This is a genomic window from Mesorhizobium sp., assembly GCF_965229135.1.
Lineage (GTDB): Bacteria > Pseudomonadota > Alphaproteobacteria > Rhizobiales > Rhizobiaceae > Mesorhizobium.
This window is the reverse complement of the sequence record NZ_OZ245860.1, coordinates 1,631,939-1,687,608: the sequence shown is the minus strand read 5'-3', so window position 1 is coordinate 1,687,608 and position 55,670 is coordinate 1,631,939. Positions and strand designations below refer to the sequence as shown.

The window sequence follows — 55,670 nt, the reverse complement described above, 5'->3', positions numbered from 1 at the left end:
TTGAAGAATGCCCGCCAGAACGATGAGGATTTTGAAGCGCAGGTCGAAGGTTTGATTCTCAAGCGCGGCCCGGAATTGTCGGAATTCGGGCGCACCATTCGCTACCTTTGGGCGGCGCGCTCGGTGACCGGCCAGATGATTGCACTTGATGGAGGCCAGCATCTTGCGTGGCAAACGCCTGATGTGACAGGCATGATGGAATGAGCAGCGTAGACCATAAGCACAAGAGAGGCGGCAGCGACGACCTGCCGCCCGATGTCGATCTCGAGGACGAGGCGGCGGAAGAGATTGTCGCGCCACCCGGACCGGACGTTTCGTTCACCGCTATTGACTGGACGCCGCATGCGGGTGACGCCGATGGCATGGTCGGCGCCGAGGTGATCCAGACCCTCGTCAAGCGCCTGCCAAACGCGCCCGGCGTCTACCGCATGATGAACGCCGCCGGCGACGTGCTGTATGTCGGCAAGGCGCGCAGCCTGAAGAAGCGCGTCACCAATTACGCTCAAGGGAGGTTTCACACCAACCGCATTGGCCGGATGGTGCGCGAGACGGCGACGATGGAGTTCGTCGTTACCCGCACCGAGATCGAGGCGCTGCTGCTTGAGGCCAACCTTATCAAGCGCTTGCGGCCGCGATTCAATGTTCTCATGCGCGACGACAAGTCGTTTCCCTATATTCTTCTCACGGGAGATCATGTCTCGCCCGGCATCTACAAGCACCGTGGCGCCCGGTCGCGCAAAGGCGACTATTTCGGTCCTTTCGCTTCGGCGGGCGCCGTCGGTCGCACCATCAACTCGCTGCAGCGTGCCTTCCTGCTTCGAAGCTGCACCAATTCCTTCTACGAGAACCGCACGCGGCCCTGTCTGCTCTATCAGATCAAGCGTTGCGCCGGGCCTTGCACGGGCGAAATCTCGCATGATGGCTATGCCGAACTGGTCGAAGAGGCGAAGGATTTTCTCTCCGGCCGCAGCCAGAAGGTAAAGAAGGAAATCTCCGCCGCCATGCAGAAGGCCTCGGAGGACCTCGATTTCGAGCGCGCGGCCATCTATCGCGACCGGCTGGCAGCCTTGTCGCACGTCCAGAGCCATCAGGGCATCAATCCCGACACCGTCGACGAGGCCGACGTTTTCGCCATCCATCAGGAAGGTGGCCAGGTCTGTATCCAGGTCTTCTTCTTCCGCACCGGCCAGAATTGGGGCAACCGCGCCTATTTCCCCAAGGCTGATCCCGCACTGGAAGCAGCCGAGGTGCTGGGTTCGTTCCTGGCGCAGTTCTACGACGACAAGCCGACGCCGCGCACAATTCTCCTGTCGCACGGCGTCGAGGACCAGGAACTGCTGGCTGAGGCGCTTTCGACCCGCGCCGGTCGCAAGGTGGCGATCTCGGTGCCGCAGCGTGGCGAGAAGAAAGACCTGACCGACAATGCCTTGCAGAATGCGCGCGAGGCACTCGGCCGCAGGCTGGCCGAGACGTCGACGCAGGCGCGGCTGCTGACCGGCTTCGCGGAAACCTTTGGCCTCGAAAAGCCGCCAGTGCGAATCGAGGTCTACGACAATTCGCACATCATGGGCACCAACGCCGTCGGCGCCATGGTCGTCGCGGGGCCGGAAGGGTTCGTCAAGAATCAGTATCGAAAGTTCAACATCCGCTCGACCGAGATCACCCCGGGCGACGATTTCGGCATGATGCGTGAAGTCATGGAGCGGCGGTTTTCGCGGCTGCTCAAGGAGCATGGCGATATCGCTGTTGCCGACGGCGCGGCGGCGGCAGCGGATGATATCGAGGATGACGTTTCCGGCAGCTTCCCGGCCTGGCCCGACGTCATCCTGATCGATGGCGGCCAGGGGCAGATGACCGCCGTGCGAAAAATCCTTGCCGACCTTGGCATCGAGGATCGTGTCGTGGCGATCGGCATTGCCAAGGGCCAGGATCGTGATGCTGGCCGTGAACGTTTCTTCGTCAGGGGCAGGGATTCATTTTCGCTCCCCGTTCGCGATCCGGTGCTTTATTTCGTGCAAAGGTTGCGCGACGAGGTCCACCGCTTCGCCATCGGCTCGCATCGGGCTCGCCGCAAGAAGGAAATGGTGAAGAGCCCGCTTGACGAGATCGCCGGCATCGGGCCCGGCCGCAAGCGCGCGCTGCTCCTGCATTTCGGCACTGCCAAGGCGGTCAGCCGAGCTGCTGTCGAGGATCTCGTCAAGGTCGACGGCATTTCGGAGCAGGTGGCGAAACTGGTCTATAACCATTTTCACGAGAGCTGATGCATGTCACCCAAAAGTGTGCGGGGGATAACGACATGTACGAAAACAAGAAACGAGGCTCGCCGAAATTATCTTTGACGCTATTTTGGACTGGCCAATCGATTCTGGCCTGTTGACCCCCCACATTCGCATCTGATTTGAGTACGCAGGCAGAAAGAGTTCCCCAGAATATGGCCAAGCGCGCGTTCAACCTGCCCAACATGCTCACTTACGCCCGCATCGTCGCGGTGCCGTTGGTGGTGCTATGCTTCTTTCTCGAGGGGCATCTGAAATCGAGCGACTTTGCCCGCTGGTCGGCGCTTGTCATCTTCCTGTTGGCGAGTGTCACGGATTATCTGGATGGCTACCTGGCGCGGGCCTGGCAACAGACATCCAACATCGGCAAGATGCTCGATCCGATCGCCGACAAATTGCTTGTCGCGACCTGCCTCTTGCTCCTGGCCGCCGATACCGATCGCCATGCCGGAATCGCCGGTTGGTCGCTGTGGGCCGCGATCATCATCCTGTGCCGCGAAATCCTGGTTTCGGGCCTGCGCGAATACCTGGCGGCGCTGAAGGTCAGCGTGCCGGTAACGCAGCTGGCCAAGTGGAAGACCGCCATCCAGATGGTCGCCATCGCCTTCCTGCTGGCAGGACCAGCCGGCGACAAGATTTTCCCGTTGACCACACAGACAGGACTGGTGCTCCTTTGGATCGCGGCGCTCGTCACGCTCTACACCGGATATGACTATTTCCGCGCCGGCCTCAAGCACATCATGGACGAGTGACATGGACAGTGGAAAAACCAGGCTCATCTACTTCGCCTGGGTGCGCGAGCGGATCGGGATGGCGGAAGAGGACGTGCAATTGCCGGCCGGCATCGAGACCGTCGCAGACCTGCTGCGCTGGCTGAAATCGCGTGGCGAGGAGTATGAGCAGGCGCTGCAATATCCCGATGTCATCCGCGTCGCCATCAACCAGGAACATGTCGACCATCGCGAGAAGATCGCCGGGGCACGTGAGATCGCGCTGTTTCCGCCAATGACCGGAGGTTGAGGTGTCGGCCACGGTCGTACCGACTGTGCGCATCCAGGCGCGGGATTTCGATATCGCCGTCGAGATTGCCAGACTGACGCAAGGCCGCGCCGACATCGGCGCCGTGGTGACGTTCTCCGGTCTTTGCCGCGACGAGCAGGGCAGGCTCTCGGCGCTTGAACTCGAACACTATCCCGGGATGGCCGAAGCCGAAATCGCGCGCATCGCGGCCGAAGCGGTCGAGCGCTGGCCGCTGCAGGGGCTCACGGCGATCCACCGGCACGGCAAGATACGGCCGGGCGAGAACATCGTGCTGGTCGTGGCCGCTTCCGCGCACCGGCAGGCTGCATTCGAGGCGGCGAATTTCCTGATGGATTTCCTGAAGTCGCGTGCGCCGTTCTGGAAGAAGGAACATCTTGCAGGCGGCTCCGAGGGCGGCTGGGTGGAGGCCAAGGAGGCCGACGACAAGGCGACCTCGCGCTGGACATTGCCGTCGGAATAATGCCGCGAGGCTGTCACGGAACGACCGTATTTCTTGGGCCAACTGCACCGGGTGCACGTTGCGAAGGGAGCAAGGTCATGCTGGACAGGATCGCCGAGTTCTTCGTCTTTGGTTTCGCGCCGCTGGTCATCGGCATTCTGGCTGTACCGGAACTGTCGGCCGCTGCCGAAAAAGCGGTGAAAGGCGAGGTGGTGTACCGCGAGCGCATCGCGCTGCCGCCGAACGCCGCGCTCTCCGTGCAACTCGCCGATGTTTCGCTGGCCGATGCGCCGGCCGCGATCATTGGCGAGCAGAAAATGTCGCCGGCCGGCCAGGTGCCGATCAGTTTCGAAATCAAGTTCGATTCGTCGGCGATCCGGCCGCGGATGACCTACGCGCTGGAGGCGCGCATCACGGTCGACAACAAGCTCATCTTCATCAGTGACACCAGGCATCAGGTCGACCCGTTGACCGATGCGCCGCAAACGATCCTTCTGAAGATGGTGCCGCGGGCGTCGGCCGATACGGCGCCCGTGTTCGGGCAAAGCTGGGTCGTCGAGTATGTCGATGGCATCGGCGCGATCGCGTACCCGAGGGCTACGTTGCGGATCAGCGAAGCCGGCAAGGCAGGCGGCAACGGCCCTTGCAACGCCTACTTCGCCAACGCAAAGGTCGAAGGCCAGTCTATCGCGATCAGCAACATCGGCTCGACCTTCAAGGCTTGCACGCCCGAGGTGATGGCCGAGGAGAAGGCTATGTTCGACGCGCTGGCCAAGGCTTCATCGTTTCGCGTTGACGACGGCAAGCTGATCATCGCCGACAAGCGCAACCGCGACATCCTGCGGTTCAGCGCGGCAAGTTAGGTGGCGTGTCAAAAAGGCCTTGAGTCAAACAAAAAAGGCCGGCGAAAACGCCGACCTTTTGAGCATGACTGATGAGATGGACTGTCGGCTCAGCCGACAACCTCGGTGTCCGAGAACCAGTACTTGATCTCCTGCGCCGCCGTCTCGGGGGCATCGGAGCCATGGACGGAATTCTCGCCGATCGACAGGGCATGTACCTTGCGGATGGTGCCTTCGGCGGCGTTGGCTGGGTTGGTTGCGCCCATCACTTCGCGGTTCCTGGCAATCGCGTTCTCGCCCTCGAGAACCTGGACCACCGTCGGCGCCGACGACATGAATTCCACCAGTTCGCCGAAGAAGGGACGATCCTTGTGGACGGCATAGAAGCCTTCCGCTTCGCGGCGGCTCATCCAGACGCGGCGCGAAGCGATGACGCGCAGACCGGCATCCTCCAGCATCTTTGTGATGGCGCCGGTGAGATTGCGACGGGTCGCGTCCGGCTTGATCATGGAAAAGGTGCGTTCGAGCGCCATGTGGTCGTCCTTGTGATGAGGAATGGAGTTAAGAGTGGCGGGCTCTATACAAGCCGCCCGGCGCATTGCCAAGGGGAAGCGGGCATCGTTGTCGTCAGCGCGTGATGATGGTCGAGGGGCGCCGGAACTCCCAGCCTTCCTGCTCCAGCACCGGCGTGCATTGTTCCTCGGTCGGATAGCCAACGCAGAAGTAGCCGATGAACGTCCATTCCGGGGGCGCTTCCAGTATCCTCGTCATTTGAACCGGATCGAGAATGGAGACCCAGCCCATGCCTATTCCTTCGGCGCGCGCCGCCAGCCACATGGTATGAACCGCCATCACGGCCGAGTATTCGATGGTCGCGGGCATGGTCATACGGCCAAGCCCGTGCCCTTGTTCGGTCGTTCGGTCGGCGAAAACGGCGAACTGGCAAGGCGCCTCGATCAATCCGGCAAGTTTCAGCCGTGCGTAAAGCGCGGCGCGCTCGCCCGAGAATGACGCAAGCGCCTGCGCGTTGCATTCTTCAAAGCTGGCCCTGACGGCGTCGCGGCGCTCCGGACTCTGGACAACGACAAAGCGCCAGGGCTGGCTCAGCCCCACCGAGGGGGCAATGCTGGCGAGGCCGAGCAGCCGCTCCAGGGTTCCCTCCGGAAGCGGCGTCGGTTTGAAACGGCGCACATCCCTTCGCCAGAGGAAAAGGTTGAGGAGCTCGGCGCGAAAGCCGTCGAGGAATTCGGGGCCTGACGTCATGCCGTCGCGCTGCCTTTGTATACTTGCCGGGTTGGGCGTTCGTTCACTCTTGCCTGGACCGGGCTGCCAATGAGGTGCCCGAAGCGACGCTTGTGCAGTCGCATTGTCGCATTTCACAGGGGTATGGTTTGTCCCACCCTTCAAATCGGCGTGATGATGAAAGGCCGGGAAGCGGATGTGCCTTGGCCGGGCGCCGGCCAGGTCAGACCTCTATGTCGCTACGCCGCCGCGGAGACCTTCCGGCCGAGACCGTCATTGAGGTCGAGGCAGCGTTCAAACCATTGCGCCACGACATCGCCGTCCTCAAGCAGCCGATAGGGGGAAGCGATACGCGCCCACTGCAGCGCACCGAACACGATATAGTCGGCAAACAGCGGCGATGGCCCGCCGATGAAGGGTTGAAAGGAAAGCATCGAGCGCAAGGGCTCCAGCGAAGCGCGGAAGCCGGCGAGCCCGGCGTCGCGGGTAGCTGTGACATCTTCCAGTTTCTTGCCAAGCCGCGCCTCACGGGTCTGCCTGAAGTAGACCGAGTTCGCCTCGTCCTGCATGCCGTAAAGGTCCATCAGCGCCGCTGTGGTGACGTAGGGATGGATCGTCAGCTGCGACCAGCGTTCGATGAAGCGCGCCATCGCCTTGCCACCATCGCCGCCAAACAGCGTCGGGCGATCCGGGTAGGCTTCATCGAGATAAACAGCAATGGCGAAGGAGTCGGCAACCACCTTCTCGCCGTCACGGATCACCGGTACCGTCTTCGAGACGCCGCCTTCGACGACGGGCACTTCGAGAAAGCGCGTCGGCACAGTCGAGATGTCCAGCCCTTTGTGTGCAAGCGCCATAGTCGCCTTCCAGCAATGCGGACTGAACGGACGGGCAGCGTCCCGCCCGACGAGGTCATAAAGCAAAATGGTCATTGGCGGCGGCGTTCCTGCGGTTTAGGTAGGCCCGTGACGAATGCGGGGCCGGGAGAAAAACATTGAAGCAGCATTTCATGATGTTCGCGGCTTATAATCAATGGGCCAATGGCCGCATCTATGATGCGGCGGCCGAACTCAATGACGAGGAATTTGGTCGCGACACCGGCGCCTTCTTCGGCTCGATGATGGGTACACTCAATCACCTGCTGACCACCGATCGAATCTGGATGAAGCGTTTCACCGGCGAGGGCGATGCCCCAACCACCCTGGACGCGATACTGTACCGGGCCTTGCCCGCATTGCGGGCGGCGCGCGAGGCCGAGGACAGGAGGATCATGGACTGGGTCAGCGGCCTCAGCGACAAGGCACTGTCAGGTCGTTTCACCTACATGACCGTATCCGACATGCGCACCGTTTCGCAGCGTCAGGCGCCGGCGCTCGCCCACCTGTTCAACCACCAGACGCACCATCGCGGACAGGCGCATACCATCCTGACAATCCTGGGCAGGCCAAGTCTTGGGTTGGATCTGTCATTGTTCCAGCGCACCGAAGAGGGCAGGGCTTTCGCCTGATTTGATCGCTATGCCCTGGAAGAAGGCCGGCGCTGCTTGGGAGGTTGCCTGATAAAGCGCCGGCCAGGCGGAAATCAGGTCCGCCGCACGACCGATGGTACCTGAGTCTTGCCCCAACGTCATGAGTGCGATTGAGCGCCGGCGTGCTTCGCGGCAAATACGGGCTTTCGGCTCATTTTCCGCCGCAGCATGGTCCTTACGTCGGGCCATTCACAATCGATGATGCTGAAGCGGACAGAATTGCGCTTGCGTCCATCGGGCATGATCCGCTCGTTGCGAATAATCCCTTCCTGCTTTGCTCCAATCCGCAGAATGGCGGCTCTTGACTTGTCGTTGAGTTCGTCCGTGGTGAACTGTACGCGCACCCACTCCATCACATCGAACGCATGGGCCAAGAGAAGGTACTTCGCCTCGGTGTTGATCTCCGATCGCTGGACCGAACGACTAAGCCAGGTATGACCGATCTCCAGCTTTCTATTCTTGCGATCGATCTTCCAAAGCCGCGTGCTTCCGCAGACCAGTCCAGTAGCGCTGCTGACTATGACGTAGGGCATCACTGTCCCGGCCTGCAGACCCGCCAGGGCGGAAGCTATGTATTCGTCGACGGTGTCGGGCCCGGGAATGACGGTGGACGTCATCTTCCACAACTCGCCGTCCGAAGCCGCAGCCACGAGGTCCGGCGAATGCTCCCGCACAAGGGGTACAAGTTCCACGGCCTTGCCGGCCAGGACGGGTTGGGTGAGTTCGGGGGAGGCACCCATCAGGCGATAGCTCTCAACATGAGGCCTTCCTGTTACTCGCAGGATCCTGCCCAAGGAGGACCGATCCGATGCCGGCTCGAACAGATATTCCGGAAGTCGCCGACGCTCAGCCGCCGATCTCGATATCCAACTGGCATTGCGTCAGTCCCGCCTCGGCCATGATCCATTGCTTGAAAAGCAATACCTTGCGAGCGGCAAGCGTCTTGTCGGGACAGACGAAATACCAACCGGCTGTGTTTGGATGATGAACGGCGAACGGCGCCACCAGCCGATCAGCGCGGATATCGCTGGCCATGTAGGCACGATTTGCAACGGCAAACCCCATTCCCGCATTGGCCGCCTCGTAAGACATCATGCATGAGTCGAAATAGATGCTTTTGGTCTCATTGAGCACGAAGCTGGCCCCAGCAAAACCAAGCCAGGATTCCCAGTTCTGGGTGCATGTATCGGAATGCAACAGCGTGAAGTGGCGCAAATCTTCCGGTGTCACCTTGGAAAGTGGCTTGTCGCCAAGAACCTGATGGAAGAGCTTTCGGCTGCAGACTGGTGTCAGGTCTTCCTTGAACAGCAGCTCCGAGCGCAGATCAGGAAAGCTGCCGTCGCCATATCGGATCTCTACATCGTACTCCGAAGTGGCGAACTCATGCGTTGCATACGAGGTCGACACCCGCATCTCGATGTCGGGAAACTGCTGTTGAAACTGCGGCAGGCGTGGAAACAGCCAGCGTGCGGCGAAGGTTGGCAACACGGATATTTTCAACACATGCTCCTGAGACTGCCCCGTCGCTTCCATGCTCGCGGCGACGATCCGTTCCAGCGCCTCGCGAACGCGTGAGACATAGGTCTCGCCCTCAGGCGTCAGCGAAACAGCATTGCCGCCGCGCAGGAAGATCTTGAAGCGCAACTGGTCCTCAAGGCTCTTGACGCGTTGGCTCACGGCGGAGGCCGTTATGAACTGCTCTTCGCCAGCGCGCGTGAAATTCCTGTGCCGCGCGGCACTTTCCACGATCTTCAATGAGTTGAGATTGACCTGACTGAGCAGACGCACGGGGTTTCGACCTTAAGCTGGGCTTAGGGTAGCACCAGCATTCCTAATTTTACAGGGGTGGCCAACATAATCGACTGTCGTTCAAGTTCTCACCACATCCTGGAGAAGTAGAATGAACGCACACACCATCCCCGACCTGCGCTACGCGATGAGCCGCGAAGCCATCATCGGTCATGATACGGCATGGAAGATTTCGAGTTTCGGCGTCGCGCAATATCTTCACGGCTATGACCCCGCGCTGCTGGCCGCCATCGAGGAAGCCGCGCTGAAGCTGAAGGCCAGCCATGCCGTGCACAAGCATCTCGACCTGACCTTCATAACGGGTGCCGACCGCTACATCCCCGAAATCAGGGAACTCATCAACGACAAGCTTCGGCTGGAGCGGCTGTCGGACATGATGGGAACCCGGCTGGAGCCTTATCCACTCTCCATTGTCGGCTCGACGGTTACGTTCATGAATCCAAGGGACGGCGCGGTCGAATGGCACTGCGACGGTGTCCCGGTCACCGAACTGATTCCGCTTTCGATCAGCGATCAGCTGATCGGCGGCCACCTCGAAATCTACTGCGACAACAGCGAGAAGGGCAGAGCGATCCTGGAATCGGGGCGCGAAATCCCGCGCAATCGCGTCATGCGCATCGACCACAAGATGGATTACGCGACACTTGGCCAGTTTCTCGGCGTTTTGCACCGCACCGCGCCCATCCAGCACGGCGACCGCGTCACCCTAGTGCTCAACCAGCGATCGGTGGCCAAACCCTATGTGGACGACAACCGTATGTTCTATCTTGCCGCCGATAATGACCACGACCGCGAATGGGTCAACGAGTTGGCCGAAGACGTCTGGACCAACCAACTGCCTGCCTATCGCCGTCATGAGGAGGAACTTCACGTCCCGGCGGAAGCCGAGGCGCCGGTGCCGGTCGGGGCGAGGGACACATGGTAGCGAACCATGTCCGCGAATCGAAGCTCCGCTAGGCCCGTAAGCGGAAATCCGCTTGGCAAGCAGATCATGGCCAAGCAACAAGATGTTGCCCCATCCCGGTTCTTTCGGGATGGGCAGGGATCAAGGACCGCGCTGGTTTTCGCGGCAGGCGCGGTCGCCCTCTGGTCGACCAACGCGCTGGTGGGCAAATCCTTGCTGGAAAACCATCCGGTATACTTGGTGCAGTTCCTGCAATTCACCGGCGCGGCGCTGGTTTTCCTCGCCATCAGGTTGATGAGCCGTGACGATGTCTCCATGGCTGTCGTAAAGGCAGGTCTCATCCCGATCTCTGTCGGCGTGATCGGCCTGGTCGGCACGATGATCCTGCAATATGTCGCCTTTGCCTCGATGCCGGTAATCGAAGCGAACCTTGTCGCCTACACCTGGCCGCTGATGGTCGCCGCGACCGTTATCGTGCTCGAAACACCGCGACGCCCGGTATTGCTGGCGATCACCGCGGCTCTCGGCTTCATAGGCGTCGCGCTGGTGATTTCCGGCGGCCACCACCCGTCCTGGCTCCAGGGCAACCTCATCGGATATGTCTCGGCATTCGGTTCCGCGCTATGCATGGCCTTCTATTCGATTGTCGTTAGGCGCGTCGCAGGCTCGCCGGACCGCTTGTTGCTGCCGTCCGCATTGATCGGCATGGCCATCACATTCTTATGGTGCGTTAACAATGCTGTGGTTTGGCACATTGAACCGGATCTGTTTCTGGGGCTTTATCTTGGGGCTGGACCGATGGGCCTTGGTTATTACTTCTGGTCGCGTGCCTTGAAACTTGACGGCGGCAAGGTCGCGGTCGTCGCTTATCTAACGCCAATCGCCTCGACGCTGCTTTTGACACTGTCCGGCGAGCGGTTGACCGCGACGGCCATTATCGGCGCGGTTCTTGTCATTGGCAGTTGTATCGCGGTGGGCATGGAACGTTCGGAGGCTGGAAATCATGCTTGACGAAGATGAACGTCTTGCCCGACAGGAAGCACATTGGCTGGTCAGGGAATTTGGCGCGGAGGCGCCGCTCTATGCCGCGCTGAAGGCCGAAAAGGCAATCGAGCAAAAAGACTTCAGCCGTTGTGCCCGGTGGAAACGCGTTCTTGAAATCCTGGCCGACCACCAGCCCGCGAGAGCCTCGGCCTCCAAGTATTAGATTTTCTAATTTGCCCGGCTCCAGTCTTTCATGGAAACGTCCATGTACTGAGTCAAGGTAGTCTATCGGGACTTGGTGGTCCGTTGGGGATCGCAACTGAAAACCGAGACGTCGAGAAGAGTCTTCAACAGGGCCAGCGACGTTTTCGTCAGCAAGGTCAAAATACTTGTCCAATATCGACGAAAGAACGATCAATGAACTCACCGCCGATATTGTTTCGGCTTATGTGAGTAACAATCCACTTCCGGTATCCGGCCTTCCGGATCTGATTGCGAGCGTCAGGGCATCGGTTGGAAGATTGAGTGGCGCCGCCGCTCCGGAAAGCGTGAGCTTAAGCCCAGCCGTCAATCCGAAGAAGTCAGTATTTCCAGACTATATTATCTGTCTGGAAGACGGTAAAAAGTTTAAATCCCTCAAGCGCCATCTTAACACGACCTATGGCTTGAGCCCCGATGACTATCGGGCCAAATGGGGTTTGCCATCTGACTATCCCATGGTGGCCGCGAATTACTCGGCTACAAGGTCGGCCCTTGCGAAGTCCTCAGGGCTCGGCCGCAAGCCGGCAATACCGCTGGCCGTCGCAGGCAAGGGGGCAAAGCGCAAGGCAACTTCCTGAACTGGGATCGGTAAGGGCATCTGTCGTAACAGCTGGCCGGTCCGCGTGGTTTTCCTGCCGGATGCGGCCAATTGGCGCCTCAGGCCTTGCGAAGCGCCGATGTCCCGTGCAAAAGCCCGGCCATGCTTGTTATCAATGATCTTTCGCTCCGCATGGCCGGACGCCTGCTTCTCGACCACGCCTCGCTGACCCTGCCGGCCGGCACCAAGGCTGGCCTTGTCGGCCGCAACGGCACCGGCAAGACCACGCTGTTCAAGGCAATCACCGGCGATTTTCCTTCCGAGACCGGGTCGATCAGCCTGCCGAAGAACACGCGCATCGGCCAGGTGGCTCAGGAAGCACCGGGCACCGAGGAACCGCTGATCGAGATCGTTCTCAAGGCAGACCTGGAACGTTCCGCGCTTCTTGAAGAGGAAAAGACGGCGACCGATCCGCACCGGATCGCCGACATCCATATGCGTCTGGCCGACATCGATGCGCATTCGGCCGAGTCGCGCGCTGCTACGATTCTTGCAGGCCTTGGCTTCGATGACGCGGCGCAGCGGCGTCCGGCTTCATCCTTCTCCGGCGGCTGGCGCATGCGCGTGGCACTCGCCGCGGTGCTGTTTTCCGAGCCCGATCTGCTGTTGCTCGACGAGCCGACCAACTATCTCGATCTCGAAGGCACGCTGTGGCTGGAAAACTATGTGTCGAAATACCCGCACACAGTGCTTCTGATCTCGCATGATCGTGACCTGCTCAACCGCGCCGTCAATTCGATTGTCCATCTCGACCAGAAGAAGCTGACCTTCTGGCGCGGCGGCTACGACCAGTTCGAGCGGCAGTATACCGAGCAGAAGGAATTGCAGGAGAAGGGCCGCGTCAAGCAGGAGGCCGCCCGCAAGCATATGGAATCGTTCGTCGAGCGATTCCGTGCCAAGGCTTCGAAGGCCAGGCAGGCGCAATCGCGCATCAAGGCGCTGGAGAAAATGAAGCCGATCGCCGCGATCGTCAACGATACGGTGCGGCCATTCTCGTTCCCCGAGCCCGTGAAGACGGTGGCATCGCCGATCGTGGCGCTGAACAACGTCAATGTCGGCTACACCGAGGGGCAGCCGATCCTGAAGAAAATGACGTTGCGCATCGATGCCGACGACCGCATCGCGTTGCTCGGCGCCAACGGTAACGGCAAGTCGACCTTCGCCAAATTGCTGTCGGGCCGGTTGAAGCAGGAAAGCGGCACCATGACGGTGGCGCCTGGTCTGAAGGTGGCGATCTTCGCCCAGCACCAGCTCGACGATCTCCGGCCGGAGGAAAACGCCTACGAGCATGTGCGCCGGCTAATGCCGGAGGCGCCGGAATCGAAAGTGCGCGGTCGCGTCGCGCAATTCGGCCTCACCACCGAAAAGATGAACACCGCCGCCAAGGACCTGTCCGGTGGCGAGAAGGCGCGGCTTCTGATGGGCCTGTCGGCCTTCGAGGGACCGAACCTGTTCATCCTCGACGAACCGACCAACCATCTCGACATCGACAGCCGCGAATCGCTGATCCATGCGCTGAACGAATTTCCCGGTGCGGTCATCCTGATCTCGCACGACCGCCATCTGCTGGAAGCGACGGCCGATAGGCTGTGGCTGGTCAAGGATGGCGCGGTCAATCCGTATGACGGCGACCTGGAGGACTACAAGACGCTGGTCACCGGCGTGTCCGGCGACCGCCGCGGCAAGCGCGAGGCAGACAAGGCCTCGAAAGCCGACCGTCGCCGTGACGCTGCGGCGCGCCGCGCCGCCTTCGAGCCGCTGGCCAAGGAAATCCGAGCCACCGAAGCGCTGATGGACCGCATCCGCAAGCGCATCGACGGCATCGAGGACGAACTGGCCAACCCGGTGATCTACGAAAAGGATCCCTCGACCGCGACGCGGCTTGCCAAGGAACGCTCGCAACTCGCCCAGACCCTGGCTGGCCATGAGGAAAAGTGGCTGACCATGTCCGCGGAGTATGAGGAAGGCACGGCGGAGTAGGGTGCGGAGCCACTGCCGTTCCTACAGGAGGAAGGGCGTTGACGTGTTGAGGAAAGAACACATCGTCGCCACCCCATTTCGTGGCACATCCTCACAAGGGAATTAAGTCTGCGTCACATCTGGCCCTACACCGTGACATCGGATGCGGTTAGATTGCTTCCATGAACCAGCACGCCAAGCTCAGAATCGGCCATTCGGCCTGTCCGCATGATTGCCCCTCGACCTGCGCGCTCGAGGTCGAGTTGCTCGATGGTAACCGCATCGGCCGTGTGCACGGCGCCAAGGCCAATACGTACACGGCCGGCGTCATCTGCGCCAAGGTTGCCCGGTACGCCGACCGTGTCCATCATCCCGACCGGCTGATGAAGCCGTTGGTGCGGGCTGGTGCCAAGGGCGATGGCGTCTGGAAGGAAGCGAGTTGGGAGGCCGCGCTCGACCTCGTGGCCGAAAAGTTCGTCGCGGCCGAGGAGAAGCATGGCTCGGAGACCGTCTGGCCTTATTACTATGCCGGCACGATGGGGCTGGTGCAGCGCGATGGCATCGACCGTCTGCGCCACGCCAAGAAATACTCCGGCTTCTTCGGCTCGATCTGCACCAATCTGGCTTGGACCGGCTGGATGATGGGCGCGGGCGCCCTGCGCGGGCCGGACCCCCGGGAAATAGGCAAATCCGACTGCGTTGTGATCTGGGGAACCAATGCCGTGGTCACGCAGGTCAATGTGATGACCCACGCCATCAAGGCGCGCAAGGAACGCGGCGCCAAGATCGTCGTCATCGACGTTTACGAGAACGCGACGATGAAGCAGGCCGATCTCGGCCTCGTGCTGAAGCCCGGCACGGATGGCGCGTTGGCTTGCGCGGTCATGCATGTGCTGTTCAGGGAAGGCATGGCCGACCGCGCCTATCTCGAAAAATACACGGACGATGCCGCCGGGCTGGAAGCCCACCTTAAGCCGCGCACGCCGGAGTGGGCGGCTAGCATCACCGGGCTTTCAGTGGCGGAGATCGAGGCCTTCGCCCGCCTCGTCGGCACGACCAGGAAGACCTATTTCCGGCTCGGCTATGGGTTCGCGCGGCAACGCAATGGCGCGGTCAACATGCATGCGGCATCCTGTATCGCCGCCGTTACCGGCAGCTGGCAATATGAAGGCGGCGGTGCCTTTCATTCGAATTCCGGCATCTTCAAGCTCAACCAGGATATGCTGGAAGGCTCGAAGATGCGCGATCCCTCGATCCGCTATCTCGACCAGTCGCGTACCGGCCCGATCCTGACGGGCGCCGCGGATGCACTTTACGGCGGGCCACCAGTAACCGCGATGCTGATCCAGAACACCAATCCGGTGAATGTCGCGCCGGAACAGCGGCTTGTGAAGCAGGGTTTTCTGCGCGAAAACCTGTTCACCTGCGTGCACGAGCAGTTCATGACCGATACGGCCAAACTCGCCGATGTCGTGCTCCCCGCAACGATGTTCCTGGAGCATGACGACATCTACAAGGGCGGCGGTAACCAGCACATCACGCTCGGCCCCAAGCTGATCGATCCGCCGGAAGGGCCGCGCACCAACCATTTTGTCATCGAGGAATTGGCTGGTCGGCTGGGCGTCGCTGACAAGCCTGGTTTCGGGCTGACCGAAAAGCAGCATATCGACATCATCCTGGGCAAGCGCGGGCTGGGCAGCTTCGACAGCTTGAAGGAAGACAAGTGGATCGACCTCCAGCCGGATTTCGAGACCGCCCACTTCATCAAAGGCTTCGGCCATGCTGATGGAAAATTCCACTTCCGGGCCAATTGGAGCGGGCAGGCTGCCCCCAATAGGCCGCCAAAAAGCATGGGCCTGTTCGGCCCGGTGGAGCAATTGCCGGAACTCCCCGACCATGTCGATCTGATCGAGGTTGCCGACGAGGCGCACCCGTTCCGGCTGACGACATCGCCGGCGCGCAACTTCCTCAATTCGACCTTCTCGGAAACGCCGGTGTCGATGGCCAAGGAGGGTCGTCCTGAACTCCTGCTGCATCCCGATGACGCTGCGGCGCATGGTTTGGCGGACGGCGACCGTGTTGAGATCGGCAACATGCGCGGCGAGGTGGTTCTGCACGCCAAACTGTTTGGCGGCATCAAGCGCGGCGTCGTGGTCGCCGAAGGCATCTGGCCCAACAGCGCCCATGAGCGCGGCGAGGGCATCAACGTGCTGACCGGTGCCGATGCGCCGGCGCCCTATGGCGGCGCGGCGTTCCATGACAACAAGGTATGGTTACGCCCGGTGAAATGAGCGGCTCCAGTTCTGGAGGCTGGCATTCGCAACGGGATTTCTGGCGCGAAATCCTCACAGTCACACGACGCCACTCGCCCAGGCGGATCGGCAACGCAACGCCACGTCGCGCGTTGTTGCGTCATGCGCATCGTGCGGTGAGGGGCTTGATGATTTCCCGGACGTCGAACCGATCCTTTGTGCTGCTTCTGGGGATGTTGGCCGCAACATTTGCGACCTCGGCCTGGGGCGCCGAAGCCAGCCATACGTCGGGCATGGGTGGTTCGGGGGAAGGAATCTTTGTCGCCCAGATCGTCCTCCTGCTGGTCGTCGGGCGAGGTCTGGGCGAAGTGCTTCAGCGCTACGGTCAGCCTGCGATCATGGGGCAACTGATCGGCGGGATTCTGCTTGGTCCATCCCTGTTTGGCTGGTTGTGGCCGGCGGCGCAGCAACTGATCTTCCCGAGTGATCCCGCTCAGAAAAGTATGATGGATGCAGTCTCGCAACTCGGCATCCTGATGCTGCTTCTGTTGACCGGCATGGAGACGGATCTTCGGCTGGTGCGCCGGGTTGGCGCCGCCTGTTTTTCCATCTCGATCACCGGCATCGTCGTGCCCTTTGCCTTCGGCTTCGCGCTGGCGCAGTTCCTTCCCGACAGTCTGCTGCCCGAACCGACGCAACGCGTCGTCGCCGGGCTCTTTCTCGGCACCGCACTGTCGATTTCGTCGGTCAAGATCGTCGCCATGGTGGTGCGCGAGATGAACTTCATGCGCCGCAACCTCGGCCAGGTCATCATCTCCTCGGCGATCATCGAAGACACGATCGGCTGGCTGATCATCGCCATTACCTTCGGCATCGCAACCAATGGTCAGGTGCGACTGCTGCCCTTGGCAACGACCATCGTCGAAGTCGCCGCGTTCATGGTCTTTGCTTTCACCATCGGCCGGCGCATGGTTTTCACCTTGATCCGCTGGACCAACGACACTTTCCGCAGCGAATACGCGGTTGTCACCATGATCCTCGTCATCATGGGAGTAATGGCGCTGACCACCAACCTGATTGGCGTTCACACGGTCCTGGGCGCCTTCGTCGCGGGCATACTGGTGGGCGAGTCGCCTATACTGTCCGGACATATCGAGGAGCAGCTACGCGGCGTCATCACCGCGCTGTTCATGCCCATCTTCTTTGGCATGGCGGGACTTTCGGCCGACCTGACCGTGCTCGCCGATCCAACGCTGGCCATGTTCACGGTGTTCCTTGTCGTCATTGCCAGTGTCGGCAAGTTCGGCGGGGCCTTCGCCGGCGGCAAGCTTGCCGGGATGTCATTCAAGGAGGCCACCGCCGTTGGCAGCGCTATGAACGCGCGCGGCTCGACCGAGGTTATTGTCGCCAGCATCGGCCTTTCGATGAACATTCTCTCCCACAATCTCTTCACCATGATCGTGACGATGGCTGTGCTCACCACGCTGGCGATGCCGCCGATGTTGCGATGGGCCCTTGGCCGGTTGCCGCTAGGCCATGTGGAAAAGCAGCGCGTCGAACGCGAGACATTGGACGAACGCGGCTTCGTCTCGAAACTGGAGCGGCTGCTGGTTCTGGTCGACGACAGCCGGATCGGCAAATTCACCGCCTATCTCGCGGGGCTGGTCGGTGGCGGCAGCGGCATGCCCACCACCTTGCTGCGGCTTAAGGATGGCCATCTAGCGAGGCGTGAAGACGCAAGGGTGCCTGACGGAACGCTAAGGGAGATCAGGAAAGGGGCTGAAAAGAGCGCCAGGGCCGTAAAGCAAGCCGAGGACACGTTTGTGGAAAAGGTGCACTTGACGGCCCGCACCGAATCCCAGGCGACACGCGAGACCATCGCCGAGGAAGCGCGCAAGGGTTACGGCATGCTGCTGATCGGGCTCGAGGACGTGCTGACGGAAAAGAGGTTGTTCACCAAGGCGCTGAACGACATCACCGAAGGTTTTGATGGACCGCTCTGCCTGGTCCTGAACGGAGCCAGCGTCGCGGTCAAGATGCCAACGCTGAGTGCGGGAACCAGCATTCTCGTTCCGGTGAATGGCACGGAAGTGTCGCGCCGCGCCGCCGATTTTGCACTGGCGCTGGCGCGGTCCCACCAGGCACGGGTAAAGGTTCTCTATGTCTCGCAAGGTGCTGCCGCGGGCGGAAGGTCAATCTCCGTTTCACATCGTCGCGAAGAGGCGGTTCTCAAGGACATAGCCGACCTCGCCGACCGCTATGGCGTTGCCGTTGACACCGCCATTCGCACACGTGCCACTCCCGACAAGGCAATCCTCAGGGAGGCGTCCAAGAATGCCGCCATGATCGTCATGGGCGTCACGCAGCGGCCGGGCGACGAACTGTTTTTCGGCGACACCGCCACCGCGGTCCTGTCTTCCTGCAATTGCCCGATCGTGCTTTTGGCCAGCGAGCGCATTAGACGGAGCGAAAACGTTGCCGACCTTGAGGTCGAGTCGAGTTGATCAGGTCAGCCCAGCTTGAATCACCGTGGCAGGCGCTGGCTCTATGGCATTGTTGCATCATCATCTTTCTGTAGCGCGCGATTGGGCTCATGATCAGGGCTCCTTCGGAGAGTCCGCCTTGTCCCAGCCAATCAGAATTGCAATTGCCGGCGCGTTGGGCCGCATGGGCCGGCAGATGGCTGAAGTCGTCGAAGCCGATTCCCGACTGGCGCTGGTCGCTCGTTTCCATAGGTCCGATGTCGGCGGCACGGGGTTGGTCAGCCGGGACGAGGCGCTTGCCATGGCGGATGTGGTCATCGACTTCACCACGCCCCGCGCCTCCGCCGATCTGGCCAGGCTTTGCGCCGACCGAGGCGGGCCCGCACTGGTGATCGGCTCGACGGGGTTGGATGCGGCGGAGCTTGCCGCAATCGCGTCGGCGTCGAAGACGATTGCGATAGTACGTTCAGGCAATTTCTCGCTCGGACTCAACATGCTGATGGGGCTGGTCGAGCAGGCCGCACGGGCGCTCGATCCGGATGACTATGACGTCGAGATATTCGAGGCCCATCACCGCTACAAGGTTGATGCGCCGTCGGGCACGGCTCTGATGCTAGGCGAGGCCGCCGCGAAGGGGCGTGGCGTCGACATCGATTCCGTCAATGTCAGATCTCGAGCCGGCATGAATTGCGAGCGACGCCACGGAGATATCGGTTTTGCGGTGGTGCGCGGGGGCAGCATCGTCGGCGATCACAATGTCAGCTTCTGTGCCGAGGGCGAGACCGTGACACTGTCGCATGCGGCTGGCGACCGCAGCATGTTTGCGCATGGGGCCGTGGCGGCAGCGCTTTTCGTGGCAGGTCGTTCGCCTGGCGAATACGATATGCGCGATGTACTGGGTTTTCACGGCTGACGTCCGGTTCGGCGATGCTCGTATCTGGACTTACCAGGTCGCCGGACGCTGAAAGCGAGCTGAAAGCTTGGGCCGTTATGACGGGTTTGCGGTGCGAGCCGCACACCCGGCCGTAAGCGGCCGGAGAGGAGGAAATACGGCGTGGCTTCATGGCGGCGCCGCCCAGGTGGAGGAATTTTCGTGACAGGTTTCATCTCGAAGTGCGCGCTGCGCACGGCGACGCTGGCAATTGCATTGAGCACAACGACAGTCTTGGGTGTGGCGGCTGCGTCGGCCGCCGACAAGATCACAATCATCGTCGGCGGCATGGAGAAGCAGATTTATCTGCCGGCGGTTCTGACGCAGCAACTCGGTTACTTCAAGGATCAGGGGCTTGATGTCGAGCTGGTGAACTCGCGCGCCGGTGTCGAGGCCGAGAACGAGCTTCTGGCCGGCGCCGTGCAAGGCGTTGTCGGTTTCTATGACCACACCGTCGACCTGCAGTCGAAGGGCAAATTCATCCAGTCGATCGTGCAATTCAGCCAGGCGCCGGGCGAGGTCGAGCTTGTCGCGACGAAGCATCCGGAGATCAAGTCGCCGGCCGATTTCAAGGGCGCCACGCTCGGCGTCACCGGCCTTGGCTCTTCGACCGACTTCCTGACGCAGTATCTTGCGGTGCGCAACGGGCTGAAACCCGGCGACTATACGCTGCTGCCGGTCGGTGCGGGCAACACGTTCATCGCCGCCATCAAGCAGGACCAGATCCAGGCCGGCATGACCACCGAGCCGACCATCGCGCAGATGTTGAAGACGGGCGAGGCCAGGGTTCTGGTCGACATGCGCACGCCCGAGAAGACCAAGGAAGCGCTTGGCGGCGCCTATCCCGCAGCGTCCTTTTATGTCCAGTCCTCCTGGCTTGAAAGCCACAAGGACGAAGCCCAGAAGCTTGCCAACGCTTTCGTGTTGACGATGAAGTTCATCGCCAGCCACTCGGCCGATGAAATCGCCGACAAGATGCCGAAGGACTACTAAGCGGGCAGCAAGGAGCTTTACGTTCAGGGCCTGGCCGGCGGCAAGGCGATGTTCACGCCTGATGGGCGCATGCCCGAGGACGGCCCGCCCACCGTGCTTAAGGTTCTCTCGACATTTTCCAAGAGCCTGCAGGGCAAGCAGATCGATCTGTCGAAGACCTACACGACGGAATTCGTCGACGCGGCCAACAAGAGCACAAACTGACCGGCTCACGACGCCGGTCTTCCGGCGTCGTTTTCTTCAGGCAGGGGTCGACGGTATCAGCGGCTCCGGCCACGAGACGCTGACACCGCTGCATACCGGAGGCCGCCGCGTTGCCGTGGTGCTCCGACCTTGCCTTCATCGCGACAGGAGTATGCCATGCAACTGCAAACCATGGCGGCCGAGAAGCTTTCTCAGGCCGCGCCCACTGCCGATGCCGCGATCGCCATCGATGACGTGACGCTGCGTTTCGTCACCCCCGACGGACACATGATGACGGCGATCCGCGACTTCACCATGACGGTGGCGCGCGGCGAATTCGCCTGCGTCGTCGGGCCGACCGGTTGCGGCAAGTCGACGACGCTCAACCTCGTCACAGGCCTGTTGCGGCCAACGACGGGCAATGTCCGCGTCATGGGCGATCCGGTCGACGACATCCGACGCGATATCGGCTTTGTCTTCCAGGCTGACGCGTTGTTTCCCTGGCGCAGCGTTATCGACAATGTCGCCGCCGGTCCGCTCTACCGCGGCATGCCGAAGCCGAAGGCGTATGAACTGGCACGCGACTGGATCAACCGGGTCGGGCTCGGCCGTTTCGAAAAACACTATCCGCACCAACTGTCAGGCGGTATGCGCAAGCGCGTGGCGCTGGCACAGACTTTCATCAACCAGCCGAAGATCCTGCTGATGGACGAGCCGTTCAGCGCTCTCGACATGCAGACGCGCACGGCGATGCAGGACGAACTGCTAAATCTCTGGTCGGAGCTCAAATCCTCGGTGATCTTCGTCACCCACGATCTCGAAGAGGCCGTTGCTCTTGCCGACAAGGTCTATGTGCTGACGGCCGGTCCGGGCACGGTCAAGAGCGTCTACCGCATCGACCTGCCGCGCCCGCGCGTCATGGCCGACATCCGGTACGATCCGAAGTTCGTCGAGATCGCCAAGGTGATCTGGAGCGATCTGCGTGAGGAAGTGCAGCTTGGCCAGAGCCGCACCCTGCAGACTGGTCATTAAGAGGAGACGCCGTCATGACCGCTATCTCTCCCTTGTCCCAAGCCGCCGCCCGCGACGCTTCGATCGCCGTTGCCGAGAGCCGGGCGCGGGCACGGCTGCGCCGCCGTCATGCGCTGGTCATCGGCCTGCGCCTGCTCATCCTGGTTGCCGGCCTTGGCCTGTGGGAACTGGGCGCCGACCAAGGCGTCATCGATCCGTTCTTCTTCGCCAGCCCCTCCGGCATCTGGCAGCAGATCTGGTCGTGGATCACCGAAGGCACGTCGCAAGGTCCGCTCTGGTTGCAGATGTATGTGACGCTGGAGGAAACCGTCCTCGGCTTCGTCATCGGTGCTGTCGGCGGCATTGCCGCTGGCATCATCCTTGGCCGCAACCGGCTGCTTGCCGATGTCTTTTCCATCTACATCAAGATTGCGAACTCCGTGCCGCGCGTTGTGCTGGGCTCGGTCTTCATCATCGCGCTTGGCCTCGGTATGGCCTCGAAAGTGGCGCTGGCCGTCGTCATGGTTTTCTTCGTCGTCTTCGCCAACGCCTTCCAGGGTGTGCGCGAAGCGGACAAGGCGATGATCGCCAATGCCCGCATCCTCGGTGCGTCGCCGTTCCAAATCACACTGACCGTCATCATTCCATCGGCCATGAGCTGGATCCTGGCCAGTTTGCATGTCAGCTTCGGCTTCGCGCTCGTCGGCGCGGTTGTCGGCGAGTTTCTCGGCGCCAAGCAGGGCATGGGCCTGCTGATCTCGACGGCGCAGGGTGCGTTCAATGCCAATGGCGTCTTCGCCGCGATGATCATCCTTGCGGTGATGGCGCTGGTGGTGGAATTCATCATCACCCAGTTTGAAAACCACGTCGTCAAATGGCGTCCAGCGCCCTTCAACGAGCAGGGCGTGTGACGTTCAAGATCGCGCCAGCGGCAGCCGAACCTCGACAAGCAGACCGCCGGCCGCGCTATCCGCCAGGGTGACGCGGCCGCGGGCACTTTCGACAACCTCGCGCACGATTGCCAGCCCAAGCCCGCTGCCGTCCTCGGTCGAGCCGGCGATACTGTAGAAGCGCTCGAAGACATGGTCCCGTTCCTCCTCCGGGATTCCAGGTCCATTGTCGGCGACCGTAAGTACGGCCTCGTCGCCACCCGAGGCCAGCGTGACGGTGACGCTGCCACCGGAGGGCGTGTGACGCAGCGCGTTGTCAACCAGGTTCACGATCATCTCGCGCAGCATCGTACCGTCACCGACCACAGGTACCGGCCCGACTTCCTCGAGGCCGAGGTCGATATTACGGCCAATGGCCACCGGCGTATGGGTTTCCAGCACCTGGCGAGCCGCCTCGGTCAGGTCGATATGGTCGGCGCGGGGCCTTCGACTGCCCGGTTCCGCCCTCGACAGTGTCAGCAACTGTTCGGCCAGACGCGCCAGACGGCCGGAACTCGCCTGCAGCGCCACCAGCGCCTCATGGCGGGCCTCGGGACCAGTTTCCCGCAGCGCGTAGCTGGCCTGCGTCGACAGCAACGCTAGCGGCGTGCGTAGCTGGTGCGCGGCATTGGCGATGAAGCGGCGCTGCGACGCCATCTGCGCTCGCACGCGTTCCATATAGGCGTTGAGTGCATCGATCAGCGGACGGATCTCGTTCTGAGCGCCCCGTACCTCCACAGGGTCGAGGTCGTTACGGTTCGGCGAACGCACCGCGTCGCGCAGCCTTATCAGCGGTACCAGGCCTCGGTGAAGGCCAAGCAGCACGAACAGGCCCGCAATCGCCACCAGCGCCAATTGTTGTGTGAAGGCGCCGAACCAGAGCCGCCGCACCATCGCATCGTGTCCGGCAAGCGTGACGCCGACCGTGACCGATATCGGCGAGTCGTCGCCTGCGCCGACCACAGGATGGCTGAATGCCAGCATGCGCAACCGGTTGTCGCGATAGACGGGTGCGATGCCAGGGCCACCCTGTATGGCCGGCAAGTCGGGATATCCGGTCAGCAGGCGGCCGTTCGCCGTCTCGACACGATAATAGACACTGTCATGGTCGCCGGTGTCGAACATCTCGATGGCAGCGGGCGGTATCGTGGCATCGAGCACGCCGTCGGACATGGCGACCCGCTCGGCGATGGCCCGGGCCGAGCCCAGCAGCATACGGTCGGTGACGAGATCGGCAGTTGCCAACGCGCTGCGATGGCTGGTCCACAGATTGATGGTGGCAAGCCCGGCCAGCGGCAGGACCACCCAGGCCAGGAGCTGCAGGCGGAGACTGCTAGTCCTCATGACGCAAGAGATAGCCCAGGCCACGCAGCGTGACGATATGAACCCGCGAGCCTTCAAGTTTCTTGCGCAGCCGGTGTACATAGATCTCGATGGCACTGGGATCGGCGTCGGTCTCGAAATCGTAGATTGCCGCCGATAATGCTGCCTTGCTCACCGTGCGACCGGCCTTCACCATCAGTTGCTCCATCACGGCGTGTTCGCGTGGCGTCAATGCCAGCGTCTCGCCAGCCAATGAAAACAGCCGCGTGTTGGTGTCGAAGACGAGATCGCCGCAGGCAACGACTGGCGCGGTCCGGTCGTTGGCGCGCCGCAACTGGGCGCGGATTCGGGCCTCGAGTTCCTCGATCTGGAACGGCTTGGCCAGATAGTCGTCGGCGCCCTCGTTGAGGCCTTTGACCCGTCCGTCTAGGCTGGCATTGGCGGTCAGCACGATGACGGGGACGCGGTTGCCGTGCCCACGCAATGTCCGCAGAACTTCCAGGCCGCTCATGCGCGGCAAGGCAAGGTCGAGGATCACGAGGGCATGATCGCCGGCTGCCAGCGCATGTTCGACATCCTCGCCGTCATGGACGATGTCGACGACGTAGTTCGCCTGTCGCAATGTCTTGCCCAGCCAATCCGCCAGTTCACGATTGTCTTCGACCAGCAGCAGCCGCATTTTCCATCCCTGTTTCGGGCGCTGCCCATTGCGGACCTTCGCCCCTTCAACGGCCGCCGCACGGGCAATGCCCGGCCGTCGATGCGGAAATTCGTGCATCCGACAATCGATAATATCGATCCGGGCCAGACGCAAACGGCCCGTGGTCACCACTGCGCAGAGGCGTTATCCGGCCAGGGACGGGATTTTATGTTTAATAATCGAACCGAACGGTTCGTTTCTGTTGACAGACCGTGCAGCATACTGTGAACGACGGCTGGGAAAATGACTCGCTGATCGGCGACAAGATTACGTTAAAGCATTGAAATTATTTGATAAATACAATTCACTGGTAAGCCTTGCCGACATTTCAAGAACCCGATTCAGGTCGCGGCGGAACATCTTCGTGATTGGAACCAACAGCCCGGCTAACCCATTTCAGGGTGGTCCGAGCGACGCGAATTCCTCCCAAGGCACACGCCACTTGACGGACAGAATAAGGAAATACTGGAGTTACGAAAATGACCAAGATCGCACTTACCGCCGCCGCCATCCTCGTCGCCACGGGCACTGCTTTTGCCGGCAGCGACAATTATGGATCGAACAATGTCGACCAGCCTGCAGTGGCGCAGTCGTCCATTGACAATTCGACCACGGGCTCGATCCAGAAGCAGGGCGCCGACGTCCAGAAGCCGGTCACGCAGGGCAGCAACAGGGACCTTTTCGGTAACCACTGATCGCACCGCACCTGACCAATCAATCAAATATCAAATTAGGAGTACTTAAAATGACCAAGATCGCACTCACAGCCGCAGCTATCCTTGTTGCGACGGGCACCGCTTTTGCAGGCAGCGACAATTTTGGCTCTGACAATGCCAATCAGCCCGCTGTGACGCAGTCGGCTACCAGGCATTCCGGCAATTTCGACAATGCCAATATCGACAACTCGTTTACCGGCTCCATCCTGAAGCCGAACCAGGCGCAGGGCGACGCCAATGCCAACGTTCCGGCTCCGTCGGGCCAGGGCATCTGGGGTCATTGATTTCCAAACATCCTTGACCACAAAGAGCGGCGGGCATGGCCCGCCGTTCTTGTTTTTGCCCACATGATTACAAGATCGAGCGTCCACCTAGGTTTCTAGACAAGGTCCTTTGGCCTGAGGCAATGCGTCAGTTCCGCCGAACCGGGAGCGAGCGCGGACCAGTCGTGATTGATGACGAAGCGGGCCAGCGCCGCGGTCGGGAATTTCTCCGTCAATGTCTGCAAGGCCGAGGTTTTCGAACCGGGGCCGGAAAGAAGGCGGGCCAATTCCTCCAGTCCGGGATTGTGGCCAACCACGAGCAGGTTGGCCGTCGAATTGTCTGCTTGACGCAGCAGATCGAGGATATCCCCAGCCGAAGCGTCATAGAGCGCACGGAAAAATTCCGCAGGCACCTTCGCTGGTAACTCCGCCGCCACCAGTCTCCAGGTGTCGCGTGTGCGCAGGGCTGGCGACACCAGCGCCATCCTTGGCAGCCAGCCGCGGCGGGAAAGTTCGCGTCCAATCAATGGTGCTGTCTTCAGCCCGCGTCCTGAAAGCGGCCGGTCGAAATCGGTCAGGTCGGAATCATCCCAGCTCGACTTGGCATGACGCAGGAGCAGCAATTGCCTCGTTGTCGCCATCCCGGTCTCTCTGCTCAGGGCGTGATACGCGCCAGATGTTCCAGATCGGCTTCTTCGCGCAGCGGGTCGGGTGCCATCACCACGGACGTGCCGTTTTCGGCGTCGTCGGCGAAATGCGCCAAAACGGTATGGCCGCCTTCCATGCGGGCCTTGCCTTCCGCGACCAGCCCTAGCGCCAGCGGGTAAAGCCGGTGCTCCGCCTTGAGCACGCGCGCCGCCAGCGTGTCCTCATTGTCGCCGATCATCACCGGCACGGCCGCTTGTGCGATGATCGGTCCGTCATCCATATCCGGCGTCACGAAGTGCACCGTGCACCCATGGATGCGCATGCCCGCGCGCAGAGCCCTGGCGTGGGTGTCCAGCCCCTTGAAGGCGGGCAATAGGGCAGGGTGGATGTTGACCATCCGTCCCTGCCATTTTTCGACGAAGCGGCCACCCAGGATACGCATGTAGCCAGCCAGTGCCACGATCTCGGCACCGAGCGTCACAAGCGCCGCGTCTATCGCCGCGTCATGCGCGTCCTTGCTGGCATGGTCGGCTCGCGTGATTACCTTGGTCGCAATGCCGCGCGCCGCGGCGATGCCGAGGCCTGCCGCGTTTGCCCGATCGGAAATGACGCCAACGATCTCGGCTGGATAAGCGGGATCGCCGGCCGCCGCGATCAGCGCCGTCATGTTGGAGCCGCGTCCCGAGATCAGTACGACCGTGCGTTTCTTGCTCATAGGCCGATCGAGCCCCGATAGATGACGCCGGCGTCGCGGCGCGGCACGATTCGGCCGATAGGCGTCACCGTCTCACCAGCTTCCTGCAACACGGCCGCGACCTGTGCCGCTTGGCCCGACGCGACCGCGAGGATCATGCCAATGCCGCAGTTGAAGGTGCGCATCATCTCTTCCGGGGCCACGCCGCCGGTCTTCGCCAGCCACGAGAATACGGGCGCGACGTCGATGGCGCCGAGATCGAGCTCGGCCGAGAACTCCTTTGGCAACACGCGCGGGATATTTTCGGGGAACCCGCCGCCTGTGATATGGGCCAGCGCCTTGATGCCATGCGTGCCGCGGATCGCCTTGAGCAGCGACTTTACATAGATGCGCGTCGGCTCGAGGAGCGCCTCGGCCAGCGTCTGACCGTCGGCGAAAGGCGCCGGATCGCTCCAGCCAAGGCCGCTGGTCGCGACGATCCGGCGGACCAGTGAAAACCCGTTCGAATGCAGGCCGGAGGAAGCGAGGCCGAGCAGCACGTCGCCTTCGACGATGTCGTCGGTGGGCAGCAACTGGCCGCGTTCGGCCGCACCCACCGCAAAGCCGGCGAGGTCGTAGTCCTTGCCGTGGTACATGCCGGGCATTTCCGCCGTTTCGCCGCCGATCAGCGCGCAGCCCGCCTGGCGGCAGCCTTCGGCGATACCGCCGACGATCGAAGCGCCCTGATCCGGATCAAGTTTGCCGGTGGCGAAATAGTCGAGGAAGAACAGCGGTTCGGCACCCTGCACGACGATGTCGTTCACGCACATGGCGACGAGATCGATCCCGATCGTGTCGTGCTTGCCGGCATCGATGGCAATCTTCAGCTTGGTGCCGACGCCGTCATTGGCCGCGACCAGGACCGGATCGGTGAAGCCAGCCGCCTTCAGGTCGAACAGGCCACCAAAGCCGCCGATTTCGCCATCGGCGCCGGGCCGGCGCGTTGCGCGCACCAGCGGCTTGATCTTCTCGACCATCAGATTGCCGGCATCGATGTCCACGCCTGCTTCGGCGTAGGTGAGCCCGTTCTTGCCCTTGCTCATCACTCTTTCCCTGCTTTGCGGGGCTCTTCGCATGAACGCTCGCTCCTCGCAAGGATAACGGCGAAATGGCTGGCTTTTGCCCCGATAAAAACGTGGACAGCCGGGCTCTGGCCGCAGGGCCGATCAGCAGCAGCTATGTGGAAGCGAGAGAGCTCGTCCGCAACGCTTCGGTGCATCTATCTTGGCCCCGGCTCTGTTTGCTTGGTCATCATACCTTTTTTGATCGCACCGGATTTCAGCTATCCATTCAGCCTGACCCTGAGTAGCTTGCCCCTGTTTGGTGACGAGGCCGAAAACCTGGGATGCCTGTTTTGTCTGTTGGTTTTCATAGCGTTCAAGAAGGCAATGATGCCGGTCTTTGAGATAGCCGAATGAACCGAAGCATAACGCTGACCGGCAAGGATCGTCCGGAATTGTTTCGATCGACGCTGGACTCGCTCCTGTCGAACGACCTGGAAGGCTGGAACTTCGTCATCCGGGTCGAACCTGGGCCCCAAAGCCACGCCTTCGCGGAGATCGTCGCTGAACGGCTGTCAGGCCATCGCGTGGACTTCGCTGTCAACGATCGAGTCATGGGCATTCGCGACAATCCGCTGGCCACGATCTCCACCGCGTTCGCGGCGGGATCGTCACTGAACCTGTGCCTCGAGGAGGATCTTGTCCTGGCGCCGGACGCAACCCGAATGGCGCTCTGGTTCCACGCCAACCATCGGCCGCATTGGCTCTGCCTTTCCCTGTTGGCCGGTCCTTGTGCGTCCGCCGGCATGATCTCCGACCCGCGCTATCCGGAAATGCTTTTCGAGAGCCGATCGTTCAACTCGCTCGGCTTTGCCGTGCGTCGTGAAGAGTGGGCGAAGCTCATCGAGCCGGCCTGGGCTCCCAAGGCTAGGCAACGCTGGAAAGGTTTCGCGGGCTGGCGTTATCATTGGGGCTGGGACTGGTCGGTCTATGGCGTGCTGGCCATCGATCAAACGCTCAGGACCGTCCAGCCGGCCCTCGCTCGTGCAAATCATACCGGTCGGACAGGTCAGTTTTCCAATGCGCAATTTCATGATCTGGCGTTCGGTGATCTGCCGCTCGCGCAGTCTGGTGTCGAAATGTTCACGCTCATCCCGGCCGGCGAACTGCCTCGCGACATCCGGGTCCAGATGCAACTTCACACGGAGATGACGGATATGCGCCTTCATCTCGAGGCCGTGGCGCGTGAGGCGCAAGCCGGGTTTGTGCAGCGCATGAAGAGGAGACTTTTCGGCGCCAGGAGGTCAAAGCGGCCGACACTGCAGCCGGTTGGCCACCAGCTGTAGATGTCGCGGCTGCCCAAGCGGCTCTGGACGACCAGTGACCGTCCATGCGGGATTTCCGAAGCCGGCCCCCTTCGTCGTGTTCGACAGACAGAAGCGATGCGACTTTTGTTGGCAGAGCTTGGCTCCGTCTAAACGAACCTTACATTGTTGTTTGCTGTGCAGGGTCTTGACCATGGGTTCAGGCGCGGCCTATCTCGGGGCTTGGCTGAGGCGTGATCGGTAATGGTTAAGGCGGCACAACAGGTACGTGTTGACGACGGGACCGGCGATACAGCCGACGCGGCGCCATCGTCGGGCATTCATCGGCAGTTTTTTTTCTGGCTGGCCGGCGCGTTCCTGCTCGCGCTTTTTCTCTATGTTTTCAGCGCCATCCTTCTGCCTTTCGTGGCCGGCATGGTGCTTGCCTATTTCCTGGACCCGGTCGCCGACCGGCTGGAGCGGCTTGGGCTTTCCCGCCTGATGGCGACGATCGTAATCCTCATCACCTTTCTTGTCGTTCTGGTGCTGGCATTTGTGATCCTCATTCCGGTCCTTGCCACCCAGATGGCCGAATTCGCCAGCAAGCTGCCGGAATATCTGACGCGCCTGCAGACACTGCTCACCTCCTTCGACCCGAAATGGCTGGAGGACAAATTCGGCGTCAATGCAAACGGCTTGCGTGACGGACTGAGCTCGCTGTTGAGCTCCGGCTTCGGCTTTCTGTCGACAGTGTTCACATCCATCTGGAGCTCCGGCGTGGCGCTGGTCTCGGTGGTCAGCCTGTTCGTGGTCACGCCGGTGGTCGCCTTCTACATGCTGCTCGATTGGGACCGGATGGTCGCCGTGGTCGACAGCTGGGTTCCACGCGACAATGTCGAGACGGTTCGGGCCATCGCCGCGGACATCAACTCTGCGACCGCCGGTTTTGTGCGCGGTCAGGGCACGCTTTGCCTTGTGCTGGGCGCGATGTATGCCACTGGCCTGACATTGACCGGCCTGAACTTCGGCATCCTTATCGGCCTTTTTGCCGGGCTGATTTCGTTCATCCCTTATGTGGGGTCGCTGACCGGACTGGTGCTCGCGGTGGGTGTGGCCTTCGTCCAGTTCTGGCCGGACTGGACCATGGTGGTCGCCGTGGCCTGCGTGTTTTTCGTTGGCCAGTTCATCGAGGGCAACATTCTGCAGCCGAGGCTGGTGGGCAAGAGCGTCGGCCTGCATCCGGTGTGGCTGATGTTTTCGCTGTTCGCCTTTGGTGCACTGTTCGGCTTCGTCGGCCTGCTGATCGCCGTGCCGGCGTCGGCCGCCGTGGCCGTGCTGGTGCGTTTCGCCATAGCGCGCTATCTCGAATCGCCTCTCTACAAGGGCCAGGGGACCGAGCCTCCCCCGCCTTTGCGGACACGCCGCGGCAAGGGCGCGCAACCGCGCTGAGCCCGATGGCGGATCAAACCGAACAACCGCGCCAGCTGCCGCTCGATCTCGGGCACGGCATCGGCTATTCGCGCGACGAACTCGTCGTCTCCGCCACCAACGAGCAGGCGGCGGCGCTGGTCGACCGCTGGCCGGACTGGCCATCGGCTGTCGTTGTCCTGGCAGGCCCTCCCGGCTCAGGCAAGACGCATTTGGCATCGATCTGGCAGGCCCGTGCCGGTGCAGTCAAGGTTGAGGCAAAGCGCATCGGCGACTGCATCGCGAATCTCGGCGCGCGCCCGGCTTTGATCGATGATGTCGATGCAGGCCCCGTCGACGAACACGGCCTCTTTCATCTGATCAACGCAGTGCGCGGCGCCGGTTCGCAGCTCTTGCTGACGGCGCGTCGCTTTCCCTCGGCCTGGGGCGTCAGATTGCCGGATCTCGCCTCGCGGCTGAAGGCCGCGGCGACCGTCGAGATCCACGAGCCCGACGATCTCTTGCTTGCCGGCGTCATCACAAAGCTGTTCGCCGACCGCCAGGTCGAGGTCGAGCCGCACGTCGTTCAATACCTGGTCCGGCGCATCGAGCGTTCTCTGGCCACCGCCATGCGCGTCGTGGAGCGGCTGGACCGCACGGCACTCGAGCGCAAGACGCCGATCACCCGTGCGCTGGCTGCTGAAACCATCAGCGCCATGGACGAGGGGCAGGGCGAGTTCGACATGTAGTGTGCAGGACGCAGGAGCTCTTGGCTGCTGTCCCATTATGGGAAAACAGAGCTGGCATCTATCTTGCTCCAACAGCTTGCCGGCTTAACACCCGGTCCTGATTGCGTTCCAAATCAGGTGTAGGCTCGCCGGGATTGGGGCGCTTGGGGTTCTCGCCCGGCGAGCTTGCCATTAGATCCGACTACGCACCATGCCGCCGGTTCGTCGCCAACGATCCAACAGCACTCACGCCCGGCGATAGCCCGCCAGCGAATCGTCCTCTACGTCTGGCAAGTTGACGACGATATTCTCTGGAGTACGGCACGCCAGCCACCACAGTTCTTCCGTGGTGCTCATATTGGCCTCGAGATGCGGCAGGAACGGCGGAACGAACATGAAGTCGCCCGCCGAGAGTTCGACAAAGTCCTGGTAGTCCTTGCCGAAATAGACGCGGGCGTTGCCCGACAGCAGATAGGCGCCGGTTTCAGCCTCGCCATGGTGGTGTGGCAGCGAACGGAAGCCGGGTGCGTTGCTGGCCTTGCCGAACCACAGTTTCGTCGCCGACGTGTGCTGCGGCCCGACACCCGTCACCAGCGCCATGCCACCAGATTGGCTCGTCTTGTTGCTCTCTTGGCCTTTTCTGGTGATCACCGGCCGGTCGTTCTCGGTCATTCTCATCTCCCCTTCGACAAAACCAACTCTACGATTCGAGACGACGTCAACGAGCCGATTTACATCAGGGGCCAAGGCGTCGCGATTCTTGGTGGCGGCTATGTTCCCGAAATCATGGCCCGCTTCCTGAAATAAGGTCGGCGATGAACTTTGATCGGGAGCCATCCCAGCCACATTTCGCGCATCGGTCATTTTCGAACTGATGTCCGCAGGCAGGGTATCCATAGAGATGAAAGGAACATTCCGGGCACAGGCTGGCCATTGCGCAAGTGCCGATGAAGTACGTGCTGTCGCATTCATCGCAGGTCGCGGCGGGTCGATCGGTCATTTCTGGTTCCGCAGGCATTGATGGGCGCAAACATCACGCCGCCGCAGGGAGAATGCAAGCCGACAACGTGTCCGCAGGGCGAACAGTCGGATGCCCTTCAACGACGAGCCTTTTTTGGGGGAAGCAAGAAATGGTCGGAGTGGAGAGATTCGAACTCCCGACCCTCTGGTCCCAAACCAGATGCGCTACCAGCCTGCGCTACACTCCGAACGGTGTGTGCCTATTCATTTCGGTGTTGCATGGCAAGTGTAAAAAACCATCAGCCTTGCCGGGAGCCGCATTGCGCAGTAAGGACGGGCATTGGCAAGGCCTCGAAAACCGGAATCGGATTTCAGGGTCGGTGTCGATCTACAATGCCGGTCGTCAGTGGGACAACCCGGTGATTCTATTGCGGCGGTGCCGCTAGCACGTAACAATGAGGTGGCCATGTCCGCGCGCATTTTCAGCCCAGCCAAGACCGCGATGCAGTCCGGCAAGGCCAAAACCGGTCATTGGGTGCTGGAGTTCGATCCCGAGATGCGCAAGAAGATCGATCCGCTGATGGGCTACACGACGTCCGGCGACATGAGAAGCCAGATCCGGCTTTCCTTCGATACCAGGGAAGAAGCCGTGGCCTATGCCGAAAAGGAAGGGCTCGCGTTCCGTGTCGAGGAGCCGAAGGAAACCAAGCGCCGCCAGATTTCCTATGCGGAAAATTTCCGCTATGACCGCAGGATACCTTGGACGCACTGACCGGCAAGGCCGATCGGCGTCTGCATTAAGAGAATCCGCCGGCCCTTTGGCCGGCCAGCGGTCCCGTAGCTCAGCTGGATAGAGCACCGGCCTTCTAAGCCGATGGTCACAGGTTCGAATCCTGTCGGGATCGCCAACTCTCAAGATGTACGGCCCGGAGACATGGGTAACAGTCTGTACCTAAGACATGGGTGACAATCTCGTGCCGAACGGATTGTCGATTGTCTGCAAGGTCCTCTGTTCCAAGTCGATATATCCGAGATCATAGCGCATGAAGGAGACGAGCCAAATGCCGTCGTCGACTTCCTTGATGCCGAGCTTTTGTCCGGCCAGCACGTGGCTAATGTTGATCTTCTTTCTGTGCATGCAGATACGGCCGCAATTGGTGACGATGACGTCGCGGTCGTGCAAGGGATAGCTGAGGTCCGGCAGCCCCACATAGGCTCTTGAAGAGGGCGCATAGCGTTCGGCCGGTGTCTTCATGGCGAGCGCCTCGTGGGGGCGTTGTGTGTTGAATTCGGCTTTGAAGGCATCGAACGTAGCTTGCTGCTGGAGGCTGTTTGCGCTGGCTGGCCGAGTGGTTTCTGCTTTCAGGGTTCTATGCATGCGTTCATGACGTCCATTCTGCTGCGGATGACCGGGCTTGATGCGCTCGATGTCGATGCCCACTCTCAACCAGAAGACCGACAGCCTGGACAGATTGTAGAGGCCGTTAGGCGAGGCGAATGGCAGGCCGTTGTCGCTTCGGATGGCTGTGGGCAGGCCGCGTTCGCGAAACAGCCGCGCGAAGGCTTCGATGACGGGGGCTTCTTTCGTCGATTCAAGGGCTTCGCAGGCGAGCAGGTAGCGCGAGGCCTGGTCGGTGACGGTCAAAGGGTAACAATAGCGGCCGGTCCCCAGCTTGAACTCGCCCTTGAAGTCGGCGCACCAAAGATCGTTAGGCTTCACCGCCCGCGACAGTTCGGTGCCCTCGGCTTTGCAGCCCTGCCGTCGGTGGCGGCCATGGGCGACAAGACCATGACGGTCGAGCACGGCATGCACCGTGCTTTTGGCCGGAATGCGGACATCACCGTTGAGCCTGCTCACCAGAAGCTCGCGGATTTTCCTGGCGCCCCAGCGCGGCTTGTCCTTTTTGGCTGTCACGATTAAACGCTCGATCGGCTCGGGCAGCTGGTTGGCATACCGAACCGGCCGCCGGGAACGGTCGGTGAGAGCCTCAAGGCCCTCATCCCTGTAGCGATTGAATATCTTGTAGCCCGTCTTGCGTGAAATGCCGAAAGACCGGCACACATCGCTCATCGCCTCGCCATCCAAAAGACGGCCAACAAAACGAACACGTTCGTCCATTACCGAACACTCCATCCACGGCATCAACACCTCCCGCATCGCGAAAAGTGTTACCTATGTGTCCGGTACGTTCCGTCACCTATGTCTCGGGTCGCTCAAGATGTCTCGATCATTGCGACCGATAGGACATCAGTGGTCGGCGTCAGTTTCTCGCGCCATTCCCCAGCCCCGCTCGGGTTCGAGCGTGATCATTGCTGCAACTGTTTGCGCAACGTCGCGACATCGGTCGGGCTCACCCGCGGCGCGGAGTTGCCCCAGCTGTTGCGCACGTAGGTGAGAACATTCGCGACGTCCTCATCACTCAGGTTCCAGGCGTAGGACGGCATTGTCGGCGCGGTCGGCACGGCGTTGGTGGCGCCTGCGACCCCACCGGCAAGCACGACACGGATCAATGTCGTCGCGTCATCATTGTTGACCAGTGGCGCGCCCGCGAGTTTCGGAAACAGCTTTGGAATGCCTTCACCGGAGCCGATGTGGCAGGCGGCGCAGCGATCGGCGTAAATGGCGTGGCCAGCCGCCATGCCCTTGTCGTCGGCGGCGATAGCGGCTGGTACGCTGGCGCCACCGCCACCGATCGAAAGCAGGTATGTCGCGACAGCCTTGAGATCCGGGTCCGTCCAATGCTGCGATGATTTCTCGACCATTTCAGCCATCGGTCCCGACGCGATATCGAAACGGTTCGCCCCCGTTTTCAGGTACTGCACGATATCGTCGGGCGACCAGGAACCGATGCCTCTGTGGGCGTCGGCGGTGATGTCGGGCTCATACCAGTTGTCCAGTGTGCCGCCCTGGAGAAACTGTCCGTTCTTGTCGCCACCTGTCAGGCTCTTGGGCGTATGGCAGCTGCCGCAGTGGCCAAGTCCTTGAACGATATAGGCGCCACGGTTCCAATCGGATGATTTCGCGGGATCCGGCTGAAACTCGCCTTTGGTGAAATTGAGAAAATTCCAGCCGATAAGGCTCATGCGGATGTTGAAGGGGAAGGGCAGCTGATTGGGCTCGACGGGATTGTTGACAGGCTCGATCGTCCGCAGATAGGCCCAAAGCGCGGCATTGTCTTCCTTGGTAACCTTCGTATAGGCGGTGAAAGGCATGGCGCCGTAGAGATGGTATCCGCCTCGACCGAGGCCCTGCGACATCGCGCCCTGGAAATCGTCGAGCGTCCATTCGCCGATGCCGGTATCGGGATCAGGCGTGATGTTGGCGCCGACAAGATCGCCGAAAGGGGTTTTCAGGACGACGCCGCCAGCGAAGGGCTTGCCTGTCGCCGCCGTATGGCATGCCGCGCAATCGCCGAGTACCGCAAGATAGCGGCCGCGTTCGACCTGCTCGAAGGAGGCGTCGCCTGATGACTGGGCGTGAGCTGCCGAAGCCACAAGGCCCGCGGCGCCCGCAAGCAGTGCAATAAGTGTCTTCATGCCTGCACCAGGGCGCCTGGCGATTTCAGATATTGGGTGCGGATGGCGTGGGCGGCCTTGAACGAAAGCGCGCCGACGGTGCCTGTCGGGTTGTAGCCGGGGTTTTGCGGGAAGGCCGACGCGCCGACGACGAAGACGTTGGGGACATCCCAGCTTTGAAGATATTTGTTGACTGAACTTGTTTTCGGATCCGCTCCCATGACGAAGCCTCCGACCACGTGCGACGATTGATACGGGACCGTGTTCCAGTGGCCTTTGCTGGGGCTCTTGACGATCTGGCGCGGGCCCATGGCCTGAGCGATTTCGCCGACCTTGTCGGTGCAATACTGCGCCATCTTCAGATCGTTTTCCGGAAAGTCGAACGTCAGCCGCAACAGCGGTCGCCCGAGGTGGTCATTGTATGTCGGGTCCAGCGAAAGATAATTGTTGCGCGTTGTGTAGCTGGATGCCTCGCAGCCGATGGACATGTTGCTCAGATAGTTCTTGACGGTCTGCCGCTTCCATTCGGATCCCCAGCTTGGCGTGCCCGGCGGCACAGGGCGGTTGTTGATCGGTGCCGCGCCAATCGGCGTCACGCGTATGCTGCCGCCGCCGAAGAAGCCGAGCCCCGAATGGTCGAAATTGTCGTTGTTGAACTCATCGATGCCCATTCCGACCGCGCCGCCGCCGATGAATGGATTGAAGTTCTTGTCGTCGAAGAAAAGCTGGACGCCGTTAGCGGTCTGGTAGGCATAGTTGCGGCCGGTCGTGCCGGTATTGGTGTTCGGGTCGTAGGGCGTGCCGATTCCCGACAGAAGCATGAGGCGTACGTTCTCGAAGGTGAATGCCGTGACCACGACAAGCTCGGCGGGCTGCTCCCACTCCTGACCCGACGTGTCGACGAAAACGACGCCGGTCGCCCGTTTTCCGCTGGCGTCCCTGGTTATCCGCAGCACCTCGGAATTCGTGCGCGCGGTGAAGTTGGACTTTCGCACCAGCACGGGCAGGATGGTGTTGATCGCGCTGGCCTTTGAGTAGTTGGCGCAGCCATAATTGGTGCAGAAGCCGCAGAAGGTGCAGGGCCCCATCGTGACGCCGAGGGAATTGGTATAGGGCTCTGAAACCAGCGCCGAAGGCACCGGAAAAGGCTTGTAACCCATGTTGCGGGCGGTTTCGGCGAACATCGTCGGCCCATAGGGTTGCCGCAGGGGCCTGGTGGGGTATTCGTTCGAGCGCGGTCCTTCGAACGGATTTCCGCCCGGCTGGATTTCTCCTTTGAGGTTGCCTGCTTTACCGGAGAGACCGGTGATCTTGTCGAAGGCGTCATAGAAGGGTTCCATCTCCGCCCAGTCGGTGCCCCAGTCCTGAAGCACGAGTTCTTGCGGGATCGCGGCAGCGCCATATTTCTCCGTGAGATGGCTGCGAAGCCGAAATTCCTCCGGCTGGAAGCGGAAGGTGATGCCGGCCCAATGGTTGCCGGCGCCGCCCGTGCCATTGCCGGGATGGAAGGAACCCCAACTGCGCATCGGCAGTGCGGTTTGCGAGGGATTGTTGCGTGCGGTGATGGTGTTCTGCGCGGTGCGCAGCATCAGCTCCTGCCGCTGAACGTAGCGCAATTCGTCGGGCGCGGATGCCAGGTTGAAATCCGCCGCCGTATCGCGCCACGGACCTCGCTCCAGGGCAACGACGTCGAGCCCTTCATCGGTCAGTTCGTTGGCGATGATGGACCCGGCCCAGCCAAGGCCAATGATGACCACGTCGGTCGCGGGAAGTTTCGTTGCCATCGATCAGCCCTTTGCTTTCCATTCTGGGCGGCCTGCAATGCCCAGGGGCGGCAGGTCGATCTTCTGGTTATGCATTTCCACATAGTCGCGATAATCATAGCGGGCTCCGGGAAAGCCGAGCATTTTCCACGACACCATGTCCTTGTTGCCGCCGTAGATCGGGTCGGCGAAAAACCCTTCCATCGTGTTGGTAAGAATGGTGGTGAAAAACAGTTTTGCGTCGATGCCTTTGAGCGTGATGTCGCCGTTTTGGAGCCCCGTCAGAATTTTGTCCCGCTGTTCGGCCGAAAGGCTGGCGAAAGACTGCTTGAACGTGTCCTGACAGTACGATTCCAGGCCGGCCAGACCGATGCGGTATCGTTGCTGGGGGACGAGCGGCGACTGATCGCCCTGCTCGGGGGCGCCAGCCTGGAAGGGCCCCTGCATATAGAAGCGTTCGAATGTGCCGAAGGAGCCTGCCAACTGCCGGTCGATGAATTCCGCGCATCCGGCATCCTTGCCGCTGACGCTGAGTTCGTCCGCCGGGATCAATCGCTCGACGATCGCCTCTGTCGCCGCGGCTTCCAGGGGCGTGAAAAAATACCATGCGCCGGGTTCGAGCGTTTGCGGCGGACTGTAGTCGAAGGGCGCCCAGGGCGCCGCGCCCTTGATGATGACGGCTCCAGCCTTGCCCGAGGTTGCCAACAGAATGACCGCGGTGGTCGATAGAAGGAACTGTCTGCGGCTTGTTCCTGGCTGCTCATGTCTGTTCATGGAACGAAACTCGGTGGCTCGGAAAAGAAGGCGAGGTCTTGCTTAGGTCGCCTTGGGCAATCGTGGCAACGCCCGGCATGATGGTTCACGCAGTTGTGTGACTTTGTCTTCGGCAGCGGCATCTGACCTTTCTTCCAGACGAACCGCGCGCATGGTGGGCCAAGGCTGCGCCTACGGGTGGCGCCATCAAAGCCGCTGGTGGCTTCGGTGGCTACATCTCCAGGTTGGGAAAGCTAACAACCTGTTAGCCGAACGTTTACCGTTTGAATTGCTCACGGCTGCGTCACGGGATTTTGATTGGCAAGCATGCCGGATCGGCTCACAGCTAATGCCGCGGTCCGATACAATCGGCCGCCCGCTTCACGCAGAGGATGAAAACGAGCCGCCACACGTCAAATATCTCTTTATTCTTCCGGCGCACGCCAGACCTTGATGCAAGCCATTCTCCTGCAGAAATTGCGAGGAGCGGAGTTCAACGCAATGAAATTACGCATGACGATCATGCTGATCGTGATTGGCGCCATACTGGCGGGGATATTCGGATTCCAGGCTTTCAAGAACCATATGATTGCCGCCTATATCGCCAACCTGAAAGCGCCGCCTCAAACCGTCTCGACCATCGACGCGCCGATGAGCCCCTGGCAGACAGTGTCGCGTGCCGTCGGCAGCTTCACCGCTGTCCAGGGCACCAACCTGTCGGCGCAGGTGCCGGGCATCGTGCAGAAAATTGGCTTCGAGGACGGCCAGGATGTGAAGAAAGGCGCACTCCTGATCCAGCTTCTGGCCGACCAGCAGATTGCCACACTGCAGCAATTCCAGGCCACCGTGACCAACGCGCAGATTACCTATGATCGCGACGTATCGCTCCTCAAGACGCGGACCGTTGCACAATCCCAGGTCGATAGCGACCTTGCCACCTTGAAGGCCGCGCAGGCACAGGTCCTGGCACAACAGGCGCTGATCGACCAATATTCGATCAGGGCGCCGTTCGACGGCAGGCTCGGAATCAAGCTGGTCACGCTCGGCCAGTATCTGGCCGCTGGCACCAGTGTGGTCACGCTCCAGTCGCTCGATCCGATCCAACTGGACTTCACCATGCCACAGCAGGCGCTGGCCCAGTTGAAGGTCGGACAGGCGGTGACCGCCACCGTCGATACCTACGGCACCCAGGGCTTCGATGGAAAGATCACGGCGATAAGCCCGTTGGTCGACAGCCTGAGCCGCAGCCTGACCATTCGGGCGAGCTTCCCAAACCCTGACGACAAGCTGTTGCCTGGAATGTTCGGCAACGTATCGATCACAGTGGGAGCGCCTCAGAACTATATCACCTTGCCGCAGACGGCGGTGACCATAAATCCCTACGGCAATGTCGTGTTCGTGGTCACCAACAAGGGCAACGGTCCTGACGGCAAACCGCAACTTGTCGCCAGCCAGACCTTCGTCACCACCGGACAGACCCGAGGCGACCAGATCGCCGTGGTGAAGGGGTTGAGCGAAGGACAGACGATCGTCACATCAGGCCAGCTGAAGCTCAACAACGGCACTCCGGTCATCGTCAACAATACGGTGCAGCCGTCGAACGATCCGAATGCATCGCCGGCGAACCCGAACTGAGGCGCGGCCATGAACATTACGGACATCTTTATCCGCCGGCCGGTTCTTGCGCTGGTGGTCAGTGCGCTGATCGTGGTCATCGGCTATCAGGCATTCCGCTCACTCACGGTGCGGCAGTATCCGCAGACGCAGAACGCGATCGTCACCGTGTCCACGATCTATGCCGGCGCCGCACCGGACGTGATCGCCGGCTTCATCACGACGCCGCTTGAGAATGCCATAGCCCAGGCCAATGGCATCGATTACATGACCTCGTCGAGCACCAGCGGACAATCGACGATCACGGTCAACCTACGGCTCAACTACAGTGCCGACGCGGCGATGACCGAGATCAATGCCAAGGTCTCGTCGGTCATCAACCAACTGCCTTCCGGCACGCAGCAGCCGGCCATGTCGGTCTCGGTCGGGCAGACCACCGACGCCATGTATCTGGGTTTCCGCAGCGACGTGCTCGCCGCCAACCAGATCACCGACTACGTGACGCGGGTGATCGTGCCCAGGCTGCAGGCGGTCAACGGCGTGCAGACGGCGGAAGTCCTGGGCGGCAAGACCTTCTCGCTTCGGGCATGGCTGAAGCCGGACAGGCTGGCGGCCTATGGCTTGACGGCGGCGGATGTCTACACGGCGCTTGCCAACAACAACTACATCTCGGGCATCGGCACGACCAAAGGCCAGATGACGCAGACGGTTCTGACCGCGCAGACCACCTTGAATTCCGCCGAGCAGTTCAACCAGTTGGTGGTCAAACAGATCAACGGCTCCATTGTCCGGCTCCAGGATGTCGCAACCGTCTCGCTGGGCTCGCAAAACCCGGACGTTCAGGTGGCCTTCGACGGCCAGACGGGCGTTTTCGTCGGCATCCAGGTCGCTCCGACAGCCAATCTGCTCGACGTCGTGTCCGGCATCCGTACCGTCTTTCCCGATATACAGGCGCAATTGCCGCACGGGCTCGAAGGTTACATCGTCTACGACACCAGCGTCTTCGTGACCAAGTCGATCGAGGAGGTGGTCAAGAGCCTGCTCGAAGCGTTGGTTATCGTCATTTTCGTGGTGTTCGCGTTTCTCGGGTCGCCACGCTCCGTCGCCATTCCCATCATCGCCATTCCGCTTTCGCTGGTCGGCACTTTCGCGATGATGCTGATCTTCGGCTTTTCCATAAATCTTCTCACATTGCTGGCGCTGGTGCTCGCCATCGGGCTTGTCGTCGATGACGCAATCATCGTCATGGAAAACGTCAATCGACATATCGAGGAGGGCGCGACGCCGATGCAGGCCGCGCTCGACGCCGCGCATGAACTGGTCTGGCCGATCCTGGCGATGACCGTCGTGCTGGTGGCTGTCTATGTGCCGATCGGCTTCCAGGGAGGTCTGACCGGCGCTCTGTTCAGTGAATTTGCCTTCACACTTGTAGGTGCCGTCACGGTATCGATGATCATCGCATTAACGCTGACGCCGATGATGTGCTCGCGCATCCTCAAGCCGCATCTGACCGATCGTTCCGGCTGGGAGGAGCGCGTATCGGACTTCATCGACCGTCGTTTTTCCGAAATCCATCGGCCCTACAAATATCTGCTCCACGGCAGTCTCAACACGATACCTGTCACGCTTGTCTTCGCGGCCATCGTTCTTGGCAGCATCTATTTCCTGTATTCGAGCGCCAAGAGCGAACTCGCGCCAACCGAGGACCAAGGCGCTATTCCAGCGCAGGTGACGAACGCGCCCAATGCCACGCTGCAACAGAAGCTGCTCAACTCGAATCAGGTGACCAAGATATTCCGCAGTTTCCCGGAAACCGACAAGGCGCTGCAAATCGAGGCGCCCGGCACCTCCTTCGACATCATGGTGCTGAAACCCTGGGACGAACGCACTCGGACGGCCGCGGTGCTTCAGCCGCTGGTCCAGAATGCCCTTGGCACCATTGCGGGCGGCCAGACGGTTGCCTTCCAGTTCCCCTCGCTACCGGGAGCAAGCGGCTTGCCGGTTCAGTTCGCCATAGGCACCACGAATGGCTTCAACCTTTTGAACGACGTGTCCACCACCTTCATGCAGGAGGCGCAAAAGTCGGGCATGTTCATATTCCTGACCAAGGATCTCTACGTCGACAACCCGCAATACTCGATCAAGATAGATCGTAACAAGGCAGCGGCACTCGGCTTGCCAATGAGCAGCGTCGGCACGGCGCTGGCCACGATGCTGGGTGGCGGCTACGTCAACTATTTCAGCATCGCCAACCGATCTTATCAGGTCATACCGCAGGTCGAGCAGCGGTCGCGCCAGACCATCGACCAGATCATGAACTATCCGATCGCAACCGTGAATGGCGCCCAGATCCCGTTGTCGGCGATCGCGACCGCCAGCCTCGAAGCGACGCCGCGTTCGGTCGCCCATTTCCAGCAATTGAATTCGGCAACGATTTCGGGTGTTCCAGCGCCAGGTGTCGCGGTGAGCGACGCGCTGAATTCGCTGAGGTCGATCGCGGCCCGCACGCTGCCGCAAGGCTTTTCAGTCGATTATGGCGGCCAGTCGCGGCAGTTCGTGCAGGAATCAAGCGGCATGGCCGCTACCTTCGCGCTTGCGCTGATCATCGTCTTCCTGGCGTTGTCCGCCCAGTTCAACAGCTTCCGCGACCCGCTGATCATCCTGGTTTCGGTGCCGATGTCGATTGCTGGCGCTCTGGCTTTCATCAGCCTTGGCATCGGCGGCGCGACCATGAACATCTATACGCAGGTCGGGCTGGTGACGCTGATGGGGCTTATCAGCAAGCATGGCATTCTGATTGTCGAGGTGGCCAACACTTTGCAGGCGGCCGGCAAGTCAAAGCGCGAGGCGATAGAAGGTGCGTGCAGCATCCGGCTTCGCCCCATCCTGATGACCACGGGCGCCATGGTGCTCGGCGTCGCTCCCCTGATCCTGGCAACGGGTGCGGGAGCCGCGTCGCGCTACAATATGGGGCTCGTGATCGCTACGGGTCTTGCCATCGGCACGCTGTTTACCCTGTTCGTGGTACCGGCCGTCTACATGGTGCTTGCCGAGAACCATGGCAAAGTGGAAGTCGAAGCACCGGAGCCGATACCCGCGCATTGAGCAGGCAAACTCCGCGGTATTATTTCGTGAACTCGACGTGCAGGAACCTTCGCGCGCAGGACTCGTTCCAAGGCGTTACATTCGCATATCCTCATGTTCAGGCAACGAGCGAGGTAGGGCGGAAGGCCAACAACATGGGTTGGGGGAGGAGCATCGTGCCATGTCGAACCGTGAAATTGCCACGTCCCATACGTTGGGGCTGCGCATTGCTGATCTGAAAGCCAGAATGCGAAGTGCCGATATTACCCACCATGAGATGAGAGCTTTTCAAAAGGTCGCCGCCATCATGGGAGGAAGCGAGGGTGCGCTACGTCTTGATGCCGACGACCTGATTGCGGCATCCTTCGTTGTCGAAGCGCTGGGCGATCCAGCGTTGAACTGACGGCAGCCGGCCGAAGTCTCGTTTCCCGACAGAGAGCCCATGATGGCGGCCATCCACCCAGGGGCGGTCATCATGGTGTTTGCGCGCGTGCCAGCGCAAGGAGTGGCGGATCCTCTCTGACCAACCGATTTTTCAGCCGGGTGAGCAATCGGCGCTTTCGCTTTAACGAAGCATTGCTAAAAGCTGCGTAGGGGCGGATGTGAGCGGGGTTTTCTGCCAATGACATTCATGGGCGCGGCGGCGCTGCTGGTCCTTGTCCTGACCTATGGCGGCGTCGCCATCGGCAGAATCCCTGGTCTGCGTCTGGACAGGGCCGGGATTGCGTTGCTCGGCGGGGCGGCGATGATCGCCATTGGCGCGATCAGCATGGAGGACGCCTACCGCGCCATCAATTTCGACACCATCACGCTGCTGCTCGGCATGATGATCGTCGTGGCGCATCTGAAGGTCTCCGGTGCCTTTCGCGGTCTCGGCGGCTACGCCATCGAACACGCGCATGCCTCCTTCATGCTCTTGGTCATGGTGACGCTGTTGACCGGTGTGCTGTCGGCATTCCTGGTCAACGACGCCATCTGCCTGGTCATGGCGCCGATCGTCGTCCACGTCACCCGCGTCATCAAGCGCAATCCCATTCCCTACCTGATCGCCACCGCCACGGCGTCGAACTGCGGCAGCGTCGCCACCATCACCGGCAATCCGCAGAACATGGTTATCGGCGCGCTGTCGGGGATTTCCTATCCGGCATTCTCCGCCGCGCTGGCGCCCGTCGCCCTGTTCGGCCTCGTCGCCGTCATCGTCATTGTTCGCCTCGTGTTTGGCGCCGAATTCGAAAGGAGGGTCGAGCTCTCTCCGGAGGTCTATCGCGGCCGCATGCACACCGGCCAGGTCATCAAGGCGGTGGTCGTCTGCATCGGCCTCGCTATCGCCTTCTTCGCCAGCGTTCCCGTTGCCAAGGCCGCGCTCATCGGTGGCGCCATCCTGCTCCTTACCCGCGCTATCAAGCCGGCGCGCATCTACCGCGAGATCGACGGACCGCTGCTGTTCATGTTCGCCGGGCTGTTCGTGGTCGTTGCCGGCGCCGAAAAGACGCTGCTCACCCCCGAGATGATTGCCTCGGCAAAGAACCTCGGCCTGGACGATGTCTGGCGGCTCTCGGGCTTTACCGCGGTTCTGTCCAACATCATGAGCAATGTACCGGCCGTGCTCGCGTTGCGGCCGTTCATCCCTGGCCTGGAAGATCCGCAGCGCGCCTGGCTGGTCGTCGCGATGAGCTCGACGCTGGCCGGCAATTTCACGCTGCTTGGCTCGGTTGCCAACCTGATCGTCGCCGAGCAGGCACGAGCCTCCGGCACGGCATTGTCGTTCGGCGCCTTCTTCAAGGTTGGCCTGCCTTTGACCCTGGTCACGCTCGCCGCGGGAACGGCCTGGCTGGCGTTTGGGTTGTAACGACGGCGCGGGTTTGCAATTGGGGGACTTATTTTTTGTATCGCGCCCGGGTGAGGGCCGCCGCCGCATGCCCAGCCGCCTCTATGTAATCCGGATTGCGGTGGACAAGCATGATCGAGAAAGCGCCGTCCATCAGAAGAACGATTTCACGAGCGAGCGTTTGCGGCTCGTCGACGCCATGGCCTGAGAGTTCGCCGGCAAGCCATGTCTCGAAATTCGCCTTGTGCCTCGACCCGGCCTTGATTGCCGGATGGCCGGGCATTGCGGCCAGCTCGGCAGCCGTCCGAAGGAAGCCGCAGCCTTTCCATCTGGGGTGGCGTGCCACACGGGCAAGATTGATAAAGATCGCCTCCACCTTGCGATCGACTGGCCCTTCGGCGGCATCGAACCAGCCGGCCATCTGCTTCAGATTGGGTTGATCGCGGGCATCCAGGTATGCCGCGATAAGGTCGTCCTTGCTTCTGAAATGATAGTATAGCGTCCGTTTCGTCAGCCCGGCTTTTTCGGCCACGGCATCGACGCTGACACGGCCCACTCCTTCCGCATAGAAGAGTTTCGTCGCGGCGTCGACGATGCGTTTGCGGGTTGGACTCGACGTCTCAGGCATGGCCACATGTATACCGACTAGTGAATATACAAACAATTCGGAACCTGTTCCTTTCCCGCATCATTTGCCGGAAAGGAACAGAAAATGACCGACTTGGTACTGAGTGAGATCTGCGATGGCGTCGCCATCCTGACCCTCAATCGGCCGGAAAAGCTGAACGCCTTGAATTACGCCTTGATCGACAGACTGCTTGCTGTCCTCGACACTGTCGAGGTCGATCATTCAATCGGTGCGGTGATACTGACCGGAGCTGGCGAAAAGGCGTTCTCGTCGGGTGCGGATATCCATGAGTTCTCCACCAGCGTAGCGCTTGGAGTGGATGCAGCCCTGCGCGATTTCGTCATGCGCGGTCAGCGATTGACCGCCAGGCTGGAGGCCTTCCGCAAACCGGTCATCGCGGCTGTGAACGGCCTTGCCTTCGGCGGCGGTTGCGAGATCACCGAGGCGGTTCCGCTCGCCATTGCCAGTGAGCGCGCCCTGTTTGCCAAGCCCGAAATCAATCTTGCAATGCCTCCGACCTTTGGCGGCACCCAGCGCCTCGCAAGGCTTGCCGGCCGCAAGCGCGCGCTCGAGCTGCTGCTGACGGGCGAAAGGTTCACGCCACGGCGAGCCCTCGAACTTGGCCTCGTCAACAAGGTTGTCCCGCATGGCGATCTGAGGTCCGCGGCGCTTGAGCTGGCAGGGCGGATTCTGCGGCATTCGCAACTGGCGACCGCGAGCATCCTCACGGCGGTGACGCGCGGCATCAATCAGAGCATAGCGGAAGGTCTGCTCGTCGAGGCGGAGCAGTTCGCCCGCATGGCCCCAACCTCGGACCTGCGTGAGGGACTGGATGCCTGGATTGGCCGCCGGCAGCCAAGCTATTCCGGTTCATGGTCGCGTGCCGCCGACACAAGCGAGGCGGCAAGAGCCTCGCCGCGCGGGGATCGGTAGGCGCCAACCCGCTCTTGGCCCCGGTTGCTCCCTGACGAAAGCCGCGGGCGTCCGTCTTGTCACATGCTGGCGCAGCGCGGCCGCAATCCCGATCAGGGCTGTGCAGCACCTTTCGGTGGCGCTTGATCGGCCATCGGCAGCCGTGCCATTGCCGCTAGGAGATCTGTCTGGGTGATCAGGCCAAGGACATGTCTCTCATCGTCGACGATGATCACGGCATGGCTGCGGCCATCGGTCAGCACCGGAAACAAGCTGATTGCCGGCGAACTGGCAAAGGCTGTCGCTGCTGGCGATGTCAGGCGTCCGACCGCGCCGGCGGCCGTCGCCAGTTCACGCAGCCCAACTGTTCCTGCCAGCCTGGCTTCGGCATTGACAACGGGCAGCGTGCGGATGTTGTGATCGAGCAGCAACTGGCGCGCCTCGTCGGCGGATGTGTTCTCCTCGGCCGAAATCACATCGCGCGACATGATGTCCTCGCACAGCAAGGTCTTGTGGGCGCGCACCATCGCCTGCAATTCGACCTGGCGCAGAAGCCGAAGAAGATCGTTGCGGTCGATGTCGAAGGTTTCGTCGAGCGCCCCCAGTGCCGCATCGATGTCCTCGGAGCGGAAGCCGACGCGCGACTGTGCCGGCGAATCTATTGTGCCGTGGCTGCTTGTCGGAGCAGGGGCCGCTACATGTGGATAATTGCGCCGGGTGAGCTTGTGAAAACCGTAGCCCACCACGACCAGCAACATCGAGTTAACCGCCACTGGCACGAAGGGAAACAGGAAGCCCGCGCTGATGACGGCTGGTCCGCCCAGCACGGCCGTCAGGGCCGCGGCCCCTCCGGGCGGATGCAGGCAGCGCGCGAACGACATGGCGGCGATGGCCAGCGCCACGGCCATGCCGGTGGCAAGAACGGGCTGATGCACGAAATGCGCCACGATCACGCCGACCAGAGCCGATATTGTGTTGCCGCCGACGATCGACCACGGCTGAGCCAGCGGGCTTGCCGGCACGGCAAACAACAGCACCGCGGATGCGCCCATTGGCGCCACGAGCAGCGGTACAAGCGGGCCGTTGCCAAGCGCCAGGCCGCTGATTGCCCCGGCCAGGGCGATGCCGATCAAGGCGCCGATGCAAGCGACAATGCGCTCGCGCGGAGTGGCGCCGGCAAGCATGGGAACAAAAAGGCGGAAGGCCATGACGGGCTGAAACCTTGCGAAGTCAGATGGGAATGATCGCACTGGATGTCGCGATGTTCCGGAATTTGAAAGCCAAACTTATCTGGAAAATCTCGACTTCCGAGAACCATATTGCTCGGGCCGATACGAATCGCGATGCCGCCTTCGCTGGCGTTTCATCAACCTTTCCGGCAAGTTGCGTCGGCTTGCTGAATCTGTTTGGCAAGCCGGCGCCTCGGTCCGCTCAGGCAGCCGCCGCCGCGGTCAGACCGTGTGCCAGGTCGGCCTTCAGGTCCTCGATATCCTCGAGGCCGATCTGCAGGCGGATGAGTGGACCATCATAGGGACCCTTGGCAACGACGCGGTCGCCGAGCCACACCGGCACCGCAAGGCTCTCATAACCACCCCATGAATAGCCGAGGCCAAAGATCTTCAGTGCGTCGAGGAAGGCGTGCTGCTGGGCCTGTCCTCCGCCGGCAAGAACGATCGAGAAGACGCCGCTCGCCCCGGAGAAGTCACGCTTCCACAGTTGATGGTCGGGATGGCTGGGAAGGGCGGGATGAAGGACGCGAGCCACGCCCGGCTGGCTTTCCAGCCAGCCGGCAATGGCAAGCGCGCTCCGCTGATGGTGTTCCAGCCGCACGCCCATGGTGCGCAAGCCGCGCAGTACCTGATAGACGTCGTCGGGCCCAGCGCAGCAGCCGAGCGTGAAGAACGTTTCGCGCAGCTGCTCCCAGCACGCCGCGTTGGCCGACACAGTACCGAGCAGCACGTCGGAATGCCCGGCCGGGTATTTCGTCGCCGCATGGATCGAGATGTCGACGCCATGATCGAGTGGACGGAAGTAGAGCGGCGTGGCCCATGTGTTGTCCATCATCACGATGGCGCCCGCGGCGTGCGCCGCCTTGGCGATAGCGGGAATGTCCTGCATCTCGAATGTGTTGGAGGCGGGAGACTCCGTGAAGACGACCTTGGTGTTGGGCTTGATCAGGGCCGCGATGCCGGCGCCGACATGCGGGTGATAGTACTCGACCTCGACGCCCATCCTTCTCAACATCGTGTCGGCGAAATTGCGGGTCGGATGATAGACGGAATCGACGATGAGTATGTGGTCTCCCGCCGAGACAAACCCCAGCAGCGGAACTGTCACGGCCGCGAGGCCCGATGGAACCAGGATGGTGCCAGCCGAACCTTCCAGCCCGTCGATTGCCTGGGCTAGTGCATCGGTGGTCGGCGTCGCGCGCGTGCCGTAGGTGTATTTCTGGTTTCGCGCCGCCATCGTCGCCGCATTGGCAAAAAGCACCGTCGAGGCATGCACGACCGGCGGATTGACGAAGCCGAAATAGTCGTGCGGGTTATTGCCTGAATGGGCAAGCCGCGTGTTGATGCCCACCTCAATGCCGTTTTTTGCCATGTCTTCTGCGCCCTTTGGTGACGGGTTAGCCATAGTGCGGCGCCATTGGCCGCGCAACAGCCGGCCGCTTGCCAAGGAAGCGTCTTCGCATGTGCCAATTCAGTGTCGGGATGATAGCGGCGCCAGGCAATGGAAGGGGGGTGAACTTCATAATGTGGCGGAGGTTTACCGTGCTTCAACCTGGGCAATTTTAGTGGTGCTGGTGACTAATTCCCGGGCGCGTTTGTCTGCAATTCGGGCATTTCAGGCGATTGGTTTTCAAACTCTTTCGGATTCGGTCATTTCCCTTGACCTCACAGGAATAATCGCCTTCGATGCACTTTGTGAATGGGAGGCGGCGCGTCGGTTACGATGCGGGGTCCCGGAAATGGGCCGGGATGGGAGCTGCGTTCACACGGGAAAAAGAACAGGGTTTGCCTGAAAAACAGAAAAGGGTCTGTGGGTCATGAAACACATTGCAATCGGCATTCTTGGAGCCGCCGCGCTTGGATTGATGGCTTCGGCCGCGTCCGCCAGCACGCTCGCCGACGTCAAGGCGAAGGGATTCGTACAGTGCGGCGTCTCGACCGGTCTTGCCGGCTTCTCCGCGCCCGATGACAAGGGGGACTGGAAGGGTCTTGACGCCGACTTCTGCCGCGCCGTCGCGGCCGCCGTCTTTGGTGACGGAACCAAGGTGAAGTTCACGCCGCTCAGCGCTGACGTGCGGTTTACCGCCCTGCAGTCGGGCGAAGTCGATGTGCTGTCGCGCAACACCACCTGGACCATCAACCGCGACACGGCGCTTGGTTTGAATTTCGCTGGCGTGACCTACTATGACGGCCAGGGCTTCATGATCAACGCCAAGAAGCTGCCAGGCGTGAATTCCGCTCTGCAGCTTTCCGGCGCGGCCGTCTGCGTGCAGACCGGCACCACCACGGAGCTCAATCTCGCCGACTACTTCAAGGCGAACAAGATGGAATACAATCCCGTGGTCTTCAAAAGCCTCGAGGAGACCAACGCTGCTTATGACGCCGGCCGTTGCGATGTGTACACAACCGACCAGTCCGGCCTCTATGGCATCCGCCTGACGCTCGGCTCGCCTGCCGACCATGTCGTGCTGCCCGAGATCATCTCGAAGGAGCCCCTCGGACCAGCCGTTCGCCAGGGTGACGACCAATGGTACCATATCGTCAAATGGACCTATTTCGCGCTCCTGGACGCCGAGGAACTTGGCATTACCCAGGCCAATGTCGAGGAGATGAAGAACTCGACCAACCCCGAGATCAAGCGCGTTCTCGGTCAGGAGGCGGACACCAAGATCGGAACCGACCTTGGCGTTTCCAATGACTGGGTCGTCAACATCGTCAAGGCGGTGGGCAACTACGGCGAGTTGTTCGAGCGCAATGTCGGTTCGGGCAGCCCGCTGAAGATCGCGCGCGGCATCAACGCACTGTGGACCAAGGGTGGCCTGCAATACGCTCCACCGATCCGCTGATCGAAAATGTGATCCGGAGGGCAGCCGAGCTGCCTTCCGGCTTCTCTTTTCAGGGGACGGTCGAATGGCATCGCAGGAAATCCTTCGCGAGGACACAAGTCGCGGCTCACTTATAAACAACCCTAAAGTCCGCGGCATCGTGGTCCAGCTTGTCCTCGTCGCGGCGTTGACATTCCTGGTCTGGTGGATCGTCGGCAACACCGTCGAAAACCTCAGGCGCTCGAACATCGCCTCCGGGTTCGGCTTCCTGACCAACAGGGCCGGGTTCGACATCGGCGACAGCGCCATTCCGTACACGTCGGATGACAGCTATCTTCGCGCCCTTGTCGTTGGCCTGATCAACACCGTTATCGTTGCCGTTGCCGGCATCGTAACGGCCACGGCCGTCGGCTTTGTGGTCGGCATCGGCCGCCTTTCAAACAACTGGCTCATCCGGAAAATATGCACGGTCTATGTCGAGACCTTCCGCAACATCCCGCCGCTGCTGGTCATCTTCTTCTGGTATTTCGGCGTGCTTTCGGTGCTTCCCTTGCCGAAGGAGAGCATTCATCTGCCGTTCGGCTCTTTCCTCAACAGCCGCGGTTTCTATTTTCCAAAGTTCGTCTGGGGTCAGGGGGCGTGGCTGATTCCGGTCGCCCTGGTTCTCGCCATCGGCATGTCCTGGTTCGTCGCCAGACGGGCGAACCAACGGCAGATGGCGACGGGCCAACAGTTTCCCGTGTTCTGGACCACCGTGGCCCTCATCATCGGCCTGCCGTTGCTTGCCTTTGTCCTCAGCGGCTTTCCGCTGAGCTTTGATATGCCGAAGCAGTCGACGTTCAACCTGACCGGCGGTTTTCAGGTCAAGCCCGAATTCCTGTCGCTCTACCTTGCGCTTTCCTTCTATACCGCCGCGTTCATCGCCGAGATTGTCCGAGCCGGCATCAGGGGCGTCAACAAGGGGCAGAGTGAGGCATCGTCAGCGCTGGGGCTTCGTTCGGGACAGGCGCTGCGGCTGGTGATCGTGCCGCAGGCCATGCGTATCGTCATTCCGCCCCTGACCAGCCAGTATCTGAACCTGACCAAGAACTCGTCGCTGGCGGTCGCCATCGGCTATCCGGACCTGGTCTCGACCGGCGGCACGGTGATGAACCAGACGGGACAGGCGATCGAGATCATCGCGATCTGGATGGTTGTGTATCTGGGCATCAGCCTGATCACATCGGCGTTCATGAACTGGTTCAACGCCAAGATGGCGCTGGTGGAGAGGTAGGGCCATGCAGGAGCATGACACATCCTGGGTACGCACCGAGATGGCATTGGCGCAAACCGCCCCGCTGAGCGAACGCGGCATTGTCGCCTGGGCCCGCAAAAACCTTTTTGCATCCGTCAGCGACACCGTGCTGACCATCATCGGCATTTTGCTGGTCGCTCTCTTCCTGCCGCCGCTTCTGAACTGGGCATTCGTGCAGGCGCAATGGACGGGCACCGATCGCACCTTCTGCGCCACGGTGGCACAGGGCGGCATACAGCCGAATGGGTGGTCCGGCGCCTGCTGGGCCTTCGTCAATACCAAGTTCCCGCAGTTCCTGTTCGGGCGCTATACGATTGAAGAGCGATGGAGGCCTATCCTGGTCGCTATCCTGTTTGTCGCTCTGCTCGTCCCTATGCTGATGCCGAAAGTGCCGCGCAAGGGCTTAAACGCCATCGCGCTGTTTTTCGTGTTCCCGATCGTTGCCTTTATCCTGCTGGTTGGCGGCATGTTTGGTTTGCCCCATGTCGAGACGCCCTTGTGGGGCGGCCTGCTGGTGACGCTGACGATCTCATTTGTCGGCATCGCGGTTTCCTTGCCTTTCGGCATCGTGCTGGCGCTAGGTCGCCGTTCGAAGATGCCGGTGGTCAAGACACTTTGCGTCGTCTTCATCGAGACCGTGCGCGGCGTACCGCTGATCACTGTCCTGTTCATGGCGACGATCATGCTGCCCTTGCTGTTGCCGCCGGGCGTCAACTTCGACAAGTTCCTGCGCGCGCTGGTCGGCGTCGCCCTGTTCTCCTCGGCCTACATGGCCGAAGTCGTGCGGGGCGGCTTGCAGGCCATTCCCAAAGGACAGTATGAGGGCGCCGATTCGCTCGGTTTCGGCTATTGGCAGAAGATGGGCCTGATCGTGCTGCCGCAGGCGCTCAAGCTGGTCATTCCCGGCATCGTCAACACCTTCATCGGCATGTTCAAGGACACCAGCCTGGTCTACATTATTGGCATGTTCGACCTGCTTGGAGTGGTCCGCCAGAACTTCTCGGACCCGGCATGGGCCTCGCCACAGACGCCGATTTCGGGCCTTGTTTTTGCGGCCTTCATCTTCTGGCTGTTCTGTTTCGGCATGTCGCGCTACTCAATGTTCACCGAACGCCGACTCGACACCGGCCACAAACGCTAAAAGCAAATAGGGAACCTTCCAATGGCCATAGAAAATGCAGTCAGCGCGGAAGAGATCAAGGTCAACGCCGCCAAGATGCAGATTTCCACCACCGATGTCGCCATCGACATCATCGCCATGCACAAATGGTACGGCGAATTCCATGTGCTGAAGGACATTAACCTGAAGGTCATGCGCGGTGAGCGCATCGTCATCTGCGGCCCGTCGGGGTCGGGCAAGTCGACCATGATCCGCTGCATCAACCGGCTCGAAGAGCACCAGAAGGGCAAGATCATCGTCGATGGCAAGGAACTCACCAACGATCTCAAGAAGATCGACGAGGTGCGCCGCGAGGTCGGCATGGTGTTCCAGCACTTCAACCTGTTCCCGCACCTGACGATCCTGGAGAACTGCACGCTGGCGCCGATCTGGGTGCGCAAGACGCCGAAGAAACAGGCCGAGGAAATCGCCATGCACTTCCTCAAGCGCGTCAAGATTCCCGAACAGGCCAACAAATATCCGGGCCAGCTTTCCGGCGGCCAGCAGCAGCGCGTGGCGATAGCGCGTTCGCTCTGCATGAACCCGCGCATCATGCTGTTCGATGAGCCGACCTCGGCGCTCGATCCGGAAATGATCAAGGAAGTTCTGGAGACGATGGTTGGGCTGGCTGAAGAAGGCATGACCATGCTGTGCGTCACTCACGAGATGGGCTTTGCCCGCAAGGTCGCCAACCGGGTGATCTTCATGGATCAGGGCCAGATCGTCGAGCAGAACACGCCGGCCGAGTTCTTCGACCATCCGCGCCACGAGCGCACGAAACTGTTCCTGTCGCAGATCCTGCACTAGAGCATGATCCCGAAAGGTGGAATCCGGGTTTCGCGGACAAACGGTTCCCGTTTGTCCGGAGATCATGCTCAAACAAACGGATAGAGCCCCATCCCGATTACATCCGGATGGGGCTCTAGGTCTTCGATGACGATTAAAGAGCCCCGCTGAAACAGTGCCGGGCTCTTTTGCGTATAGGTGAGCAGGGGCGGGCGGTGATGTCACGCCGAGATGCGTTCGCAGGGCCGCCATTCATGAAGAAGCTGGCACGATTGTTTGGCCTCCTGCTGTTGGTGGCGGCGCTCGCGGTGACCCTGGGCGCGTTTGTTCCAAGACCGCTCTGGACAACGGCCGATGCCAAACCCGCGGCGACGCGTCATATCCTGGTTCTGAAAAACGCGATCCACACCGACATTGCCATTCCTGTCGACGACGCCGTTCGCCAGCGGTTCCATTTCCTGGTTGATGACGGCATCCCCGCTGATATCCCTGAAGTCCGCTACATAGTCTTTGGCTGGGGCGGCCGCGCCTTCTACCTGGAAACGCCGACATGGTCGGAATTGAAGGCCGTGCCGGTGATGAAGGCGCTCACGCTCGACACCTCGGTCATGCATGTCGACGTCGCCGGCGATATCTCGGAGCCCCATCCCGACGTTGCAGGCTTTGACATCGGCGAGGACCGGTTCGCGGCGTTGCTCGATTTCATAGAGGCCAGTTTTCAGCGCGGACCGAACGGCCCGATCCATATCGAAAACGCCAAATATTCGAACTTCGACGGCTTCTTCGAAGCCAACGGCCATTTCAACGCGCTGGCAGGCTGCAACACGTGGACAGCGGCGGCCCTGCGAACCGCTGGCCTGCGCACCGGCTGGTGGAACCCCTTGCCGGTGTCGCTTGGCCTGTCGATGCGGCTTTATAATTGATGGCTGATCACCCAGAATTTCCGACGTAAGAAATCATAGCTCTGCAAACCATGCTTTCATGATGACGACGTCACAGTTGACGTTTTCATATGCGATGCTCCTAAAACATGAGCGGCGTTCATCTACACGCGGTGTTAAATATTATCCTTGATTGTGTCGGAATGCTGCTGCTGTAAGAGGGCGTATGGCATTTTTCGTCGAGATAATACGATACCTCTTCAGTGGAGTGGTATTCTATATTAGGCCGAGCGCCACAGTTCGCGATGCAATGGATCGCGACCTTTCGTGGCCTCAAGTTACCGGCATCATGCTGGTGTTGGCGCTGGCACAGATCTACGTTGGGTATTTTAGCGTATTCGGTCCTGTTCGAATATTCCAAATATCAAAATTATTTATATCGTATCAAATGGCTACGATAATTTTAGTTATATTTACCGCTTCGTCTGTCATATTTTGCCTATCCGGCATGATGGCAGGAAGGTCGAGTCTAAAGAGTGTTATTCAGGGCGTTCTGTTGAAATTCCCAATAATATTGGCGGTATCAGCATTTATATTTCTATTAAATTATACGTTTCTCGGATTTATTTATGTGCTTCCGAGTAAGGCGGGGGAGATGCTCGCATGGACCGTCCTTGGAGCAATGTTTCAGGCGTATGAGTTGGTAAGGGATTTGGATAGGGCGTTAAGCGCATACGGAATTTGGAAAATTTCGTCCCTAGCGGTCCTCATCCAGCTCGTTCTCGTGTCAAAATATGCCTTGAAGAGCAATATTTACATGGCAATAGCTACAGTCGTGATTGCCGCTGTCTCCTGTGCTGCGGTCTCGGCTCTGATTTTCTTTCTGCTGTACCGCAGCTTTTTATGGAAGCCGGTTGTGGGCACGTTGTTTTCGTAAGGCTTCGCTCTCG

Annotated in this window: 52 protein-coding genes, 2 tRNA genes and 1 pseudogene (1 of these 55 cut by a window edge); 36 read left to right on the top strand and 19 right to left on the bottom strand. The window is 60.9% G+C overall.

Annotated features, from left to right (window positions below; translation table 11 throughout):
• From ACO07C_RS08310 to ACO07C_RS08285, 6 genes are all read left to right on the top strand, one after another.
• Positions 1-204, top strand: partial view of an SDR family oxidoreductase gene (locus ACO07C_RS08310; protein WP_421913694.1) — the final stretch only. Its footprint begins 561 nt before the window's first position; the window shows 204 of its 765 coding nt (coding positions 562-765); its start codon lies off the left edge, out of view; its stop codon occupies positions 202-204.
• Entirely contained in the window at positions 201-2,261 is a 2,061-nt protein-coding gene (gene uvrC, locus ACO07C_RS08305; RefSeq protein ID WP_421913693.1) for an excinuclease ABC subunit UvrC, read from the top strand. The genes ACO07C_RS08310 and uvrC overlap by 4 nt, the downstream gene beginning before the upstream one ends.
• Before the next feature lie 170 nt (positions 2,262-2,431).
• Positions 2,432-3,028, top strand: coding sequence for a CDP-diacylglycerol--glycerol-3-phosphate 3-phosphatidyltransferase (pgsA, locus tag ACO07C_RS08300; RefSeq protein WP_421913692.1), 597 nt, complete (start codon positions 2,432-2,434; stop codon positions 3,026-3,028).
• A gap of 1 nt (position 3,029) precedes the next feature.
• On the top strand, positions 3,030-3,296 hold the full coding sequence (gene moaD / locus ACO07C_RS08295) for a molybdopterin converting factor subunit 1 (protein ID WP_421913691.1): 267 nt from the start codon (positions 3,030-3,032) through the stop codon (positions 3,294-3,296).
• Between the two features lies 1 nt (position 3,297).
• Entirely contained in the window at positions 3,298-3,777 is a 480-nt protein-coding gene (locus ACO07C_RS08290; protein WP_421913690.1) for a molybdenum cofactor biosynthesis protein MoaE, read from the top strand.
• A gap of 77 nt (positions 3,778-3,854) precedes the next feature.
• Positions 3,855-4,619 carry a YbaY family lipoprotein gene (locus tag ACO07C_RS08285; protein WP_421913689.1) on the top strand — a complete coding sequence of 255 codons (765 nt, stop codon included), beginning with the start codon at positions 3,855-3,857 and terminating at the stop codon, positions 4,617-4,619.
• 89 nt (positions 4,620-4,708) lie between these two features.
• Here the strand turns inward: ACO07C_RS08285 and ndk are convergent, their stop codons facing one another.
• The 3 genes from ndk to ACO07C_RS08270 form a co-directional block, all read right to left on the bottom strand.
• Positions 4,709-5,131: a nucleoside-diphosphate kinase gene (ndk, locus tag ACO07C_RS08280; RefSeq protein ID WP_421913688.1), complete on the bottom strand. Its 423-nt coding sequence runs from the start codon at positions 5,129-5,131 to the stop codon at positions 4,709-4,711.
• 94 nt (positions 5,132-5,225) lie between these two features.
• Positions 5,226-5,861, bottom strand: coding sequence for a 5,6-dimethylbenzimidazole synthase (gene bluB / locus ACO07C_RS08275; RefSeq protein WP_421913687.1), 636 nt, complete (start codon positions 5,859-5,861; stop codon positions 5,226-5,228).
• Positions 5,862-6,079: 218 nt separating this feature from the next.
• Entirely contained in the window at positions 6,080-6,772 is a 693-nt protein-coding gene (locus ACO07C_RS08270) for a glutathione S-transferase family protein (RefSeq protein WP_421913686.1), read from the bottom strand.
• Positions 6,773-6,834: 62 nt separating this feature from the next.
• On the opposite strand from ACO07C_RS08270, the gene ACO07C_RS08265 reads away from it, so the two are divergent.
• Complete coding sequence (locus ACO07C_RS08265) at positions 6,835-7,347, top strand: DinB family protein (RefSeq protein ID WP_421913685.1); 513 nt, start codon at positions 6,835-6,837, stop codon at positions 7,345-7,347.
• 119 nt (positions 7,348-7,466) lie between these two features.
• On the opposite strand, the gene ACO07C_RS08260 is transcribed toward ACO07C_RS08265, so the two are convergent.
• Positions 7,467-8,108, bottom strand: a complete 642-nt coding sequence (locus tag ACO07C_RS08260) for a GNAT family N-acetyltransferase (protein ID WP_421913684.1) — start codon at positions 8,106-8,108, stop codon at positions 7,467-7,469.
• A 106-nt stretch (positions 8,109-8,214) separates the two neighbouring features.
• A complete protein-coding gene (locus ACO07C_RS08255; protein ID WP_421913682.1) occupies positions 8,215-9,156 on the bottom strand; it encodes a LysR substrate-binding domain-containing protein in 942 nt (313 codons plus the stop codon).
• Between the two features lie 112 nt (positions 9,157-9,268).
• Here ACO07C_RS08255 and ACO07C_RS08250 point away from each other — a divergent pair, with 112 nt between their 5' ends.
• From ACO07C_RS08250 to ACO07C_RS08200, 11 genes and pseudogenes are all read left to right on the top strand, one after another.
• On the top strand, positions 9,269-10,102 hold the full coding sequence (locus tag ACO07C_RS08250; RefSeq protein WP_421913681.1) for a hypothetical protein: 834 nt from the start codon (positions 9,269-9,271) through the stop codon (positions 10,100-10,102).
• 6 nt (positions 10,103-10,108) lie between these two features.
• Positions 10,109-11,092 carry a DMT family transporter gene (locus tag ACO07C_RS08245; protein WP_421913680.1) on the top strand — a complete coding sequence of 328 codons (984 nt, stop codon included), beginning with the start codon at positions 10,109-10,111 and terminating at the stop codon, positions 11,090-11,092.
• Entirely contained in the window at positions 11,085-11,288 is a 204-nt protein-coding gene (locus ACO07C_RS08240) for a hypothetical protein (RefSeq protein WP_421913679.1), read from the top strand. Before ACO07C_RS08245 ends, ACO07C_RS08240 begins: the two co-directional genes overlap by 8 nt.
• 166 nt (positions 11,289-11,454) lie before the next feature.
• Positions 11,455-11,904 (top strand): MucR family transcriptional regulator, encoded by a 450-nt coding sequence (locus ACO07C_RS08235; RefSeq protein WP_421913678.1) that lies wholly within the window; start codon positions 11,455-11,457, stop codon positions 11,902-11,904.
• Between the two features lie 122 nt (positions 11,905-12,026).
• Positions 12,027-13,904, top strand: coding sequence for an ABC-F family ATP-binding cassette domain-containing protein (locus ACO07C_RS08230; protein WP_421913677.1), 1,878 nt, complete (start codon positions 12,027-12,029; stop codon positions 13,902-13,904).
• Between the two features lie 161 nt (positions 13,905-14,065).
• Positions 14,066-16,174, top strand: coding sequence for a molybdopterin-containing oxidoreductase family protein (locus tag ACO07C_RS08225; RefSeq protein ID WP_421913676.1), 2,109 nt, complete (start codon positions 14,066-14,068; stop codon positions 16,172-16,174).
• Positions 16,175-16,368: 194 nt separating this feature from the next.
• Positions 16,369-18,639 carry a cation:proton antiporter gene (locus tag ACO07C_RS08220; protein ID WP_421913675.1) on the top strand — a complete coding sequence of 757 codons (2,271 nt, stop codon included), beginning with the start codon at positions 16,369-16,371 and terminating at the stop codon, positions 18,637-18,639.
• 118 nt (positions 18,640-18,757) lie between these two features.
• Positions 18,758-19,531, top strand: a complete 774-nt coding sequence (gene dapB, locus ACO07C_RS08215; protein ID WP_421913674.1) for a 4-hydroxy-tetrahydrodipicolinate reductase — start codon at positions 18,758-18,760, stop codon at positions 19,529-19,531.
• Between the two features lie 222 nt (positions 19,532-19,753).
• A pseudogene (locus tag ACO07C_RS08210) lies at positions 19,754-20,746 on the top strand (ABC transporter substrate-binding protein).
• Positions 20,747-20,902: 156 nt separating this feature from the next.
• Positions 20,903-21,757 (top strand): ABC transporter ATP-binding protein, encoded by an 855-nt coding sequence (locus ACO07C_RS08205; protein WP_421913673.1) that lies wholly within the window; start codon positions 20,903-20,905, stop codon positions 21,755-21,757.
• Positions 21,758-21,771: 14 nt separating this feature from the next.
• Entirely contained in the window at positions 21,772-22,647 is an 876-nt protein-coding gene (locus ACO07C_RS08200) for an ABC transporter permease (RefSeq protein ID WP_421913672.1), read from the top strand.
• A 3-nt stretch (positions 22,648-22,650) separates the two neighbouring features.
• Here ACO07C_RS08200 and ACO07C_RS08195 read toward each other — a convergent pair whose 3' ends face one another.
• Entirely contained in the window at positions 22,651-24,009 is a 1,359-nt protein-coding gene (locus ACO07C_RS08195) for a sensor histidine kinase (RefSeq protein ID WP_421913671.1), read from the bottom strand.
• Complete coding sequence (locus tag ACO07C_RS08190; protein WP_421913670.1) at positions 23,999-24,667, bottom strand: response regulator; 669 nt, start codon at positions 24,665-24,667, stop codon at positions 23,999-24,001. Before ACO07C_RS08190 ends, ACO07C_RS08195 begins: the two co-directional genes overlap by 11 nt.
• 500 nt (positions 24,668-25,167) lie before the next feature.
• Between ACO07C_RS08190 and ACO07C_RS08185 the strand changes: the two genes are divergently transcribed.
• Together ACO07C_RS08185 and ACO07C_RS08180 are read left to right on the top strand one after the other, a co-directional pair.
• The gene (locus ACO07C_RS08185) at positions 25,168-25,383 is read left to right on the top strand and encodes a DUF680 domain-containing protein (RefSeq protein ID WP_421913669.1); all 216 of its coding nucleotides are present in this window, start codon (positions 25,168-25,170) and stop codon (positions 25,381-25,383) included.
• A 50-nt stretch (positions 25,384-25,433) separates the two neighbouring features.
• Positions 25,434-25,688: a DUF680 domain-containing protein gene (locus tag ACO07C_RS08180; protein WP_421913668.1), complete on the top strand. Its 255-nt coding sequence runs from the start codon at positions 25,434-25,436 to the stop codon at positions 25,686-25,688.
• A gap of 95 nt (positions 25,689-25,783) precedes the next feature.
• Here the strand turns inward: ACO07C_RS08180 and ACO07C_RS08175 are convergent, their stop codons facing one another.
• From ACO07C_RS08175 to purM, 3 genes are read right to left on the bottom strand one after another with little or no spacing between them, the layout of a single operon-like run.
• Positions 25,784-26,308 carry a SixA phosphatase family protein gene (locus tag ACO07C_RS08175; protein ID WP_421913666.1) on the bottom strand — a complete coding sequence of 175 codons (525 nt, stop codon included), beginning with the start codon at positions 26,306-26,308 and terminating at the stop codon, positions 25,784-25,786.
• 14 nt (positions 26,309-26,322) lie between these two features.
• Positions 26,323-27,030: a phosphoribosylglycinamide formyltransferase gene (gene purN / locus ACO07C_RS08170; RefSeq protein WP_421913665.1), complete on the bottom strand. Its 708-nt coding sequence runs from the start codon at positions 27,028-27,030 to the stop codon at positions 26,323-26,325.
• A complete protein-coding gene (purM, locus tag ACO07C_RS08165) occupies positions 27,027-28,091 on the bottom strand; it encodes a phosphoribosylformylglycinamidine cyclo-ligase (RefSeq protein WP_421913664.1) in 1,065 nt (354 codons plus the stop codon). Before purM ends, purN begins: the two co-directional genes overlap by 4 nt.
• A gap of 371 nt (positions 28,092-28,462) precedes the next feature.
• On the opposite strand from purM, the gene ACO07C_RS08160 reads away from it, so the two are divergent.
• From ACO07C_RS08160 to hdaA, 3 genes are all read left to right on the top strand, one after another.
• A complete protein-coding gene (locus tag ACO07C_RS08160; protein WP_421913663.1) occupies positions 28,463-29,395 on the top strand; it encodes a hypothetical protein in 933 nt (310 codons plus the stop codon).
• A gap of 222 nt (positions 29,396-29,617) precedes the next feature.
• Complete coding sequence (locus ACO07C_RS08155; protein WP_421913662.1) at positions 29,618-30,802, top strand: AI-2E family transporter; 1,185 nt, start codon at positions 29,618-29,620, stop codon at positions 30,800-30,802.
• A 5-nt stretch (positions 30,803-30,807) separates the two neighbouring features.
• Positions 30,808-31,509, top strand: coding sequence for a DnaA regulatory inactivator HdaA (gene hdaA / locus ACO07C_RS08150; protein WP_421913661.1), 702 nt, complete (start codon positions 30,808-30,810; stop codon positions 31,507-31,509).
• 225 nt (positions 31,510-31,734) lie between these two features.
• Here hdaA and ACO07C_RS08145 read toward each other — a convergent pair whose 3' ends face one another.
• Together ACO07C_RS08145 and ACO07C_RS08140 are read right to left on the bottom strand one after the other, a co-directional pair.
• Positions 31,735-32,160: a cupin domain-containing protein gene (locus ACO07C_RS08145; RefSeq protein WP_421913660.1), complete on the bottom strand. Its 426-nt coding sequence runs from the start codon at positions 32,158-32,160 to the stop codon at positions 31,735-31,737.
• A 459-nt stretch (positions 32,161-32,619) separates the two neighbouring features.
• A tRNA-Pro gene (locus tag ACO07C_RS08140) sits at positions 32,620-32,696 on the bottom strand.
• 218 nt (positions 32,697-32,914) lie between these two features.
• Between ACO07C_RS08140 and ACO07C_RS08135 the strand changes: the two genes are divergently transcribed.
• Together ACO07C_RS08135 and ACO07C_RS08130 are read left to right on the top strand one after the other, a co-directional pair.
• A complete protein-coding gene (locus ACO07C_RS08135; protein WP_421913659.1) occupies positions 32,915-33,220 on the top strand; it encodes an ETC complex I subunit in 306 nt (101 codons plus the stop codon).
• A gap of 59 nt (positions 33,221-33,279) precedes the next feature.
• Positions 33,280-33,356: transfer RNA gene (locus ACO07C_RS08130), tRNA-Arg, on the top strand.
• Positions 33,357-33,400: 44 nt separating this feature from the next.
• Here the strand turns inward: ACO07C_RS08130 and ACO07C_RS08125 are convergent.
• The 4 genes from ACO07C_RS08125 to ACO07C_RS08110 form a co-directional block, all read right to left on the bottom strand.
• Positions 33,401-34,591, bottom strand: coding sequence for an IS481 family transposase (locus ACO07C_RS08125; protein WP_421917471.1), 1,191 nt, complete (start codon positions 34,589-34,591; stop codon positions 33,401-33,403).
• A gap of 164 nt (positions 34,592-34,755) precedes the next feature.
• The gene (locus tag ACO07C_RS08120; RefSeq protein WP_421913658.1) at positions 34,756-35,985 is read right to left on the bottom strand and encodes a c-type cytochrome; all 1,230 of its coding nucleotides are present in this window, start codon (positions 35,983-35,985) and stop codon (positions 34,756-34,758) included.
• On the bottom strand, positions 35,982-37,748 hold the full coding sequence (locus tag ACO07C_RS08115) for a GMC family oxidoreductase (protein ID WP_421913657.1): 1,767 nt from the start codon (positions 37,746-37,748) through the stop codon (positions 35,982-35,984). Before ACO07C_RS08115 ends, ACO07C_RS08120 begins: the two co-directional genes overlap by 4 nt.
• Positions 37,749-37,751: 3 nt before the next feature.
• Positions 37,752-38,501: a gluconate 2-dehydrogenase subunit 3 family protein gene (locus ACO07C_RS08110; protein WP_421913656.1), complete on the bottom strand. Its 750-nt coding sequence runs from the start codon at positions 38,499-38,501 to the stop codon at positions 37,752-37,754.
• 480 nt (positions 38,502-38,981) lie between these two features.
• Here ACO07C_RS08110 and ACO07C_RS08105 point away from each other — a divergent pair, with 480 nt between their 5' ends.
• From ACO07C_RS08105 to ACO07C_RS08090, 4 genes are all read left to right on the top strand, one after another.
• Entirely contained in the window at positions 38,982-40,115 is a 1,134-nt protein-coding gene (locus tag ACO07C_RS08105) for an efflux RND transporter periplasmic adaptor subunit (protein ID WP_421913655.1), read from the top strand.
• Between the two features lie 9 nt (positions 40,116-40,124).
• Positions 40,125-43,199 (top strand): efflux RND transporter permease subunit, encoded by a 3,075-nt coding sequence (locus ACO07C_RS08100; RefSeq protein ID WP_421913654.1) that lies wholly within the window; start codon positions 40,125-40,127, stop codon positions 43,197-43,199.
• A gap of 160 nt (positions 43,200-43,359) precedes the next feature.
• Positions 43,360-43,581 carry a hypothetical protein gene (locus ACO07C_RS08095; RefSeq protein ID WP_421913653.1) on the top strand — a complete coding sequence of 74 codons (222 nt, stop codon included), beginning with the start codon at positions 43,360-43,362 and terminating at the stop codon, positions 43,579-43,581.
• Between the two features lie 219 nt (positions 43,582-43,800).
• Entirely contained in the window at positions 43,801-45,027 is a 1,227-nt protein-coding gene (locus tag ACO07C_RS08090) for an anion transporter (RefSeq protein WP_421913652.1), read from the top strand.
• A 28-nt stretch (positions 45,028-45,055) separates the two neighbouring features.
• On the opposite strand, the gene ACO07C_RS08085 is transcribed toward ACO07C_RS08090, so the two are convergent.
• A complete protein-coding gene (locus ACO07C_RS08085; RefSeq protein WP_421913651.1) occupies positions 45,056-45,634 on the bottom strand; it encodes a TetR/AcrR family transcriptional regulator in 579 nt (192 codons plus the stop codon).
• 84 nt (positions 45,635-45,718) lie between these two features.
• Between ACO07C_RS08085 and ACO07C_RS08080 the strand changes: the two genes are divergently transcribed.
• Positions 45,719-46,567 carry a crotonase/enoyl-CoA hydratase family protein gene (locus ACO07C_RS08080; RefSeq protein WP_421913650.1) on the top strand — a complete coding sequence of 283 codons (849 nt, stop codon included), beginning with the start codon at positions 45,719-45,721 and terminating at the stop codon, positions 46,565-46,567.
• Positions 46,568-46,659: 92 nt separating this feature from the next.
• Here the strand turns inward: ACO07C_RS08080 and ACO07C_RS08075 are convergent, their stop codons facing one another.
• On the bottom strand, positions 46,660-47,754 hold the full coding sequence (locus ACO07C_RS08075; protein ID WP_421913649.1) for an HPP family protein: 1,095 nt from the start codon (positions 47,752-47,754) through the stop codon (positions 46,660-46,662).
• Between the two features lie 223 nt (positions 47,755-47,977).
• Entirely contained in the window at positions 47,978-49,147 is a 1,170-nt protein-coding gene (locus tag ACO07C_RS08070; RefSeq protein ID WP_421913648.1) for a cystathionine beta-lyase, read from the bottom strand.
• Between the two features lie 445 nt (positions 49,148-49,592).
• On the opposite strand from ACO07C_RS08070, the gene ACO07C_RS08065 reads away from it, so the two are divergent.
• The 6 genes from ACO07C_RS08065 to ACO07C_RS08040 all read left to right on the top strand — a co-directional run bounded on the left by ACO07C_RS08065 (position 49,593) and on the right by ACO07C_RS08040 (position 55,657).
• Positions 49,593-50,621 carry an amino acid ABC transporter substrate-binding protein gene (locus tag ACO07C_RS08065; protein ID WP_421913647.1) on the top strand — a complete coding sequence of 343 codons (1,029 nt, stop codon included), beginning with the start codon at positions 49,593-49,595 and terminating at the stop codon, positions 50,619-50,621.
• Positions 50,622-50,685: 64 nt separating this feature from the next.
• Positions 50,686-51,873, top strand: coding sequence for an amino acid ABC transporter permease (locus ACO07C_RS08060; protein ID WP_421913646.1), 1,188 nt, complete (start codon positions 50,686-50,688; stop codon positions 51,871-51,873).
• A 4-nt stretch (positions 51,874-51,877) separates the two neighbouring features.
• Positions 51,878-53,035, top strand: a complete 1,158-nt coding sequence (locus ACO07C_RS08055; protein WP_421913645.1) for an amino acid ABC transporter permease — start codon at positions 51,878-51,880, stop codon at positions 53,033-53,035.
• Between the two features lie 75 nt (positions 53,036-53,110).
• Positions 53,111-53,860: an amino acid ABC transporter ATP-binding protein gene (locus tag ACO07C_RS08050; RefSeq protein WP_031213892.1), complete on the top strand. Its 750-nt coding sequence runs from the start codon at positions 53,111-53,113 to the stop codon at positions 53,858-53,860.
• 233 nt (positions 53,861-54,093) lie between these two features.
• Complete coding sequence (locus tag ACO07C_RS08045; RefSeq protein WP_421913644.1) at positions 54,094-54,762, top strand: TIGR02117 family protein; 669 nt, start codon at positions 54,094-54,096, stop codon at positions 54,760-54,762.
• 184 nt (positions 54,763-54,946) lie between these two features.
• A complete protein-coding gene (locus tag ACO07C_RS08040) occupies positions 54,947-55,657 on the top strand; it encodes a hypothetical protein (protein WP_421913643.1) in 711 nt (236 codons plus the stop codon).
• Positions 55,658-55,670 lie beyond the last annotated feature (13 nt).

Excerpts from the sequence above, each read along its gene's own strand:
- uvrC (WP_421913693.1), top strand. The coding sequence starts at position 201 with ATGAGCAGCGTAGACCATAAGCACAAGAGAGGCGGCAGCGACGACCTG.
- pgsA (WP_421913692.1), top strand. The coding sequence starts at position 2,432 with ATGGCCAAGCGCGCGTTCAACCTGCCCAACATGCTCACTTACGCCCGC.
- moaD (WP_421913691.1), top strand. The coding sequence starts at position 3,030 with ATGGACAGTGGAAAAACCAGGCTCATCTACTTCGCCTGGGTGCGCGAG.
- ACO07C_RS08285 (WP_421913689.1), top strand. The coding sequence starts at position 3,855 with ATGCTGGACAGGATCGCCGAGTTCTTCGTCTTTGGTTTCGCGCCGCTG.
- ndk (WP_421913688.1), bottom strand. The coding sequence starts at position 5,131 with ATGGCGCTCGAACGCACCTTTTCCATGATCAAGCCGGACGCGACCCGT.
- bluB (WP_421913687.1), bottom strand. The coding sequence starts at position 5,861 with ATGACGTCAGGCCCCGAATTCCTCGACGGCTTTCGCGCCGAGCTCCTC.
- ACO07C_RS08270 (WP_421913686.1), bottom strand. The coding sequence starts at position 6,772 with ATGACCATTTTGCTTTATGACCTCGTCGGGCGGGACGCTGCCCGTCCG.
- ACO07C_RS08260 (WP_421913684.1), bottom strand. The coding sequence starts at position 8,108 with ATGGGTGCCTCCCCCGAACTCACCCAACCCGTCCTGGCCGGCAAGGCC.
- ACO07C_RS08250 (WP_421913681.1), top strand. The coding sequence starts at position 9,269 with ATGAACGCACACACCATCCCCGACCTGCGCTACGCGATGAGCCGCGAA.
- ACO07C_RS08245 (WP_421913680.1), top strand. The coding sequence starts at position 10,109 with ATGTCCGCGAATCGAAGCTCCGCTAGGCCCGTAAGCGGAAATCCGCTT.
- ACO07C_RS08240 (WP_421913679.1), top strand. The coding sequence starts at position 11,085 with ATGCTTGACGAAGATGAACGTCTTGCCCGACAGGAAGCACATTGGCTG.
- ACO07C_RS08230 (WP_421913677.1), top strand. The coding sequence starts at position 12,027 with ATGCTTGTTATCAATGATCTTTCGCTCCGCATGGCCGGACGCCTGCTT.
- ACO07C_RS08225 (WP_421913676.1), top strand. The coding sequence starts at position 14,066 with ATGAACCAGCACGCCAAGCTCAGAATCGGCCATTCGGCCTGTCCGCAT.
- ACO07C_RS08220 (WP_421913675.1), top strand. The coding sequence starts at position 16,369 with ATGTTGGCCGCAACATTTGCGACCTCGGCCTGGGGCGCCGAAGCCAGC.
- ACO07C_RS08205 (WP_421913673.1), top strand. The coding sequence starts at position 20,903 with ATGCAACTGCAAACCATGGCGGCCGAGAAGCTTTCTCAGGCCGCGCCC.
- ACO07C_RS08200 (WP_421913672.1), top strand. The coding sequence starts at position 21,772 with ATGACCGCTATCTCTCCCTTGTCCCAAGCCGCCGCCCGCGACGCTTCG.
- ACO07C_RS08195 (WP_421913671.1), bottom strand. The coding sequence starts at position 24,009 with ATGAGGACTAGCAGTCTCCGCCTGCAGCTCCTGGCCTGGGTGGTCCTG.
- ACO07C_RS08190 (WP_421913670.1), bottom strand. The coding sequence starts at position 24,667 with ATGCGGCTGCTGCTGGTCGAAGACAATCGTGAACTGGCGGATTGGCTG.
- ACO07C_RS08185 (WP_421913669.1), top strand. The coding sequence starts at position 25,168 with ATGACCAAGATCGCACTTACCGCCGCCGCCATCCTCGTCGCCACGGGC.
- ACO07C_RS08180 (WP_421913668.1), top strand. The coding sequence starts at position 25,434 with ATGACCAAGATCGCACTCACAGCCGCAGCTATCCTTGTTGCGACGGGC.
- ACO07C_RS08175 (WP_421913666.1), bottom strand. The coding sequence starts at position 26,308 with ATGGCGACAACGAGGCAATTGCTGCTCCTGCGTCATGCCAAGTCGAGC.
- purN (WP_421913665.1), bottom strand. The coding sequence starts at position 27,030 with ATGAGCAAGAAACGCACGGTCGTACTGATCTCGGGACGCGGCTCCAAC.
- purM (WP_421913664.1), bottom strand. The coding sequence starts at position 28,091 with ATGAGCAAGGGCAAGAACGGGCTCACCTACGCCGAAGCAGGCGTGGAC.
- ACO07C_RS08160 (WP_421913663.1), top strand. The coding sequence starts at position 28,463 with ATGAACCGAAGCATAACGCTGACCGGCAAGGATCGTCCGGAATTGTTT.
- ACO07C_RS08155 (WP_421913662.1), top strand. The coding sequence starts at position 29,618 with ATGGTTAAGGCGGCACAACAGGTACGTGTTGACGACGGGACCGGCGAT.
- hdaA (WP_421913661.1), top strand. The coding sequence starts at position 30,808 with ATGGCGGATCAAACCGAACAACCGCGCCAGCTGCCGCTCGATCTCGGG.
- ACO07C_RS08145 (WP_421913660.1), bottom strand. The coding sequence starts at position 32,160 with ATGACCGAGAACGACCGGCCGGTGATCACCAGAAAAGGCCAAGAGAGC.
- ACO07C_RS08135 (WP_421913659.1), top strand. The coding sequence starts at position 32,915 with ATGTCCGCGCGCATTTTCAGCCCAGCCAAGACCGCGATGCAGTCCGGC.
- ACO07C_RS08125 (WP_421917471.1), bottom strand. The coding sequence starts at position 34,591 with ATGCCGTGGATGGAGTGTTCGGTAATGGACGAACGTGTTCGTTTTGTT.
- ACO07C_RS08120 (WP_421913658.1), bottom strand. The coding sequence starts at position 35,985 with ATGAAGACACTTATTGCACTGCTTGCGGGCGCCGCGGGCCTTGTGGCT.
- ACO07C_RS08115 (WP_421913657.1), bottom strand. The coding sequence starts at position 37,748 with ATGGCAACGAAACTTCCCGCGACCGACGTGGTCATCATTGGCCTTGGC.
- ACO07C_RS08110 (WP_421913656.1), bottom strand. The coding sequence starts at position 38,501 with ATGAACAGACATGAGCAGCCAGGAACAAGCCGCAGACAGTTCCTTCTA.
- ACO07C_RS08105 (WP_421913655.1), top strand. The coding sequence starts at position 38,982 with ATGAAATTACGCATGACGATCATGCTGATCGTGATTGGCGCCATACTG.
- ACO07C_RS08100 (WP_421913654.1), top strand. The coding sequence starts at position 40,125 with ATGAACATTACGGACATCTTTATCCGCCGGCCGGTTCTTGCGCTGGTG.
- ACO07C_RS08095 (WP_421913653.1), top strand. The coding sequence starts at position 43,360 with ATGTCGAACCGTGAAATTGCCACGTCCCATACGTTGGGGCTGCGCATT.
- ACO07C_RS08090 (WP_421913652.1), top strand. The coding sequence starts at position 43,801 with ATGACATTCATGGGCGCGGCGGCGCTGCTGGTCCTTGTCCTGACCTAT.
- ACO07C_RS08085 (WP_421913651.1), bottom strand. The coding sequence starts at position 45,634 with ATGCCTGAGACGTCGAGTCCAACCCGCAAACGCATCGTCGACGCCGCG.
- ACO07C_RS08080 (WP_421913650.1), top strand. The coding sequence starts at position 45,719 with ATGACCGACTTGGTACTGAGTGAGATCTGCGATGGCGTCGCCATCCTG.
- ACO07C_RS08075 (WP_421913649.1), bottom strand. The coding sequence starts at position 47,754 with ATGGCCTTCCGCCTTTTTGTTCCCATGCTTGCCGGCGCCACTCCGCGC.
- ACO07C_RS08070 (WP_421913648.1), bottom strand. The coding sequence starts at position 49,147 with ATGGCAAAAAACGGCATTGAGGTGGGCATCAACACGCGGCTTGCCCAT.
- ACO07C_RS08065 (WP_421913647.1), top strand. The coding sequence starts at position 49,593 with ATGAAACACATTGCAATCGGCATTCTTGGAGCCGCCGCGCTTGGATTG.
- ACO07C_RS08060 (WP_421913646.1), top strand. The coding sequence starts at position 50,686 with ATGGCATCGCAGGAAATCCTTCGCGAGGACACAAGTCGCGGCTCACTT.
- ACO07C_RS08055 (WP_421913645.1), top strand. The coding sequence starts at position 51,878 with ATGCAGGAGCATGACACATCCTGGGTACGCACCGAGATGGCATTGGCG.
- ACO07C_RS08050 (WP_031213892.1), top strand. The coding sequence starts at position 53,111 with ATGCAGATTTCCACCACCGATGTCGCCATCGACATCATCGCCATGCAC.
- ACO07C_RS08045 (WP_421913644.1), top strand. The coding sequence starts at position 54,094 with ATGAAGAAGCTGGCACGATTGTTTGGCCTCCTGCTGTTGGTGGCGGCG.
- ACO07C_RS08040 (WP_421913643.1), top strand. The coding sequence starts at position 54,947 with ATGGCATTTTTCGTCGAGATAATACGATACCTCTTCAGTGGAGTGGTA.